Annotated in this window: 55 protein-coding genes (2 of these 55 running past the window's edge); 27 read left to right on the forward strand and 28 right to left on the reverse strand. The window is 54.8% G+C overall.

From position 1 onward, the window contains the following. Window positions 1-1,830 carry the 5' portion of a hypothetical protein gene (locus tag DF283_RS11610; RefSeq protein ID WP_303675040.1) on the reverse strand. Its footprint begins 639 nt before the window's first position, so only the first 1,830 of its 2,469 coding nucleotides appear in the window; it begins with the start codon at window positions 1,828-1,830; its stop codon lies beyond the left edge, outside the window. A gap of 242 nt (window positions 1,831-2,072) precedes the next feature. Here DF283_RS11610 and DF283_RS11615 point away from each other — a divergent pair, with 242 nt between their 5' ends. Together DF283_RS11615 and DF283_RS11620 are read left to right on the forward strand one after the other, a co-directional pair. After that, a complete protein-coding gene (locus tag DF283_RS11615) occupies window positions 2,073-2,774 on the forward strand; it encodes a YggS family pyridoxal phosphate-dependent enzyme (RefSeq protein ID WP_303675041.1) in 702 nt (233 codons plus the stop codon). A gap of 95 nt (window positions 2,775-2,869) precedes the next feature. Further along, window positions 2,870-3,340 carry a cell division protein SepF gene (locus DF283_RS11620; protein ID WP_303675042.1) on the forward strand — a complete coding sequence of 157 codons (471 nt, stop codon included), beginning with the start codon at window positions 2,870-2,872 and terminating at the stop codon, window positions 3,338-3,340. Window positions 3,341-3,719: 379 nt separating this feature from the next. On the opposite strand, the gene DF283_RS11625 is transcribed toward DF283_RS11620, so the two are convergent. Further along, window positions 3,720-4,379: a hypothetical protein gene (locus DF283_RS11625; protein ID WP_303675043.1), complete on the reverse strand. Its 660-nt coding sequence runs from the start codon at window positions 4,377-4,379 to the stop codon at window positions 3,720-3,722. Between the two features lie 189 nt (window positions 4,380-4,568). On the opposite strand from DF283_RS11625, the gene DF283_RS11630 reads away from it, so the two are divergent. The 3 genes from DF283_RS11630 to DF283_RS11640 all read left to right on the forward strand — a co-directional run bounded on the left by DF283_RS11630 (window position 4,569) and on the right by DF283_RS11640 (window position 7,234). Next, window positions 4,569-5,840 (forward strand): phosphopentomutase, encoded by a 1,272-nt coding sequence (locus tag DF283_RS11630; RefSeq protein ID WP_303675044.1) that lies wholly within the window; start codon window positions 4,569-4,571, stop codon window positions 5,838-5,840. Between the two features lie 85 nt (window positions 5,841-5,925). Next, the gene (locus tag DF283_RS11635; protein ID WP_303675045.1) at window positions 5,926-6,927 is read left to right on the forward strand and encodes a TIGR02757 family protein; all 1,002 of its coding nucleotides are present in this window, start codon (window positions 5,926-5,928) and stop codon (window positions 6,925-6,927) included. Window positions 6,928-7,045: 118 nt separating this feature from the next. Next, window positions 7,046-7,234 carry a hypothetical protein gene (locus DF283_RS11640; RefSeq protein WP_303675046.1) on the forward strand — a complete coding sequence of 63 codons (189 nt, stop codon included), beginning with the start codon at window positions 7,046-7,048 and terminating at the stop codon, window positions 7,232-7,234. Between the two features lie 84 nt (window positions 7,235-7,318). On the opposite strand, the gene DF283_RS11645 is transcribed toward DF283_RS11640, so the two are convergent. After that, window positions 7,319-7,681, reverse strand: a complete 363-nt coding sequence (locus DF283_RS11645) for a hypothetical protein (RefSeq protein WP_303675047.1) — start codon at window positions 7,679-7,681, stop codon at window positions 7,319-7,321. A gap of 148 nt (window positions 7,682-7,829) precedes the next feature. Between DF283_RS11645 and metH the strand changes: the two genes are divergently transcribed. Further along, window positions 7,830-11,393, forward strand: a complete 3,564-nt coding sequence (gene metH / locus DF283_RS11650; RefSeq protein WP_303675048.1) for a methionine synthase — start codon at window positions 7,830-7,832, stop codon at window positions 11,391-11,393. A 69-nt stretch (window positions 11,394-11,462) separates the two neighbouring features. Here the strand turns inward: metH and DF283_RS11655 are convergent, their stop codons facing one another. The 5 genes from DF283_RS11655 to DF283_RS11675 form a co-directional block, all read right to left on the reverse strand. Then, entirely contained in the window at window positions 11,463-12,098 is a 636-nt protein-coding gene (locus DF283_RS11655; protein WP_303675049.1) for a flavin reductase family protein, read from the reverse strand. A 39-nt stretch (window positions 12,099-12,137) separates the two neighbouring features. Further along, window positions 12,138-13,232 carry a homogentisate 1,2-dioxygenase gene (locus DF283_RS11660; RefSeq protein WP_303675050.1) on the reverse strand — a complete coding sequence of 365 codons (1,095 nt, stop codon included), beginning with the start codon at window positions 13,230-13,232 and terminating at the stop codon, window positions 12,138-12,140. 128 nt (window positions 13,233-13,360) lie between these two features. After that, window positions 13,361-13,606 carry a hypothetical protein gene (locus DF283_RS11665; RefSeq protein ID WP_303675051.1) on the reverse strand — a complete coding sequence of 82 codons (246 nt, stop codon included), beginning with the start codon at window positions 13,604-13,606 and terminating at the stop codon, window positions 13,361-13,363. Between the two features lie 270 nt (window positions 13,607-13,876). Then, window positions 13,877-14,419, reverse strand: a complete 543-nt coding sequence (locus tag DF283_RS11670) for a hypothetical protein (RefSeq protein ID WP_303675052.1) — start codon at window positions 14,417-14,419, stop codon at window positions 13,877-13,879. A 224-nt stretch (window positions 14,420-14,643) separates the two neighbouring features. Further along, a complete protein-coding gene (locus DF283_RS11675) occupies window positions 14,644-15,666 on the reverse strand; it encodes a fumarylacetoacetate hydrolase family protein (RefSeq protein ID WP_303675053.1) in 1,023 nt (340 codons plus the stop codon). 323 nt (window positions 15,667-15,989) lie between these two features. Between DF283_RS11675 and DF283_RS11680 the strand changes: the two genes are divergently transcribed. Together DF283_RS11680 and rlmD are read left to right on the forward strand one after the other, a co-directional pair. Then, window positions 15,990-17,018: an acyl-CoA thioesterase gene (locus DF283_RS11680; protein WP_303675054.1), complete on the forward strand. Its 1,029-nt coding sequence runs from the start codon at window positions 15,990-15,992 to the stop codon at window positions 17,016-17,018. 56 nt (window positions 17,019-17,074) lie between these two features. Beyond that, window positions 17,075-18,361, forward strand: a complete 1,287-nt coding sequence (gene rlmD / locus DF283_RS11685) for a 23S rRNA (uracil(1939)-C(5))-methyltransferase RlmD (RefSeq protein ID WP_303675055.1) — start codon at window positions 17,075-17,077, stop codon at window positions 18,359-18,361. A gap of 15 nt (window positions 18,362-18,376) precedes the next feature. Here the strand turns inward: rlmD and DF283_RS11690 are convergent, their stop codons facing one another. Further along, complete coding sequence (locus DF283_RS11690) at window positions 18,377-19,657, reverse strand: ArnT family glycosyltransferase (RefSeq protein ID WP_303675056.1); 1,281 nt, start codon at window positions 19,655-19,657, stop codon at window positions 18,377-18,379. 263 nt (window positions 19,658-19,920) lie between these two features. On the opposite strand from DF283_RS11690, the gene DF283_RS11695 reads away from it, so the two are divergent. Next, window positions 19,921-20,745, forward strand: coding sequence for a hypothetical protein (locus tag DF283_RS11695; RefSeq protein WP_303675057.1), 825 nt, complete (start codon window positions 19,921-19,923; stop codon window positions 20,743-20,745). A gap of 32 nt (window positions 20,746-20,777) precedes the next feature. On the opposite strand, the gene DF283_RS11700 is transcribed toward DF283_RS11695, so the two are convergent. The 7 genes from DF283_RS11700 to flgB all read right to left on the reverse strand — a co-directional run bounded on the left by DF283_RS11700 (window position 20,778) and on the right by flgB (window position 27,507). Continuing rightward, a complete protein-coding gene (locus DF283_RS11700; protein ID WP_303675058.1) occupies window positions 20,778-22,109 on the reverse strand; it encodes a FliI/YscN family ATPase in 1,332 nt (443 codons plus the stop codon). Beyond that, complete coding sequence (locus DF283_RS11705; protein ID WP_303675059.1) at window positions 22,106-23,302, reverse strand: FliH/SctL family protein; 1,197 nt, start codon at window positions 23,300-23,302, stop codon at window positions 22,106-22,108. The genes DF283_RS11700 and DF283_RS11705 overlap by 4 nt, the downstream gene beginning before the upstream one ends. Then, the gene (fliG, locus tag DF283_RS11710) at window positions 23,295-24,323 is read right to left on the reverse strand and encodes a flagellar motor switch protein FliG (protein WP_303675060.1); all 1,029 of its coding nucleotides are present in this window, start codon (window positions 24,321-24,323) and stop codon (window positions 23,295-23,297) included. The genes DF283_RS11705 and fliG overlap by 8 nt, the downstream gene beginning before the upstream one ends. Window positions 24,324-24,443: 120 nt before the next feature. Next, a complete protein-coding gene (gene fliF, locus DF283_RS11715; RefSeq protein ID WP_303675061.1) occupies window positions 24,444-26,030 on the reverse strand; it encodes a flagellar basal-body MS-ring/collar protein FliF in 1,587 nt (528 codons plus the stop codon). Window positions 26,031-26,122: 92 nt separating this feature from the next. After that, the gene (fliE, locus tag DF283_RS11720) at window positions 26,123-26,473 is read right to left on the reverse strand and encodes a flagellar hook-basal body complex protein FliE (RefSeq protein ID WP_303675062.1); all 351 of its coding nucleotides are present in this window, start codon (window positions 26,471-26,473) and stop codon (window positions 26,123-26,125) included. 39 nt (window positions 26,474-26,512) lie between these two features. After that, window positions 26,513-27,043 (reverse strand): flagellar basal body rod protein FlgC, encoded by a 531-nt coding sequence (flgC, locus tag DF283_RS11725; RefSeq protein ID WP_303675063.1) that lies wholly within the window; start codon window positions 27,041-27,043, stop codon window positions 26,513-26,515. Next, window positions 27,043-27,507: a flagellar basal body rod protein FlgB gene (gene flgB / locus DF283_RS11730; protein WP_303675064.1), complete on the reverse strand. Its 465-nt coding sequence runs from the start codon at window positions 27,505-27,507 to the stop codon at window positions 27,043-27,045. The genes flgC and flgB overlap by 1 nt, the downstream gene beginning before the upstream one ends. 343 nt (window positions 27,508-27,850) lie before the next feature. On the opposite strand from flgB, the gene DF283_RS11735 reads away from it, so the two are divergent. The 3 genes from DF283_RS11735 (at window position 27,851) to DF283_RS11745 (ending at window position 31,192) form a co-directional block, all read left to right on the forward strand. After that, window positions 27,851-29,110, forward strand: coding sequence for a zinc-dependent peptidase (locus DF283_RS11735; protein ID WP_303675065.1), 1,260 nt, complete (start codon window positions 27,851-27,853; stop codon window positions 29,108-29,110). Between the two features lie 346 nt (window positions 29,111-29,456). Next, window positions 29,457-30,554, forward strand: a complete 1,098-nt coding sequence (gene hppD / locus DF283_RS11740; RefSeq protein WP_303675066.1) for a 4-hydroxyphenylpyruvate dioxygenase — start codon at window positions 29,457-29,459, stop codon at window positions 30,552-30,554. An 11-nt stretch (window positions 30,555-30,565) separates the two neighbouring features. Then, window positions 30,566-31,192 (forward strand): NUDIX hydrolase, encoded by a 627-nt coding sequence (locus DF283_RS11745; protein ID WP_303675067.1) that lies wholly within the window; start codon window positions 30,566-30,568, stop codon window positions 31,190-31,192. A 46-nt stretch (window positions 31,193-31,238) separates the two neighbouring features. Here the strand turns inward: DF283_RS11745 and DF283_RS11750 are convergent, their stop codons facing one another. From DF283_RS11750 to tsaE, 6 genes are all read right to left on the reverse strand, one after another. After that, window positions 31,239-31,715 carry a hypothetical protein gene (locus DF283_RS11750; RefSeq protein WP_303675068.1) on the reverse strand — a complete coding sequence of 159 codons (477 nt, stop codon included), beginning with the start codon at window positions 31,713-31,715 and terminating at the stop codon, window positions 31,239-31,241. A gap of 207 nt (window positions 31,716-31,922) precedes the next feature. Beyond that, window positions 31,923-33,203, reverse strand: a complete 1,281-nt coding sequence (locus DF283_RS11755; protein WP_303675069.1) for an aminotransferase class I/II-fold pyridoxal phosphate-dependent enzyme — start codon at window positions 33,201-33,203, stop codon at window positions 31,923-31,925. A 377-nt stretch (window positions 33,204-33,580) separates the two neighbouring features. After that, entirely contained in the window at window positions 33,581-34,093 is a 513-nt protein-coding gene (dps, locus tag DF283_RS11760; RefSeq protein ID WP_303675070.1) for a DNA starvation/stationary phase protection protein Dps, read from the reverse strand. Window positions 34,094-34,199: 106 nt separating this feature from the next. Continuing rightward, window positions 34,200-34,352: a lmo0937 family membrane protein gene (locus DF283_RS11765; RefSeq protein WP_303675071.1), complete on the reverse strand. Its 153-nt coding sequence runs from the start codon at window positions 34,350-34,352 to the stop codon at window positions 34,200-34,202. 186 nt (window positions 34,353-34,538) lie between these two features. Further along, window positions 34,539-35,201: a tRNA (adenosine(37)-N6)-threonylcarbamoyltransferase complex dimerization subunit type 1 TsaB gene (gene tsaB, locus DF283_RS11770; protein ID WP_303675072.1), complete on the reverse strand. Its 663-nt coding sequence runs from the start codon at window positions 35,199-35,201 to the stop codon at window positions 34,539-34,541. Beyond that, window positions 35,201-35,722, reverse strand: coding sequence for a tRNA (adenosine(37)-N6)-threonylcarbamoyltransferase complex ATPase subunit type 1 TsaE (gene tsaE, locus DF283_RS11775; protein WP_303675073.1), 522 nt, complete (start codon window positions 35,720-35,722; stop codon window positions 35,201-35,203). Before tsaE ends, tsaB begins: the two co-directional genes overlap by 1 nt. Window positions 35,723-35,965: 243 nt before the next feature. Here tsaE and efp point away from each other — a divergent pair, with 243 nt between their 5' ends. The 5 genes from efp to uvrB all read left to right on the forward strand — a co-directional run bounded on the left by efp (window position 35,966) and on the right by uvrB (window position 41,813). Beyond that, window positions 35,966-36,523, forward strand: a complete 558-nt coding sequence (gene efp / locus DF283_RS11780) for an elongation factor P (RefSeq protein ID WP_303675074.1) — start codon at window positions 35,966-35,968, stop codon at window positions 36,521-36,523. A gap of 13 nt (window positions 36,524-36,536) precedes the next feature. Beyond that, window positions 36,537-37,040, forward strand: coding sequence for an acetyl-CoA carboxylase biotin carboxyl carrier protein (gene accB, locus DF283_RS11785; protein WP_303675075.1), 504 nt, complete (start codon window positions 36,537-36,539; stop codon window positions 37,038-37,040). Window positions 37,041-37,128: 88 nt separating this feature from the next. Beyond that, window positions 37,129-38,475, forward strand: a complete 1,347-nt coding sequence (accC, locus tag DF283_RS11790) for an acetyl-CoA carboxylase biotin carboxylase subunit (RefSeq protein WP_303675076.1) — start codon at window positions 37,129-37,131, stop codon at window positions 38,473-38,475. Between the two features lie 105 nt (window positions 38,476-38,580). Further along, the gene (locus DF283_RS11795; RefSeq protein ID WP_303675077.1) at window positions 38,581-39,729 is read left to right on the forward strand and encodes a DUF5671 domain-containing protein; all 1,149 of its coding nucleotides are present in this window, start codon (window positions 38,581-38,583) and stop codon (window positions 39,727-39,729) included. A gap of 44 nt (window positions 39,730-39,773) precedes the next feature. Then, window positions 39,774-41,813, forward strand: coding sequence for an excinuclease ABC subunit UvrB (uvrB, locus tag DF283_RS11800; RefSeq protein WP_303675078.1), 2,040 nt, complete (start codon window positions 39,774-39,776; stop codon window positions 41,811-41,813). Window positions 41,814-41,886: 73 nt separating this feature from the next. Here uvrB and DF283_RS11805 read toward each other — a convergent pair whose 3' ends face one another. The 5 genes from DF283_RS11805 to DF283_RS11825 all read right to left on the reverse strand — a co-directional run bounded on the left by DF283_RS11805 (window position 41,887) and on the right by DF283_RS11825 (window position 47,111). Then, window positions 41,887-42,510, reverse strand: a complete 624-nt coding sequence (locus tag DF283_RS11805) for a pseudaminic acid biosynthesis-associated methylase (RefSeq protein ID WP_303675079.1) — start codon at window positions 42,508-42,510, stop codon at window positions 41,887-41,889. A gap of 203 nt (window positions 42,511-42,713) precedes the next feature. Then, complete coding sequence (locus DF283_RS11810) at window positions 42,714-43,970, reverse strand: YibE/F family protein (RefSeq protein ID WP_303675080.1); 1,257 nt, start codon at window positions 43,968-43,970, stop codon at window positions 42,714-42,716. A gap of 61 nt (window positions 43,971-44,031) precedes the next feature. Continuing rightward, window positions 44,032-45,156: a Holliday junction branch migration DNA helicase RuvB gene (ruvB, locus tag DF283_RS11815; RefSeq protein ID WP_303675081.1), complete on the reverse strand. Its 1,125-nt coding sequence runs from the start codon at window positions 45,154-45,156 to the stop codon at window positions 44,032-44,034. A 229-nt stretch (window positions 45,157-45,385) separates the two neighbouring features. After that, a complete protein-coding gene (locus DF283_RS11820) occupies window positions 45,386-45,700 on the reverse strand; it encodes a hypothetical protein (RefSeq protein WP_303675082.1) in 315 nt (104 codons plus the stop codon). A gap of 214 nt (window positions 45,701-45,914) precedes the next feature. Further along, the gene (locus tag DF283_RS11825; protein WP_303675083.1) at window positions 45,915-47,111 is read right to left on the reverse strand and encodes a cysteine desulfurase family protein; all 1,197 of its coding nucleotides are present in this window, start codon (window positions 47,109-47,111) and stop codon (window positions 45,915-45,917) included. A 184-nt stretch (window positions 47,112-47,295) separates the two neighbouring features. On the opposite strand from DF283_RS11825, the gene DF283_RS11830 reads away from it, so the two are divergent. After that, complete coding sequence (locus tag DF283_RS11830) at window positions 47,296-48,234, forward strand: carbamate kinase (RefSeq protein WP_303675084.1); 939 nt, start codon at window positions 47,296-47,298, stop codon at window positions 48,232-48,234. A 63-nt stretch (window positions 48,235-48,297) separates the two neighbouring features. Beyond that, entirely contained in the window at window positions 48,298-49,107 is an 810-nt protein-coding gene (locus DF283_RS11835) for an undecaprenyl-diphosphate phosphatase (RefSeq protein ID WP_303675085.1), read from the forward strand. Window positions 49,108-49,131: 24 nt separating this feature from the next. On the opposite strand, the gene DF283_RS11840 is transcribed toward DF283_RS11835, so the two are convergent. Further along, window positions 49,132-49,950 (reverse strand): tetratricopeptide repeat protein, encoded by an 819-nt coding sequence (locus tag DF283_RS11840; protein ID WP_303675086.1) that lies wholly within the window; start codon window positions 49,948-49,950, stop codon window positions 49,132-49,134. A 93-nt stretch (window positions 49,951-50,043) separates the two neighbouring features. Here DF283_RS11840 and rpsO point away from each other — a divergent pair, with 93 nt between their 5' ends. The 8 genes from rpsO to DF283_RS11880 form a co-directional block, all read left to right on the forward strand. After that, a complete protein-coding gene (rpsO, locus tag DF283_RS11845) occupies window positions 50,044-50,316 on the forward strand; it encodes a 30S ribosomal protein S15 (RefSeq protein WP_303675087.1) in 273 nt (90 codons plus the stop codon). A 205-nt stretch (window positions 50,317-50,521) separates the two neighbouring features. Then, window positions 50,522-52,708, forward strand: a complete 2,187-nt coding sequence (gene pnp, locus DF283_RS11850; RefSeq protein WP_303675088.1) for a polyribonucleotide nucleotidyltransferase — start codon at window positions 50,522-50,524, stop codon at window positions 52,706-52,708. Continuing rightward, a complete protein-coding gene (locus DF283_RS11855; RefSeq protein ID WP_303675089.1) occupies window positions 52,689-54,134 on the forward strand; it encodes an aminotransferase class I/II-fold pyridoxal phosphate-dependent enzyme in 1,446 nt (481 codons plus the stop codon). Before pnp ends, DF283_RS11855 begins: the two co-directional genes overlap by 20 nt. Window positions 54,135-54,329: 195 nt before the next feature. Beyond that, entirely contained in the window at window positions 54,330-54,572 is a 243-nt protein-coding gene (locus DF283_RS11860) for a hypothetical protein (protein ID WP_303675090.1), read from the forward strand. Window positions 54,573-54,941: 369 nt separating this feature from the next. Next, window positions 54,942-55,640 (forward strand): hypothetical protein, encoded by a 699-nt coding sequence (locus tag DF283_RS11865; protein WP_303675091.1) that lies wholly within the window; start codon window positions 54,942-54,944, stop codon window positions 55,638-55,640. Window positions 55,641-55,768: 128 nt separating this feature from the next. Next, window positions 55,769-56,287: a Spy/CpxP family protein refolding chaperone gene (locus tag DF283_RS11870; RefSeq protein WP_303675093.1), complete on the forward strand. Its 519-nt coding sequence runs from the start codon at window positions 55,769-55,771 to the stop codon at window positions 56,285-56,287. A gap of 55 nt (window positions 56,288-56,342) precedes the next feature. After that, on the forward strand, window positions 56,343-56,933 hold the full coding sequence (locus DF283_RS11875; protein ID WP_303675094.1) for an RNA polymerase sigma factor: 591 nt from the start codon (window positions 56,343-56,345) through the stop codon (window positions 56,931-56,933). Beyond that, window positions 56,930-57,273, forward strand: the 5' portion of a protein-coding gene (locus DF283_RS11880) for a cupin domain-containing protein (protein WP_303675095.1). Its footprint extends 280 nt past the window's final position; only the first 344 of its 624 coding nucleotides appear in the window; its start codon is at window positions 56,930-56,932; the stop codon falls past the right edge of the window. Before DF283_RS11875 ends, DF283_RS11880 begins: the two co-directional genes overlap by 4 nt.

Consider the following 57,273-nt stretch of genomic DNA (forward strand, 5'->3'; position numbering starts at 1 on the left):
GGCTTTCAAGACCGGCTCATACACCGAGCCTTTCACTCGGGCGCTGGCAGCCACCTTCGCTAATTCAGCAGCGCTGTAATTTCCATCCGCGCTGACCTCTTTCAACAACTGGTCAATAATTTGATAGGAGGGATGACCGGTTGCGGGCAGTTTGTCTGGGAGTGCAGCGCCCCTGCCAACCAATGCCCCTACCTTGTAAGTATCCAGCGAATTTTTTAGACCCTTTACCGGGGTGTCGTCCGCATCGAACAATTCGCCCAGAATACCCGTGGGAGCCACTTTGTCCTGCATGACCCCGCCGGCTTTGGTTCGAATATCAATGTCAATGTATTTCATCCCCGGGATGCTTTTGATTTCCCTGAAGGCAAACTGCATTCTGTACTCTTTGGTTTGTACCACTACGTTGCCGTTGGTCCGGGTCACCGTGGCCCCATCATCCAGCAACACGGTCTGGCCTTCCTTCAGCTCCTTAATATCAGCCCCCACCACGTTGGGATCTTTGTAACCAATTTTGATGGAACCGTCTGCCTGGGCCTGAATGGTACGCCCGCCGACCACCACCCCGACTTCGGTATTGATGGTGGTATTTCGAGGCCCCTGACTGACTTTGGCGTTGAGTTGCACGCCCTTGTCCTTCAGGATGTTGAACAACCCTCGTTCATGAAAATCATAGGTGGTATTGTTCTTATCCAAATCCGGGTCATCCGGATCCAGGATATGGGGATCGCCCCACGATAGGGCCCGTTCGTTCGCCGCTACAGGCTTGTTTGGCGTGGGGGTAGGAGTCGGTGTAGGCGTGGGCGTCGGTGTAGGCGGATAGGGCGTTGGGGTCGGGGTGGGTGTTGGTGTGGGGGTGTTGTAGACCACATCCATCACTGTACAAGGCCCCTCATTGTAATGAGAGTCGTAGTAGGTTTTGACGCCATTGGCCGCCACCTTTTTGGCGGTACCAGCACCCACGCCTTCCGGGGAAGCAAATGTATTGACCCCATCTGGAACCCGGAAGCCATAATTAAAGGATGTTTTCGTCCTGAGTGCTGCGGCTTCGGCACGAGTCATACCGGCGGCTACCATTTTGTCAATGCTGGCCTGAGTGGGCTTTTCGTAATACTCCACCATCAAACGCTTCTCAGGGGCGCCATCCTTACCGGCCCCCGGCACATCGGCGTAATAAAATTTCGCCGTGGGATCTGCTGGATTCCCCACCACATACACATCGTTGGGAGGGAGCAGTTTTCTACTCTTCCCATTGGCATCGACAATGGTCAGTTGGCCACCAGACAAGGTGGCCTGGGTCTTGGCCCCTTTATCATCCTGAATGACAAAGCCGTACTCGGTAAAGGCCGTATCCCCTTCCGGGTTAATTTCTTCCACGTGGGCATTTACCGTAATCTTGGAGCCGACATCACCGCCATCTTTAAACATGGTGTAATAGCCAGGTTTCGGCTTGACATCTACCCAGGAGTAGTTGTTCCCTTTGCCCCCGACGCCCGGATCGCCAGCCACGTACATGTCATCCGCCCCCAATATCTGGGCGGCTTCGGCAGAGCCCTTCTGGGCGATGAGTTTTGCTGTGTCCTGCACAAGCTGGGTATTTTCCGCCAAAAGGCCGGTTGTGTTGTACTTCAACATGGCAAAATACTTGTTGGCGTCGGCCAGACTTTGAGTACCCTGGGTTAACAGTTCTCCCACCACTCCTTCATTGTCCTTGCCGTCCAGTTCCCGGGAAATGTGATAGGTTTTGGTGTCCTTGGCAGGCGTCGGGCTCGGTGTCGGCGTGGGCGTCGAATTGGTTGGCTTGTAGGAACCGTTGTTGCTTATGTTAGTCACGAAGAGTCCCCTCCTGCTTTTTGAGATGGTGAATCGATAAACTTTTGGCGCTCTCGGGCAAAACGTTGCACGGGAGAAAGCGCCTTATTTTGGAATTTCGAAGGTTCTTTCCAAAACTTGAATGATCTTTACAAACCCTTACACGAGAAATCGCCAAAAAAACGATTGGAGCCGGAGTGGTGAGGATCGCCCCGGCTGCATTCAACCTCCCGATTTCCTCCGGTTTTGATAAGCTATTGAGCATGAGCATCCAGCAGCAAGTGGCACAGGTTGAAACGATCATCCGCCAAGTCCGCCCCACGGCGGGCAGTCCGCCCCTAGCGCCAGTCACTCTGGTCGCCGTAACCAAGTACGCCACGGTCGAACAAATGCAGACGGCCTACGCCGCCGGGATTCGCCATTTTGGAGAGAATAAGGTGCAGGATGCCCTCGACAAAATGGCCTCCTTCCCGGCCACTGACTACCCCGACCTCCGTTGGCACCTGATTGGGCACTTACAGGGCAATAAGGTCAAAAAAGCGCTGGGCCGGTTCAGCCTCATCCACTCGGTAGACTCTCTGCCGCTGGCGGAAGCTATTTCAAACCTCAGCACACAGCAAGGGTTTTTACAGCCTGTTCTGCTTCAGGTCAATATTAGCCAGGATGCTTCCCGGCATGGCTTTTCCCCTGATGAATTGCTGGACAAGGCCGCTCAAATTGCCCGACTCCCCGGTCTTGAACTGCGAGGATTAATGACTATGGCCCCGGCGGAGGCTTCCCTGACCCAGAATGACGCGGCCCTAAAAGCCGCTTTCAGCCAAGTGGCCACCCTGAAATCGGAGCTTGAAAGCCGCCTTGGGATCGATCTGCCGGAATTGTCCATGGGAATGAGCCATGACTTTCCCCAAGCGCTGGCCTGTGGTGCTACAATAATCAGGATAGGGAATTATCTTTTTAAAACTTAACGATTGGCGTACAATAAAACCAATCGAAGTTACAAAACTTCAGGTGATTCACAGGATAGTTTACAGGATAGAGAGCAGGGAGGTTTCTTGCCGGCATGAACAATGGACTTTTAAGCAAGCTAAAGAACTGGGTATCGGGCGATCCCTTCGAGGATGAAGCCTACGGAATGGAAGAGGATTACGAGTTTCGTAACACTCGCCCCGAACAGGAAGTAGAAATGCTGGATGACAGCAAAAAAGCCCGCAAGCCGCTGCGCGTGGTGGATCATCCCACCAGCCAGAAAGCCCAGGTTGTGGTCATTGAGCCCCGGGCCTTTGAAGAAGCCCTGGAAATTATTGAGCATCTGCGCACCAAAAAATCGGTCATCCTGAACCTGCACTTGCTGGATACCGCTCAATCCCAGCGTGTGGTGGATTTCCTTTCCGGCGCCACCCATGCCATTGACGGGAACCAGCAACGCATTGGCGATGGCGTGTTCATCTTCACCCCCAACAACGTCAGCATCCGCTCGGAAGCTGAAAAAAACATGGCCATTGAAGATGCCTACTGGAAGCAAAGCTACTAACCATCCTTCCAACCCTCCTTCTTGCACTCGGTAAAGCGTGATTAAATCGGTTTGAAAAGCGTGTGAGATAGTCGTCCAGACTGGGTCAACCAGACTGGATTCAAAAGTTTAAAAGCCCCGGAATCCAAGCCGGGGCTTTTTATTGATTTTGATAGGCATTATTTCTTATTTTTTAAGGGGCGTTTGCCCCTTAAACCCCACTGGAGGGGGAACAGAGTTCAGCGCAAGCGCTGTCCCCCCTCCAGACCTCCCCATGGGAATAGTCTGGAAATCTCCTTCTTCATTGAAGCTGGACAATCTCGCCGCTTTCAGGCTCCCCGATGCGAAAAGGGAGAAGAACGAGCGATTCGCTTATTAAATGTTTTTAGAACTAAAAGCGCTAATACAAGCGGGCGTTTTTGAGTCGAAACTTGACGGGCGGGCCCGAAGGGCTTTCCAGCAGCAGAGTAAATTCATCCAGATTTTCCAGGTCGGCAAAGTTGAAATAATACCCATTCACCGCCTCGTAAGCCGCCCCGGAAACCCCACCAGTCACCGGATCGGCCACCGCATCCAGATTGACTTTGGACGGCTTAATCTCAAAACTTTTACCCCGGCCAAATCCCACGATTTTGGCGTTGTAGTTCTTGGCAAACCCGGGGGAGTCCCCGTAAAAACTGACGGCAAACTTTACTTGCAGGCGATTCTTGGCATCCGAGTAGAAGGCCACTTCCTTGCCAAAGCGTTTGCGGGCGTTCATCAGGTCACTCTTGGCCGGGTTACTGGAAAAACCCGCTTTGGCCGCCTTGGTGGCCAACATCATAAACGGAGAGTACACATTTAACAGCGCCCCGTTCTCACCCTCAATCCAGTTTGCCCCCAGCAGGGCGGAAAGCCCCAGCTTCTGGTTCTTCATGCCATAGACCAGGGAGGCATCCACGGTCTGGGCATCCATTTTAACCAGGGCCTGAACCGGAGCCAGACTTCCCGCCAGTAACAGGGCAACGACCACAGCGGTTGCGGAAAAACACTTGGTAATCGAAAAAGGGTGGTATACCATGAAGGCAATTGGCTCCAATCATTGCAAAACCGTGACGCTTTACCCCTCGGTTCGGGGTGTTCCCATTCTAACCGAGACAAACAGACAGACGAACAAAGCGCTGGCGGTTCCCAAAAACAAAAAGCAAGTTGGCAGCCCGGCCCGTTTTTATTTGCACACAGTTTTCAAGGAACCAAGGAGAACCACCCGATGTCGTTCAAACGTGTTTTTGTAGTTGTTGTAGATGCCTGGGGCGTGGGCGCCCTGCCCGATGCCCCCGATTATGGGGACAGCCTGGACTGCAACACCATGGGCAACATTGACAAACACGCTGATCGCCTGAGCCTGCCCAACTTTGAAAAACTGGGACTGGGCAACATACTGAATTTAAACCGGGTCAAGCCGCAGGAAAAGCCGCTGGGCAGCTACGGCAAAATGTCGGAGTTCTCCCGCGGCAAGGACACCACCACCGGCCACTGGGAAATGGCCGGTATTTATCTGGAAACCCCCTTCCCCACCTACCCGGAGGGCTTCCCCCCAGAGATTGTGGAGCGCTTCAAGCGGGAAACCGGGATCAAAAACATTTTGGGCAACAAACCGGCTTCCGGCACCAAAATTCTGGAAGAACTGGGCATGCAGCACCTGGAAACGGGCGACCCCATTGTCTACACCAGCGCCGATAGCGTGTTCCAGATTGCCGCCCACATTGGCCCGAAAAGCAAAGTGGATTTGGCCACCCTGTACCAGTGGTGCGAAACGGCCCGTGAAATTCTGGACGGCCCGCACAAGGTCTCCCGGGTCATTGCCCGTCCTTTTATCGGCACCAGCCCGGACACCTTCAAACGGGTGGGCAAAGACCGCCGGGACTACGCCGTATTACCCCCTGAGGCCACCGTGCTGAACCGCATCCGGGAAGCCGGGGCTGTGGTGCTGGGCGTGGGGAAAATTGAAGACATTTTCTGCTTCTCTGGCCTAACCCATTCTATTCATACCGGCAGCAACCCGGAAGGGCTGGAAGTGCTGAATAAAATCATTCGCCAAGAGCAAAATCTGGATGAATTAAGCCTGGAAAAGAAGGCCCTCAGCGATTACCCGCAAGCGGACAAGCAGTTTGTCTTCGTCAATCTGGTGGAAACCGACAGCAACTACGGCCACCGCCGTGATGTGAACGGCTACGCCCGGGCTCTGGAAGAAGTGGACGCCGGACTGGGACGTGTTTTGGAAGCGCTGGGCCCGGATGACCTGCTGATGATTTCCGCGGACCACGGTTGCGACCCCACCGCCCCCGGCTCGGATCACACCCGTGAGTACGTGCCCATTCTGCTTTACAGCCCCCAATTACCCGGCGTGAATCTGGGCATTCGGGAATCCTTCGCTGATATCGGTAAAACCACGCTGGCCTGGCTGGGTTTGGAAAACCCGGCCCAACGCGGACGCAACATGCTGGAAAGCATCCAGCACCCGCAAGCCAGTTTGGTCTAGTCACGAGATCGAGTCACGATTGGGCCCTCAGACTGCTTCCGTTACAGCTTCTTTATGATCGCCTTTGGGTGGAAACCAGAACGTCATGACAAAAAAACAGCCGCCCAAAGCCCCTCCCAAAGCAGTTCAAAAAACGGGCACCAAGACCTCAAAGCCCAAGGGCAAAGCGCATGCCACCCGGCCCGCCAAGGCCAGGTTCTCTGGGTTGGCGACCCCTAAAAGTCCGGCAGGCTGGCAGGCTTTGGCCCCGGCTCTGGATGCTCTGGTCTCTCAATACAAAGTGCCCAGCTATATTGACAGCGATCCCATTCAAATTCCCTATCGCTACGTGGACAACCCCAAGGCCTGCGAACTGGTGGCCTTCATCACCGCCCTGTTTAGCTATGGGCGGCGGGATTTCATTATCGAGACCATCAACGGGCTGTTTCAGATCACCGAAAACGACCCGGTGGGATTCATGGAGAGTTTCAACCGACAGCGGGACGCCAAACTGTTTCAGCACTTCATCTATCGCTTTAATAAAGGCCCGGACGTGGCCTTTCTGTGGGAGCGGCTGCAGTGGGTCTATACCACCTACGGGTCACTGGAAGCCTTGTTTCAGGAGGCCGTTGAACGTGGGCTTAAGGCCGATCCTTCCGTCACCCGGCTGAAAGCGGGCATTACGGGGGTGAACGATGCCCTGCTGAACCATCAGGAACCCAACAGCTACGGGCTGAAATTTCTGTTTGCCCACCCCGGTAAAGGCGGGGCCTGCAAGCGCTTCAACATGTTTTTGCGCTGGATGGTTCGCCAAGATGAAGAACCGGGCGGCAAAGTGGACTTTGGCCTGTGGAAAAAGGCCCTGCATCCAGCCGATTTGCTGATTCCACTGGACACCCATGTGATGAAAATGAACCGCAAGCTGGGCCTTAGCCCCCGACACGATGGCTCCTGGCGCACCGCCGAGGAAATTACAGCGGTTTTCCGGCAGTTGTGCCCGCAAGATCCGGTCAAATACGATTACGCCCTGTTTGGCTTCAGTCTGGACAAACGCGCCTCCGAGGAGCTGCTGGCCCTGGCCGGAAATCATAAAGCGCCAAAATCGTAAACGCCTGTTTTCAGGCCGCAGACCGTACTATAATAAACGGGTACGCCATAAGGGCCACAGCGCCGGTCGGCTTTACCCCCCAAACTCCCTTAATGGACAGAGAGAAAGCGATCCCCCGATGACCCAAGAGGAATTAAACACGTTACTGGCCGGTGAAGAACTGCTCCGCACCCTGGATGTTAAAACCCTGGTGCTGGACATTGTTCGGGAAATGCCGGAAGAAGAGATGCTCACCATCTTTTGGGACAAGTTGCCGCAGTTAAGGCAGGAATTCGTTAAAGACTACCTGTACATGAAACGCTCATAAAACGGCGTTCTTGCCAGAAAGCACACCCGCATCGCCCCTTGAGCCTTCACTTTGCTTTGGACGGTTTATTCCTGTTTGGATGATTTACTCTTCTTTGCCCGTGTACACGCTGACCATCCAGCGCTTGGGCAGGATGTGATACTGCTTTAAAGAAACCCAGGCCCCTTGTCCAATTTTAATGGGGGTAATAAACAACTGGATGTCATTTAGCATTAGCGGGCCCAGTTTTTGGCAGCGCAGGCTGACATCGTGCTTAATGTTTTCGCTTTGCCGGTAAATGAATCGGGCTTTGTCTTTGAAGGGTTGGGCCTCCGCGCCAGTGCCGGTGACCACGCACTCATCCCGCAGGGTGCTGGGATGCCGGGCATCGTTGACCAGCACGCCAAGGCCCACGAAAAACAGGATGAACGGGCCAAACATCAAAAATAATGTCACTTTACGATTCATGAACCGGCTCCTTTTAAAGGGTGAGGCTGAATAACGGCTGAGGTTGAAGGGTACGAGGCACCAGGGCTCAACTAAAAAGTTTGAATTGAAACAGGATGAGGCGTATGATGGTCGGGTAAGTAGTGTTGTTGTTTATTATTCATCAAAAATGCCCAATTTGCACCGTCAGGCGTCTAATCATTCCTTTTTTAAGCAGTGTCAGGAAAAGGTACTGTTGTTTGATGGCGGCATGGGCAGCATGTTGCAGACTTACCCCCTCACAGAAGATGATTTTGAGGGGCTGGAAGGGTGCAACGAGATTCTGGTGCGCACCCGGCCCCACGTCATTCAGGAAATCCATGCGGCCTACTTTGAAGCCGGGGCCGATGTGGTGGAAACCAACAGCTTTGGCTCGGCCTCTATCGTTCTGGCTGAGTACGATATCGCCGATCAGGCCTACGATTTGAGCTATCGGGCGGCCAAAATCGCCAAGGAAGTCGCGCTAGACTTCAGCACCAAGGGGAATAAATCCCGCTTTGTGGCCGGTTCCATTGGCCCTACTACCAAACTGCCCACCTTGGGCCACATCGCCTACGATGACCTGAAAGCCGCTTATGTGGATCAGGTGTGTGGGCTGGTGGATGGCGGGGCGGACATGCTGCTGATTGAGACCTGTCAGGATTTATTGCAAACCAAAGCGGCGCTGGCCGCGGTGAGCAAGGTGCGCCGCAGTCTGAATCGCTACATTCCCACCATGGTGCAAGTGACCATTGAAACCACCGGCACCATGCTGGTGGGCATGGACATCGCCTCGGTGGTGACGGCATTGCAGCCCTATGATATTGATGTATTGGGCATGAACTGCGCCACCGGCCCGCAGGAGATGGCCGCCCATGTGCGTTATTTATCGCAGAATAGCCCGTTTTATATTTCCTGCCTGCCCAACGCCGGGATCCCGGAAAACGTGGGCGGCAAGGCCCACTACCACCTGTCGCCTGAGGATTTGGCCGCCCACTTGCAGCACTTTGTGAAAGATTTGGGCGTGCATATCGTGGGCGGTTGCTGCGGCACCACCCCCAAGCACATCAAGGCCGTGGATAACCTCATTGGCGGGCTGGCCCCGGGCCCACGGGAAATCCGCTATGAAAACAGCCTGAGCAGCCTGTACACCAGTGTGCCCATGTTTCAAAACCCACCGCCGGTGTTGGTGGGTGAACGCACCAACTCCAACGGCAGCAAAAAATTCCGGGATCTGCTGGCGGAAGATAACTACGACGCCCTGGTAGACATCGGACGGCACCAATTGGAGCAAGGGGCTCATTTGCTGGATGTTTGCACCGCCTACGTGGGCCGGGACGAAGTGAAGGATATGGTGGAAACCATCACCCGCTTCAACGCCCAGCTGGACTTGCCCCTGATGATTGACTCCACGGAAGCCCCGGTCATTGAAGCCGCCCTCAAGCTGGTGGCCGGGAAAACCATCGTCAACTCCATCAACCTGGAAGACGGCGAGGAGCGACTGGAAGTCATTTTGCCCCTATGCAAAGAATTTGGGGCCGCCGTGGTGGCCTTAACCATTGATGAAGAAGGGATGGCCAAGACGGCCCAGCGCAAGTTTGAAATTGCTCAGCGTATTTATCAGCTCTCCACGGAAAAATATGGCATTCAGCCGGGCGACATCGTTTTTGACACGCTCACCTTCACCCTGGGCAGTGGGGATGAGGAATTTCGCAAGGCCGGAATGGAAACCATCGAGGCCATCCGCCTGATTCGGGAGGCTTACCCCGAAGTGGGTTTTGTGCTGGGAATCAGCAATATCAGCTTTGGCCTCAAGCCCGCCCTGCGGCATGTGCTGAACAGCGTGTTCCTGCACTACGCCATGGAAGCCGGACTGAATATGGCCATCATCAACAGCGCTCACCTCTTGCCCCTGCACCGCATTAGTGAAAAAGAGCGGGAGCTGTGCCGCCAACTGATTTTTGATGAACGGCAATTCGCCGAAGACGGCACGGTGACGTATGACCCCTTGATTGAGTTGATGGCCTATTTTGAGGAACACGGCGGCACCACCGTTGAGAAAAAGAAAAAAGAACTGCCCGAGCAGATTGAGGAGCGCCTCAAGTACCGCATCATCAACGGGGAAAAAACTGGGCTGGAACCTGATATTAACGAAGCGCTCACCCAATATCCAGCCCTGAGCATTATCAACGATATTTTGCTGGACGGCATGAGAACCGTGGGTGAACTCTTCGGCAAAGGGGAAATGCAACTGCCCTTTGTGCTGCAATCGGCGGAAGTGATGAAGGCTTGTGTGGCCCTGCTGGAACCGCACATGGAGAAGGTGGAGGGCGGGCACTCCAAGGGCGTGATGGTACTGGCCACCGTCAAGGGCGATGTGCATGATATCGGCAAGAATCTGGTGGATATCATCCTGACCAACAACGGGTACAAAGTAATCAACCTGGGTATCAAGCAGCCGCTGGAAACCATGTTAACGGCGCTGGACGAGCATAACGCCGATGCCATTGGCATGAGCGGCCTGTTGGTAAAGTCCACGGCCATTATGAAAGATAATCTTATCGCCATGAAGGAGCGGGGACTGAACGTGCCGGTGGTACTGGGCGGGGCCGCCCTGACCAAGCGCTTTGTGGAGGAAGATTGCCAAAACGTGTATGACGGTCGGGTCTATTACGCCAAGGATGCCTTCTCTGGCCTGTACGCCATGGAACTGATTATGGGTAAAGAGACCGCCCAAGGGGCCGGGGAACTTTCTCCACCCGCTGAACTGTCCAAAGTGCTGGTGGCGCCCGGCGGCGAACCTGTGTATCAAGCGGTGGGCGAAATCACCCTGGGCGGAAGCGGCCTCTCCGTGGATGATCCCGACTATTTGAAGCGCTGCCCGGAGATTCGGCTGGATGTGGATATCCCGCAACCGCCGTTCTGGGGCACTCGGGTGATCACTGAGCTTGACTTAACCGAAATTTATCCTTACCTGAATCAGCAAGCCCTGTTTTCGGGTCAATGGCAAGTCAAGCGGGGCAACCGCTCCGTCAGGGAGCATGAGGCCTTTGTGGCCGAAAAAATCGTGCCCATTCTGGACAGCCTGAAACGGCGGGTGATTGAGGAACGCTTGTTGTTGCCCAAGGTCATCTACGGCTTCTTCCCCTGCCAGTCGGAAGGAAACTCCCTGTTGGTCTATCGCCCGGAACCGTGGCAGGCAAACGGCACCCAAGCAATCTGGGAACGTTTTACCTTCCCCCGGGGCGGCCAGAAAAAACAATGTCTGGCCGATTTCTTCGCTCCGGTGGATTCTGGACGCATGGATGTGGTGGCCCTGCAAATAGTGACTATGGGCCAAGAGGCCTCTAAATACGCTTTGGACTTGTTCAACGCCAATAATTACAGCGATTACCTCTATTTCCACGGCTTTGGGGTGGAAATGGCCGAGGCGCTGGCCGAGTACTGGCATAAACGGGTGCGGGAAGAATGGGGCATTGCTGGACAGGATGCCGCCGACATCAAGCGCCTGTTCGCTCAAGGCTATCAAGGTTCTCGTTACAGCCCGGGATACCCGGCCTGTCCCAATCTGGAAGATCAAACCCACTTTTTCTCATTGCTAGCGCCAGAGCGCATTGGCATCGAACTCAGCGAAGAGTTCATGCTGGAGCCGGAGCAGTCCACCTCGGCGCTCATTGTTCATCATCCGCAAGCCCGCTACTTCGACGTGCGCTGATAGCGCCCGCATAGCCCCTCTCTCCCAGCCCTGTCAGGCACTTTGTTGGGGAGCCCGCGAGTTATTGACTCAGGAGGGACGGGCCACTTCAAACACGTCCCGCACCGGACAGTAGGCGGAACCCGCCAAACGGGCCACCGGTTTCAGCAGGGCCGTATCAATGCGTCCGCCCTGATAGAGGTCTTGGCGCACGTGAAAACGCACCACGGTGCCCAGCACCAGATTTCCGCTGCCCACCCCGCCCGGGCCCACCGGAATGATCTGCTGCAATTGACACTCCAGACTGACCGGGGATTCCAGCACCCGGGGCGGTTGAACCACCTCGGAAGGGGCCGGTGTTAACCCGGCCTGTTCGAATTCGCTGACCCCAAAGGGAAACTCACCCGCCGTGGCGTTCATTTGGGCCACAATGTCCTCACTGACGATATTGACCACAAACTCGCCAGTCGATTCAATATTACGCAGGGTATCCTTTTTCCCCCCGTCGGAACCCCTGACCATGGGGCAAAACAAAATGGTGGGCGGCTCCGAGCAAACGGCAGTAAAAAAGCTGAAGGGGGCCAGGTTCAGGGCCCCATCCACGGACTGGGTGGACACAAAAGCGATGGGCCGGGGCAACACACTGCCAATCAGCAGTTTGTAGTTGTCCTGATTGGAATTTTGGGTCGGGTCAATGGTAATAAAGGGAATGTTCACTTCGCTCATGGTCTTGGGCGCTTTCTGTCAGATTTGCCTGTTAAAAGCCTATTTGGCTTGCCAGGATAAGTAATAGTCCGGCCACTCGGTGGCCTGGGCCGCTTCGGTCATGCGCAGCGGCTTTTCGGTATCCAGCATGACCGCCACTTCATCGGTGGCTGTTTTTTGCTTGCTGGCCTCCACCGCCTTGGGGTGCGGCCCGTGATGAATGCCCTGGGGGTGGAAGGTGATCATGCCTGCATCAATGCCGTCTCGACTGAAAAAGTTGCCCGCGTGGTAAAACAGCACTTCATCGTAATCGATGTTGCGATGATAAAAGGGGACGCGAACGGCTTCGGGATCTTCCTCCAGGGGGCGAGGCACGAAGGAACAGACCACAAAGCCTTGACCCTGAAAGGTAGTGTGGACGCTGGGGGCCAAGTGGGCCCGGTGAGACATGACCGGCCTGAAATCCCGAATATTGAGCTGCCAGACGGTCAGATCCCCCTTCCAACCCACCACATCCATGGGATTAAACGGGTAAAACACAGAGGTTATCTCGTTGAGGCGCTTGATTTGCACCTCCCATTCGCTGTCATCTTGAATGGGCTGGGGCGACGGCGTTTTGACAAGGGCCGGGTCATACAGGGCATGCTGCCCCATCAGCCCCCGGTCTGGCTGGCGGATGCGGCTGAAGGATTCAATTACCAGAAAGGCGTTGTCCGTGGTTTCAGGAAGCAGGCGGTAGGTGGTTCCCCGGGGAATGACCAGATAATCGCCCGGTTCAAACAACAACGGACCAAAGTCCGTCTCCAGGGTGCCATGGCCCTTGTGGATGAAATAAATCTCATCCCCGTCGGCATTGCGGAAGTAAAAGGGCATGGGCTTGGTGGGGCGAGCCATATGCACCACCACATCCTCGTTGTACAGCAGGGGTACCCGATCCAGAATGCCCCCCGGATCGGTTGGCTTTGCGGTCAGGCAGTCAAAGGCCCGGGGCTTCAACGGGCCCTCGATCCGACTCCAGCCTGTGGGAGCGTGGGTGCGATACAAGTGGGACACTGGCCCGTAAAAGCCATCGCGCCCATGCTCTTCTTCAAACGTACCCTGCGGCAGCGCCACATGGGCCTGAAGCGCCACAATACCCTTTACCAGTGGATACATACCAATGCCCCTCTAATCGCTGTGACGGAACCACGCCTGTTCCGATTAGCAGCATAGCAAAAAAAAGAGCCACGCTCCAGCGGCTGGCCGCCAAAGCCATGAATTCCTGATTCAAGGCACGCACCCACTCAGCGGGAGAGCTGGGTCATGCGGTTTTTCAGTGCTTCCAGCTGTTGCATCATCACCCGCTGATCGCTGAACATCCGGCTTTGGAGATTTTGTGCCTGAGATTGGGCGTTATTCAATGCCCAAAAATGGGATAAATAATCCTGGTGTTGCCGTACCAGCGTTGCTTGAGTGGTTTTGTGAAACTCGGCCTGATCCTGCTTCAGGGTTTGCAGCGCCGTTAAAATTTGCTGCTGATTGTCTAGCATAACCTCAGCCAGCGGTTTTTCTTGTGATGAAGCATTGGGAGGCTTTGGGAGACTGGTTTGGGCGCGTGAGGGCAATAAAAAATTAAAATGACCAAACATAACACTGAGAACCTTTGTGATTGGGGTGAATGACTAAACGCAATTCATCATTTGAATTGCAACTTAAAAGCTCTCATAAACATTCTGAAGGGCCAACGGGTATATCTTCGGAAATGCCAGAATGATGGGCAAGCATTGAATCAGTGCGATGAGCAGACCCCAATCAATCTTTCAAAACTCCCCCAAGTGAATCGAGGTTCCCCCGGAAATATAAGGCGTGCGTTCCGTGATATTGGATTGCGGGAGGTTGAGGGTTAGCAAGGTCTGTCGAACCGATAACAGGTAATCCTGCGCCCGTTCTTTCTCCATTGGCAAAAAGGTCTCGGAAATCTTGTTCAAGCGGTGATGATCCGGTAGAAAGGCAGTAAATGTGCATTTTTCAATATAATCCACCACCAGGCGATTAAACGTTATCAGTCGATCGGCCACCTGGTGTCTCTCCTCGGGACGCAATACCCGCAAGTAATTAATGGCCATGTGAAACGCTGGCATGGCGTCATACAGGCGTCGCTTGCTTTTGGATTTATACAAGGGCAAAACAACCTCTGTGCCCAGCGATTTTAAATCGCCCAAGCGGGTATCGGCCTGAAATTGATGCGTGGCGATCCAGTTAAACCCCTTGACCACCACAGCCTGAGCGTCTTTTGGCAACTGGCTGGCCAGTTGTATGGATTCTTTTAACAGCACATCCTGATCGTAAAACCGTTGGTTCATAGTCCCCCAAACCTGTCTTATTGTCTCAATATCCTGGATTCATAAACGCCCAGTGCCACTTGATAAAAACTGACGAGATTGCCCCCATTGCCTTTTCCCCAAACAGGCGTTTCTGGAATTGATTGGTGTGAAACCCAGTTACTTCCATTAGTATAGCATCGAAAAAAAAAACGTTCAAGGGTGGAAACAGGATATGGAAACCATATAAGGCGTGTCGATAGGCGCTAGAAAGACTTCACAATGGGGTTTCTCAGCAGGCCCAGCCCTGAAATTTCCAGCTCCACCATATCGCCCGGTTGGGGCCAGCGATCCAGTTCCAGTCCGCAGCCAAAGCCCACCGTACCGGAACCCAAAATGTCCCCGGGGTAAATCATTTCCTCTTTGGAGACATGCTCGATCATTTGCTCAAAGGTCCAATGGGACGTCCCTGCGTTGCCATCCGACCACACTTCCCCGTTGATGCGGGCAATCATCCGTAAATCACGCGGGTTGGGGACTTCATCCGCCGTGACCAGCCATGGCCCCACGGCCGTGGCGAAATCCTTGCCTTTGGCCGGCCCCAGGCGACACATCATCTCGTATTTTTGAATATCCCGGGCGCTGAAGTCGTTCATGATGGCGTAACCGGCAATGTACTCACTGGCTTTGTCCGCGGGGATGTTTTTGCCCGCCTTGCCGATGATGCAGGCCAGCTCCAGTTCATAATCCAGGATGCGGGTGTAGCTGGGCCAGTGAACCGGGGCCTCATGACCAATCAGGGTGTTGGGGTTGCCCTTGTAATAAACCGGCATTTTGTACCAGGCTTCCGGGATGGGCTCGTTGCGTCGCTTAAAGCCATTGGCCGTGTGCGTCTCAAAGGACAGAAAATCCCGAAGCATACGCGGGTTGGGCACCGGGGTTTTTAAAGTGACTTCGGCCATTTCAAAGACCAATCGCTGCCCTTCAGCCCCCAGCAAGGCCTGGGCCCGATTTTGGCCTAGTAATTGCAGAAAGCGGGCTTCCACCTCACGGGCCGCCCGCATGGCGGGTTCTCCCAATTCCAGAAAGCTGCGCATATCGGGTGCAAAGTAAAAATCGGCCCAGCGCTGGGGACAGGGCTGTTGATCCGCCTCGGTTAGCAGCCAGCAATAGGCGGCGTTCAGATCCACCAGAACCGGGGGAGCCTCGACCCCTTGTGGAAACAACACCAGCCCCAGCCGGTCAAACTTCCCCAAAACGGTTGCCACCGCAAAGGTCGCTAGCTTCATGTTTCCACCGCCTCCAAATCGTAGAATGCTCTTTATGATGATTGAATCCGGCGGGTGCGGTCAAGCGGAGAAATAAAAGCTTTGTTTGCGGAGGAACGGATCTGTTTATATAATGGTGTCCCAGTCCATGACAGTCGGTTTGGCTGCCGGGCGACACCGAGCCCTGAATCAGGTATTCGCCTACATTTCCGTGTTTATCGACGCATTTACCACGCACTCATAAGCCTGAATTTGTTTTAGCTTTCTATAGACGTTCAGCGAAATGCCCGAACGCTGAAGTTCCCAAATTTTTCAGTCGTCACCACCCAACCGGAGTCATGACCATGACCACGCCGCACCCGCCAGAAAATCCGGTTCCCCGCCATTTTATCCGTACCCCCGCCTACCCCTGGCTTCTGGATGAGGCTGGCTTTATGCGGGCCGGTCATGTGCTGAAACTGATTGACATTGTGGGCAGCGAAGCGGCCCTGCGCCATCTGAACCGGGACGGCAAACGGGGGCTGGTGGTCACTGCCTCGCTGGATCGCACCAACTTCCATCAGCCCATCCGGCTGTGGGACATGATTCGTCTGGAAAGTCGGGTCAGCCAGGTATGGCAAAGCTCTTTGGAAGTGGAAGTGCGGGTGCAGGCGGAAAACTGGTTCACCGATGAAACCCGGGACATCGCCACGGCCTATCTGGTTTTTGTAGCCCTCAATGAAAAAACGCGGGAAAAAATCCAATTCCCCGCCTATCAGCCCAACACCCCCGAGGAATTACAACTGGCTCAGGGAGCCGAATTGCGCAAGAAAAACCGGGCCACCGAAGGCAAAACCGCGCCGTTTATCCCCATTGAGGACAGTGACAACCCGGTGGTCATCAGCCGCCTGATGACGCCCAACGACGCCAACGCCCAGTCCAACGTGTTTGGGGGCATTATTTTGTCGCTCATCGATGAGGCGGGCAGTCAGGTGGCCAAAAAGCAATCCTTGAACCAGCCGGTGGTGGGCGTTCGTCAGGATCGCATGAGCTTTATCTCGCCCACCTTCATTGGGGAAACCGTGGAGGCCAAGGCCGTTCTGACCAAAACCTGGAACACCTCCACGGAGGTGCAGGTGGAAGTGTTCGCCCAAAACCCCAATCAGGCGGAGCCTCGCCGGGTGGCCAGCAGTTATCTGGTCTATGTCAAGCTGGGGCCGAATGGTCGCCCGGGAGAAATGCCGCCCTGGACGCCGCAAACCCCCGCCCAAATTCAGCGGGCCGAACTGGCCGACGTGCGTCGGGAAATTCGGGAGCGGGAAGAGCAACAACAGGCCCTCAGTCTGTCCTCCGTGCAGGATGACGCTCCCCTGTCCGCTTCCAGTCAACTTTAAAATATCAACCCTAAAGTATTAATCTAAAGCATCGAATCGTAAAGAAAGGCCTTATTTTGGAACTGACCATTGAAAAACTGGTGTATGGCGGCGAAGGCCTGGCGAGAACCTCCGAGGGAGAAGTCATTTTTGTGCCCCTGAGCGCCCCCGGAGACGTGATTGAAGCCGAGCGAATGGCCGGGCGCCAAAAACCGGCCAAGGCCAGCATCCGACAGTTACGCTCCCCCAGTGCCCATCGGGTGTCGCCCGCCTGCGATATTTTTGGTCAGTGCGGCGGCTGCCAGTGGCAGCACCTGTCTCTTGAGGCCCAACGGGACTGGAAGCAAAAAATGGTGACGGAAAGTCTGGTGCGTCTGGGTAAGCTGCCCGATGTGACCGTGGCCCAGACATTAAGCCCTGCCACCGATGGCTGGAAAGCCCGGAATCGGGTGCAGTGGGAGTTGGTTCCAGATGCAGCCACCCAATCCTGCAAATTGGGGTACCACGCCGCGGAAAGCCATACCGTGGTGGAATTCAACCACTGTCCCATCATACCAGAGCCCTTCAATCAATTGGCCCAACGCTTGCGGGAATTGGCCCAACAAGACCCCAAAATCGCCGCCAAGCGCTATCGGGTGGAAGCCTTCATCAGCCCGGATGAAAAAATGCTGTTGGTCTTTACCGGCGAAAAGAACGGGGCCCTCTACCCTCTAGCCCAACAACTGATGCAGGACTTCCCCGCTTTGGAAGGCGTTTGCTGGGTGGACAGCCAGCAGAAAGACGCCCATCCCAAGACCATTGCCGGGCAGCCAGCATTGCAATTTGCCCTGAGTGGCAACCAATACCGGGTTTCCGCCGGTCAGTTTTTCCAGACCAGTTACGCAGGCGCGGAAGTGCTGCTGCAAGTGCTGGATGAATGGCTCTCTCCCTCGGTGACCTCCCTTCTGGATATTTACGCCGGGGTGGGTCTGTTTTCCGTACACCGGGCCAAACGGACCCAGCGTGTGCTGGCCATTGAATCCTCCCCCGGCGCGGAAGCGGATGCCCTTGAAAATTTCGCCCTGAACGGCATTACCAATGTGGCCTGGAAAACCAGTGATGCCCGTCAGGCGCTAAGAGCCCTGAAGGAAGACTTTGAAGTGGCCATTATTGACCCTCCACGTGGCGGCTGCCAACCCGAAGTGCTGGATTGGCTGAGCGAGCATATTGAAAAGCAGTTGATTTACGTGAGCTGCAACCCCACCACCCTGGCCCGGGATCTCAAGCATCTGGTGGCGCAGGGCTGGAAAATTGATGCGGTTCAGCCGGTGGATATGTTCCCACAGACCTATCACGTGGAAACGCTAGTGAACCTATCCCGCTGAAATTTGTTCAGCGCCTCAGTCCGCTAACTCAGACAAGGTTACTGTACCGGTGGCCGGTTGGAGTCTGGCTTGCAGAAACTGCCACAATGCCCAAAAGCCCAGGGCTCCCAGTATAAACACAAATGGTATGGCCGGGTGCCGATAGCGGGTGTAATAGAGAGCAATGGCCGGAAAGATGTAAAAGAAAAACCCGGCAAAACCCAGACAAACGCCCATGGGATACCGCACCATGAGGCAGGCCACCAACGTGAGCAGGGCCAGCACTTGCCACACCATGCGAAAGGTCAAATTAATGGGCGTTTTATGCCAGGGGATGCGGTTCCAGTGGTAATCCTGAAAATAAAACTCATGCTCTGACACAAAATAATACCCCAGACGCTTAAAGAACAATTGGGCATAACGCAGCGGATGGGTTTGAATCCAGCGGTTGTTATTGGCAATCAGGCGGCGATCAAAATCCACGATATTGCGGCTGTTGGCCAGGGCATCCTGATACATCCAGCTGTTGACGTAACTCCGGGTGTAATCGCCCTTGCCGTCATCGTTATTGCCAGCCACCAGATTAATACCCGAGGAATTATCCACCAGCACCCACTCGTGAAATTCGGCGTAATTGCGTAAAATCCAGGGGCTCAGGGTAAGAAAAAAGATGGCCACAACCTGTAAGGCCTGTCGGGGCTTCAACTGCCGATACAGCCATAAAATAACCAGCACCCCCAGAAAAAGCGGTAAGGTAATGGGACGGGTCAGGGCGGCCAAGCCCCAGAACAAACCCGTGAGCCAGCCCCAGCCCTTGTGTTTGTCAGGCTGTAACAAAAACCACACGGCCCACACCAGCAAAGTGATAAACAGCATTTCCGAGAGCAAAATGCCGCAATAGGCAATGAGCGGCGGATATACCGCCCCCGCGGCCATGGCGGTCAGGGCCACCGGCGACTTCAGGGAGGCTGGAGTAACGCGCAACGCCAGCTGATACATGCCCATCAACAGTAAAAGTCCCAAAACCACCTGAGCGACATAGGCCGCTCGGGGGTTCGGCCCGGCAATTTTATAAACACCGGCCAGAAACAGGGGATACAGAGGCGGGCGATAAGTGGAAGCCCCGAGACTCCTGGAATCATCGCCGGTACTGAAGGAACCCTGTTCCAGCAGAGCCACGCCCCGCTGATGGAAACTGGCCATATCCGACTTCAGCGGGGTATCCACCTGGAACACAAAGTGCAGGCGAACCCACAACGCCAGGGCCAGAATCAGCCAAAATAAACCTGTTTTGATGAAATCCTGTTTTATAACCATCGCTGACAGCCCGGAATGACCTTTACAAAGCACGCTTTTCTCCCGCCAGTTTATCACAGGCCATTCCTGTCTTCCTGTAAAACAGGGGCTTTCGGCAAAGCCGACAATCAGCGCCCGCTAACCCGAAGGGGACCACCCTGCACAAACCACTGGCCTGAAATCAACCCTTCACCCGGCAGAATGTAAACACATCGAAACAAAACGTCAAGTTGGGGCCTGAGCCACCGATAAACAACGTATCCGGATTGATAAAGGCGTCCTGTATGAAACAGGTAAGAATAAATGAACGACTGCCAGCGCATGGGAATGCCGCTGCTGAATACGCATTGGTGGGCACACTGATTTGCGTGGTCTCCCTCGGGGCCCTGCTGTCTTTCAGTGGGGCCTTTAGCGCCAGAATCTCCGATATAAAAAGCGATATGATTGCAAAAGCGGACAAAACCAGTCAGGAAAACGCCATCCGGGCAGCCCAGATGGGCTTGAATACGCCCGCAGGTTCAGGCTCGGCGTGCATTGATGCCTGGAGCGGGAATGGCTCCGGTGCCACGGCCACCACTGGGGCCAATGGAAACACCTGGGGGCTGGAGGGCAGACCGGGGGGGAGCGCTCCCACCAAAGAGAGCAACTTGACCCCGGCACAAGAAAAAATTGTGACCGCCATTGCCAATAACGCCCACGAAGTGGCTCAATTACAGAAAATCCTGAGACAAATCGCCAAGCTCAGCCGAGGAAACCGGGAAACTTTCAGAAAGACAACCGTGGTTTATAACGGCACGGTTTTAAGTGCCGGAAGAATCGCCGCTTGGTTAAAAGAAAACGGCTACATGTCTGCCCGGCTTCAAACGCTGGTGGACAAACTGGCAGCGACTGGCGCGGACAAGGGCGTACTTTCGGAAGTCAACACCCTGACTGGGCAGGTGTCCTCGGATGCGGCAACCAGCAGCAACGCCGCCCAGTCCGCCTTAACCAACGCGGGCTCCCCCACCACCGTTGTTGTTCAGACCAATCCGGTCAAAACCGACCAGAACGCCGCCGCCATTTGTGAAACTGCCGGGGGGACCGACACCGGCACCCGTTGCGGTGTTTAAAAAAAGGCCAGACAGTCTACGGTTCCCCAAACCTAGATGCCCGCTTTACCGACGATCGCCAGCATTTTATCCACGGTTTCGGTAAACGGGGCGTTGGACTCAATCTCCTGCTTCAGCAAGGCGTCAATTTCCCCTTTTAAAGCCACAGCCTGATCCAGCTTGGGATTGGCCCCTTGCACATAGGCGCCGATGTTAATCAGGTCTTCGGAGCGCTTGTACAAGGCCATTAAATCCCGGATTTTTCCGGCGGCCTCCCGATGCCCCTTCTCCGCAATGGCCGTCATCAAACGACTGACGGAGGCCAAAACGTCCACAGCCGGAAAGTGATTCTGCTGGGCCAGTTCCCGACTGAGAACAATGTGCCCGTCCAGCAGGCCCCGCACCGTGTCGGCCACCGGCTCGTTCATGTCATCCCCTTCCACCAGCACGGTGTACAAACCCGTGATGGAGCCAGTGTCCGAAGTCCCACTGCGCTCCAGCAATTTGGGCATAAAGGCGAACACGCTGGGGGTATAGCCGCGCGTGGTAGGGGGTTCTCCCACCGCTAGGCCCACTTCCCGCAAGGCCATGGCCACCCGGGTCAGGGAGTCCATCATCAGCAGTACATTCTTGCCGCTTTTGCGGAAGTATTCGGCCACCGTAGTGGCTACCAAGGCGGCCTTGATCTTCATCAGGGCCGGTTGCTCGGAGGTGGAGACCACCACCACGGAGCGTTTGCGCCCCTCCGGCCCCAGAGAGTGATCAATAAAGTCCTGAACCTCACGCCCCCGCTCCCCAATCAGGGCAATCACGCTGAGATCCGCTTCCGTATTGCGGGCAATCATGCCCAGCGTGGTGGACTTACCCACCCCGGAACCGGCGAAGATGCCTACCCGCTGGCCTTTGCCAATGGTATTAAAGCCATCAATGGATTTGACGCCCAGCGGAATGACCTCGGTAATTTCCTTGCGCTTCAGTGGATGCGGGGCGTGGGCATGCACGTGGAACGGCAGGTTATTGGACACCGGAAACCGATCGTCAATGGGGTTGCCCAGCCCGTCCAGCACCCGACCCAGCAGTTCTGGCCCCACGTTGACCCGAAAGGAATGACCGGTGTTAAACACCCGAGCCCCCGGCGATAAATTGCCCAGTTCCCCCAGTGGCATTAACAGGATTTTGCCCTCTTTAAAGCCCACTACCTCGGCAGGCACGGTGGGCATAAACGGATCGCCGGTCTCAATCAGGCATACATCGGCAATTTTGGCCTTGGGCCCTTTGGATTCGATCACCAGCCCAATGACCTGATCCACCAGACCCACCTGCGGGTAGGGATCGGCTTTGTCCATCAAGTTCAGCAAAGCGTCCATATCCAGATTCAAATTCACAGGGCAGGCCCCGCTTCGTCCTCTGCATCCCCCTCAGGCGGCTTGCTATCAAAGGCGGGAAACTCAAACGGAGTAATCGCGGGAGCCACGGGCCCGGCATGCGGCGAATCGACCTCTGGTGCCTCCTCCAGAGGAGAGGTCGCCGAAGCGTCTTGTGTCGGTGTTGTTTCAGTGTCCTCGGGCATCACTTCATCAAGGGGTATCAGCGACTCAGCCTCCTTGCTCTCATAAGCAGGTGACTCGAACTTCACAGGCTCAATCTCCGCCGGTAAATCCTGAGTCGCTTCAGCAAGGGCTTCAGCGGCCTCTGGCGCTCGCAAGTCCGCCCCCAGCGGCTCCGGTCTGGGCAGGGTCAGGGCCTCCTGCAGGGGATCGATCAACTGAGCGATGCGGGTATCCAGACTCAAGTCAAAGGAGCCTTCTTCTCCCACAATGAACAGTTGATGCACGTCCAGCAACGGATCGACCATAAACTCATAACGGCTCATCTCGCTCAGCGCTGATTCGGTGACCGCGCTGAAGGCCCGCAGTTCCTGTAATGCCTGAGGATTGACCACCACTTTAATCTTGCCGGTCAGATACAGGCTTTCCACAGCCTGTTGCAACTGCCTCAAAATCATATCCGGGTTTTCCGCCAGCTCCCGCTGTAAAATTTTTCGGCTCAAATGGCGAATCAGGGTCAGGGCGTTTTTCTCAAAGTTTTTCAGCACCAGTTTTTCAGCCTGATAGGCATTTTCCGCCAACAGTTGGGCGCTTTGCAGCAAACCGGTCACTTCCTGCTCCACCTGGGCGGTGGCATCGGCGTAGCCTTCCTGAAAACCATTTTTAAACCCCGCTTCCCGAGCGCTTTCCTGGATGGTTTCGACCTGACTCTGGGCCAGCTCTACCATTTCCCGGGCCTGGGCGTTGGCCTTGCTCAGGATCTCCTCGGAAATTTGCCGGGCATTTTTTTCAGCCGTTTCTTCGGCCACTTTGACAAGAGCAATAGCTTCATCTTCCGCCTCTTGCAGGCGTTTTTTCACAATTTCCGCCAGAGACTGCTCCAGATCCCGCTTGAATTGGGCCTCGCTATCCAGATGGTAGGCTTGTCCCACGGCAACCGTTTCGCCCTGAATATGCGCTTGCCCGGCTGCCGCAGGCGTCACCTGGGCGTTTTGCCGATAGCGTAATTCCTTGCGGACGAAATTACTCAATGAAATCGTCCTCTTCGGTTCCTCGGGACACTACGATCTCACCGGCGCCTTCCAGCGCACGAATGATACTGACGATGTAGGTCTGCTTTTCCTGTACATCCTTGGCGCGAACCGGGCCCATGTAATCCATATCGTCCTTGAGCATGGTGGAAGCCCGCTCGGACATGTTGCGGAAGATTTTTTCCTGAACATCCTCGTTGGAACCTTTCAGCGACAGGGCCAGATCCTTGGTGTCCACCTCACGCAGCACCCGCTGAATGGAACGATCGTCCAGATGAATAATATCCTCGAATACGAACATCAGCTCCCGCACTTGTTCGGCCACTTCCGGATCTTTCATTTCCAGACTGTCCAGAATGGCTTTTTCCGTGGTGCGATCGCTGCGGTTGATGATTTCCGCCAGCGATTCGATACCGCCCGCCATGCTAAAGTCGGCGGTGACCACCGAGGAGAACTTGTTCTCCATAATCCGCTCCACTTCCCGCAACACTTCCGGGTTGGTGCGATCCATTTCCGCGATGCGATGGGCCACGTCGGCCTGCATCTCCGGGGACAAGGCCCCCAGAATGGCCGCCGAGCGCTCTGGCTTGAGGTACGCCAGCACCAGCGCTACCAGTTGCGGGTTTTCATTCTGGAAGGAAGTGGCCAACTGGGCCGGATCGGCGTTATTGAAAAAGTCGAAGGGGTTGGTTTGCAGGGTGGCTACCAGCCGCTCCAGGATTTTATCGGCCTGATTCTCGCCGTAGGCCTCGTTCAGGAGTTGGCGGGCATAGGACACCCCGCCGGAGGCCAGATAGCCGCTGGCCTGGAACAAGGAATAAAATTCGGCCAGGATGGCGTTCAGCGTTTCCGGGTTGATGCGTTGCAATGAGGCGATTTCCAGCGCAATATGCTCTACCTCGATTTCGTCCTCAATGTTTTTCATGATTTCAGACGCCGTGCGAGGCCCCAGGGCGATCAGCAGGGCCGCCACCTTCTGGGAGTTGGTCATATGCCGGATCGAAATGGCGTCACTGGACATGGTGCTTATAATTCCATCTGATACTCACAAACAGGAACGGACTGGGGAAAGGACTCAACCGATGAATGGGGAAACGCGACCAAGATTAAAAGATTGTTTTTACTATTATTATGCCCGTTCTCATAGCTCTTTCATATAGGTCATCAGAACGCGGGTGGCTTCCGCCGGGTCCTCGGTAATTAAATCGCTGATAGAGGTCTTCATATGCTCCACTTCAGGGTCCATCTTGGTCTCCAGGGCGGCGAAGCTGGTTTCCTCCAGCAATTGGGTGGCCGTATCATCGGCGGCAATGTAGTTGTACTCCTCCTCGGGCTCATCCACAATCTGGCCTTCGGCGGGCTTTTTAAACAGGGTATAGAAGATGAACATGGCCGCCATCCCCAGAATCAGCATGGCGCCCACGGAGGCCAACTGGAGGTAGAAGCTCTGCTGAGCGGCAGCCTTGGCCGCCTGGGTCATGGCCTCTTCCGGATCGGTCAGCTTGGAGGAGAACTGGAAGCCCTTGATATCCACGGAATCCCCTCGGGACAGATCAATGCCTGCGGCGTTTTGCACCAGCTCGCTGATTTCCTGGGTTTCCTTGGCGGTTAACACCTTGTTCAAAACCACGGCCACCGTTAGACGCTCCACCGTGCCGGGAGCGTAAATCACCTTTTTTCGCTCTTCGGAATTGGTGTAGTTGGTGGTGGTTTTGGTGCGCTTGTAATTACTGTCCTTGTCCTTTGCGGTTTCTCCCTGATAGGAAGGCGCGGCGTTGGTCTCCACGCCGGGAGCGCCCCCTTCGGACTTCGGCTTGTTGCCGCCGCTGTACTCTTCCACATCGCTTTGCTGGCTAACGGCCAGACCGGTAGGGTTTTCCGAGTTGCCACCGGAGGGAATGACCCGGTTGATCTCGGATTCAGCCTGATCAAAGTTCAACATGGCGCTGACGGAAACCACGGCGTTTTCCTTGCCTACCACCGGGGCCAGAATGCCCAGCACTTTCTTGGTAATCTTGTCCTCGTATGCTTTTTGGCGCAGGTCGGCTTCACTTTGCCCGCTGGCCATCACGCTGGACGGACCCACCAGCGGGTTGCCGGAATTGTCGGCAATGGCCACATTTTCGGCCTTCAACCCCGGCACGGCGTGAGAAACCAGGTTTTTAATGACTTTCACCTGCTCATCGTGCAACCGAAACCCCGGTTCCACCATCAACATAACCGATGCCGTCACCGGTAGCTCGTCATCGGAAAACACGGTATGCTCCGGCTGGGTGACAATAACCTGCGCGTTTTTAATCCCCTGAATGGAGTTGAGAATGCCAGCGATTTCCTGGGTGTTCAGCTTCTTGATCCACTCTTTCTGCACATCCCCTTGCAACACCGGCGGAATTTTAGCCAGATTGATGGTGTTTTCGCTGGTCAGTTCGTTGGCCGTGGCCAGTACCAGTTCATTTTTCTTGGTTCGGGGCACCAGCAGGGTATGCCCGCCATTGGCGATGCGATAGGGTTCGTGGAGCGCCTTCAGTTTCTCCACCGCCGCCGCGGCGTCCGGCAGGCTCATGTTGTCGTAAAGAATGTCATAGTCATCGTTGGTGCGTTGAAACACAAAAAACGTGGAAAGCATGAGGGCCACCACCAGGGTGCCCAGCATGATGCGCTGGTTGAAGCTCAATTGATCCCAACGCTGTAAAAACCCGGAAAATATGGCGTTTATTCGTTCATTCATGCCTTGTTATCCACTTTCCACGACCAACGGTTGTATCAACAGTTTTTACCGAATGTTGTCCCGAAAAACCGAACGCTGCGTCCATGACCAGCTTATACGTTCATGCGGGTGATTTCCTGATAGGCGTTAATCATTTTGTTGCGCACCTGCATGGCCAGTTGCAGAGACAACTCTGCCTTTTCACCAGCGATCATGACGTTGTGCAGGTCAATATCCCCGCCCACCGCGTAAATTTGCTTGGCCTCAGCCGCTTCTGACTGCAACTGATTAATCTGGCTCATTTGATCCTTCAGAATGTTGCCAAAACTATCCAGCACATTGCCGGGCTGGCCACTCTCGCCCTGCTCGCTGGCACCGGACTGGGCCTTTTTCACCGCGGAATCCGATTGCAGACGACTGAGCAAAAGCTCGGATCCGGCTAAATTGTGACTGATGCTATCCACGGTTTGATACTCCTAAATCCACTAAGGGCTTGGCCTGAATTAAATCTCCATGGCGGCCTGATTCATACCCTTGACCGACTGCAGGGCGGTTACATTGGCTTCGTATGCCCGGGAAGCCGAAATCATGTCCACCATCTCGGTCACCACGTTCACGTTGGGCATTTCAACATAACCATCCTTGTTGGCATCGGGGTGCTGGGGGTCATACACCATGCGCATGGGGGTTTGCGCATCATCCGTAATCTGGGTCACCTGCACCCCGGCCCCGGCAAACTCGGCGTGACTGATACTGGCCGTGATCAGCGGGCTTCCACTGGGGCCAATGCTCAGTCCGTTTTTGGCCGGGCGCATGGCCAGCCCCGGGCCGCCACTGTCTCGCCCCACCGGCAGCCCGAACTGGTTGCCCGCCTGCTCCAGAATGGGGGCGAACACCACGTTCTTGCGACGATAGGCCCCCACCGAACCATCCGGACGACGGGTGGTATTCACGTTGGCAAGGTTACTGGAAATGGCGTCCATTCTCAGGCGCTGAGCGGTTAACGCCGAGGCGGTAATATCAAAGGAATCCATTATGCGCCACCTCCACCGGTAATGACCGACCGTAAACCCTTAAAGTAGCCACTCTCCATCCGGGCCAGCGCGTTAAAGCGCTCCGTATTTTTGGCCAGTTGCACCATCTCCGTTTCCACGTCCACCGAGTTACCATCCATGCGGTATTGCACATCTTGCGCTTCCTGAATGTCCACGCTGACATCATCGATCGAGGAAGCGGCGTGACCGATGGGAATATGTTCGGCGCGGGTGGTGCGCATGGGCAACTGCTCATCGTTGGAGGCCTGACGCCGGGCCAGAGAGCCCTGCCCCTTCACCTCATGAATGGCGTGACTCAAGGCCCCTTCAAACGAGACATCCCGGCGTTTATAGTTGGGGGTATCCACGTTGGCCAAATTACTGGCAATGGCCTTATGCCGCTTGGACAAGCCATCCATCGCCTTGTTCATGACCTGGGATGTGAGAGATGTAATTAAATCCATCGCTGGGGTCCACACCAAATCTCTATCAGAATCTCACTCGTTTTCCTTCTTTCAATTTAGTGGAGCATCGGGGGTATTTCCTCATCCGCAGGGTGTAACTTCGTTTCAAAGGGCTCGGCCACATGGCCGAGATTGCGGGAGGCGGTGAAGCCAAAATTCCTGTACTCCGCCGAACTTTACCCCAGCGCGTTCAAGTCCCGGCAGGTGCCGCTCAATCCCGTGATTTCGGATCTTCAGAACCAATTCTGACGGTTTGTTGATTTTGACGAAATGAAAGGGGCACAAAAACAGAAAGCCCGGTTTTAAAACGGACAAGTTGATTGCGAGTGGTGAGAACGGATTCATGAAAATTGCCAATAGCCAGCCCATTTGGCGGCCCTCAGAGTTTTCGAACCACACAGGAAGCGGAGTGGCTCCTCAAGGTTCGGTACCTTCCCCTGCCATTTTGTTCGGACGGTGCAAATCCAAAACTACCGATGACAAAGCCACCCTACAGGACCCCAAACTGGCCGCGGAAATTGAACGCCTGACCCAACGGGCCCCCAAGATCTTTGGGAAGCCTCTGGTGACCAAAGCGATGAAACCACTCTTGCAAAAGCGAGCCCTGTATAATTTAAAGGCCGATCCGTCAGCACTGACCGAGTGCTTCCCCTACCGGCAACTGCTGGTTCAAAAAAACGACGTGATCGGCCTCAATCAATATGACGCCCTGGTTGACACCCTAATGAACAAGGCTGAATTTTACGAGGTTGAAAAAGCAGGCCCCACCAGAAAAGCAGTTGATACTCTGTACAATGTGAAGAGTATTATCAGTCCGGGATTTGAAAACAACTTCTTTCATGCGCTTTTAGAAATGTTAAAGCATTGTTTTTCTCGTACTTCTGACCTTAAGAAAAGAAATACTGAATTCAGAAGTGTTATGAACTTCATGCAGAAAATCGCCAAATGCTTTTCTGACCAAACACTATCAACGCGCCTTTCCAATGCTGGTGTCAAACCGCTGCAAGATCCCTCCACCCGATACTTAGTCGCTGCCAGTATATCCGACTTATTGTTTAAAAGCCCGGAACAAGCCAATCAACTTTTAAATAACCCCAAACATCCACTGCGTTTTATCGTAGGAAAAGAACAGCCTTTGTTAACACTGGGACAATTTAGGCCCGGTTTTAACTTAATTTTATTAAACGAGACAGAATTATGGGCAGGGGCTTCCAAAAGCACAAAAGAGTCCTATACATCCCAACATGAATTTGTACATGCCCTCAGCGACCCGGTGGGGGGAGAGGTTTTGCCCAGTATGTCAGAGGATCAGAAAAGCCGGTTTTTAAAAGCAAGAGAGGAGCTGCAAACGCTCTACACTAAAAAGGACGCAGGCCCCATTGGCTGGATTCGCCGCCTGTGGAATGGTCACACCGCCACCGGACTTGGGGGATACGCTTTTTTCAATAACTTTGAATTTCTGGCGGTCAGTTCAGACACGTTTAAAGCCAAACCCAAAGACTTGTGCCGTACCCAGCCCGGCCAGGAAATTTATCAAATTTACAAAGATATTTTCAAAATGGATCCCTTAAAAGACTATCAACGGCATAATATTGATGCCTGAAATGCCCAATTTATTTCATTTGGTCAGATACTGGTCTGTCATTCCCGCGCAGGCGGGAATCCAGTTGTCTGGTCTTTCATGAGCTATTAAAATGCCTTACAGAGGAATGCACTAGAGGCAAATTATTTCTGGATTCCCGCCTGCGCGGGAATGACAGTTAAATGCGGGAATCACAGCTTAAAGTGCCAACAGCCAGTTAAATTAATATCTCTAACGTAATGGCACATTCAGGAATAACTTCGCAGGACTTGAAGGGGCATTAAAGTTTCAGCCTTTGCCTTGGGTTGCGGGCCGCTTTTTGCTATGCTACAAAGCATGTCGTGGAACGCTTTGGGAGGGCATCAAGATGGGTCACGTATCGGACTATCACGGGGAAAGTTTCAATCCACTGGGGCTGAAGGGCATTGAATTCATCCAGTTCACCACCCACGAGCCGGACTACGTGGACCGGGTGCTGAAGGGTTTTGGCTTCTCCAAACTCATGAAACACCGGGAGAAGCACCTGTTCTACTACCGGCAAAACGACATTCATGTGCTGGTCAATCATGGAGAAACCGGCTTTGAGCGGGCCTTTGCCGAACAGCACGGCACCGCCATTTGCGCCATGGGCTGGCGGGTAGAAAACGCAGAAGTGGCCTACAGCGAAGCGGTGCGTCTGGGAGCCTCCCCGTTTGAGCCCGGTAAAATCGGCGATTGCGACTTGTCCCTCCCCCGCATTTATGGCATCGGGGACAGCGTGATCTACTTTGTGGGCACTGAGCAATCGGTCAAGCTGGATCCCAACAATCCCAGCCAAGGCAGCTTTTTGCAAAGCGAAGGCTTTGTGCCCCTAGAATCGCCTGAAATTGTACCGGACAAAGGCTTTTTGGTGGTGGATCACCTCACCAATAACGTGTACAAAAACACCATGGCCTACTGGGCCAACTTCTACAAACAGATTTTTGGCTTCAACGAAGTGCGTTACTTCGACATTAAAGGGCAAAAAACCGGCCTGACCTCCTTTGCCCTGCGCTCCCCCGATGGATCGTTCTCCATTCCCATTAACGAGGGCAACGAGTCCAAATCGCAAATCGAAGAGTACCTGCGGGAGTACCGGGGCGCCGGGGTGCAGCATCTGGCCTTCCTGACTGCCGACTTGCTGGACTCCGTGGAAAAATTGCAGGGCACTGGCATTGAAACCCTGGACATCAGCGAGAATTACTACAACGAAGTGTTTGAACGGGTGCCCAATGTCACCGAGGATCGGGCTCGCATCCAGCGCTTGCAAATTCTGGTGGATGGCGATGAGGAAGGGTATCTGCTGCAGATTTTCACCAAAAACCTGTTCGGCCCCATTTTTATTGAAATGATCCAGCGCAAAAACCACCATGCCTTTGGCGAAGGCAACTTCAAGGCCCTGTTTGAGTCCATTGAGCGGGATCAGGAACGCCGGGGCGTATTGTAGTGAGCCGTCCGGTGGCAGCGTCTCATCACCCCTGGCTGGAGTGGATTAAGCAGGTTCACGCCGTGGCCCGCTGGGGACTGACCTACGCCAAGGACCCCTTCGATCTGGAGCGCTATGAAGTGCTGCTAAAGCTGAGCGTGACCATGATGGCCGACTTTGCCCAGCTAGATACTTCCCGTATCGAGGACCTGTTTGCCAATGAAGTGGGTTACCTGACCCCCAAGGTGGACGTGCGGGGGGTGATCTTTCAGGAGGGCAAGCTGCTGATGGTACAGGAGAAGTGGGATGGCCGCTGGACCATTCCCGGTGGCTGGGCCGATATTGGCCTGAGTCCTGCGGAAGTGGCCACCAAGGAAGTGCAGGAAGAAGCCGGGCTGATTGTAAAACCGGTTAAAATGCTGGCCATGCTGGATAAAAAATTCTATCCCCACCCGGCTTCGCCCTACCATATTTACAAGGTTTTTATGCGCTGCGAAATTGTGAGCGGCGAGATTTCCACCGGGCTGGAATCGCAAGGGGTGGGCTTTTTTAGCCCGGATCAGCTACCGGAACTCTCCAGCCATCGGGTGACCCACGAGCAAATCAGCATGCTCTTTCAGCACTATCACGATCCCCATCGCCCCACCGATTTTGACTAAACAGGGATCTTGTTTCCGGCTCTCTTTTTTACCGGATGACTCTGGGTTACTTCTTAAAGATACCTTTAAACAGGCCCAGTAAACCATTTTCTCCAGACATGGCCGCTTTGGGGGCGGCTTCCCGGGATTCCGCCTCGTAGGCCTGCTTGGCCAGCGCATGATAATACCAGGACAGGGAATCCACCTTCCCGTTTTGAAAGCGCAGTTTGGCCTTTTCCAGAGGATGAATGACGGGAATGGGGCCCACTTCGTTAATCTCCGGCTGGCCGGACTCATTCCAGTAGCCGCCCAAGTGGCGAATAATCACTTCTCCCAGATAGCTTCCCACCCGCAGCAACAGCGTCTCACTGGCTTGTTGGGCGCTATTGTTATCAAAATGCTCGCTAATGAACTGATCCAGCCGTTGCAGGCTCTCCACGGAATAATCCAGACCAACCTGCGGGGCCATTTCTCCCATGGTGGAAAGAAAAGTACCGGCTTCGTCGTGATAGCGCGACTGTGGGGCTGGCTGCAGGGATGCCATACCGAATGATGCTCCTTGGAATTTTGGGGAATTTTTTCAGATCAGTACTTCTGGGGAACGTTTTATAAAAAGCCTCTGTTTGTATTATACAAAGCCTTGGGAGATAGGACATCCACCATTCAAATTCTTTTTCACCCCACAAAAAAGCCCGCCTCTCCCAGCGGGAAAAGCGGGCTTTACAATGCGTGTAGTGGGGTGTTTAGCGGGCTAGTACAGGAACCCGTCCGCCTCCATCCGATCAATGACCGCTTCCAGTTCGTGCTTGGGGTTCACCAGCGACAAGCGTACAAAGCCCTCGCCGGTTTTGCCAAAAGCGGTTCCCGGTACCAGCACCACACCAGACTTCTCCAGCACGTCGGCGGCAAATTTCTCGCAGGAGGTGTAATTGCGGGGGATGGGCAACCACAGGTAGAAAGTGGCCTTGGGCGGGTTCAGCTCTTCCACCGGCCAGCCCAGACGCTTGAACCCAGCCACCATCAGCTTCTGGTTCTCGGCGTACATTTTATTACAGTCTTTAATGTAGGCATCGCACTCCGGACTGGTCAGGGCAAAAGCAGCGGCCTTTTGCACGGCCCGGAAGATACCGCTGTCCATAGTTCCCTTCATCTTGGCCAAAATCCCCACGGCATCGGCGTTCCCTACGGCAAAACCGATCCGCCAGCCCGTCATGGCGTAAGGCTTGCTTAAACTGTGGAATTCAATGGCCAAGTCCTTGGCCCCGGCCACTTCCAGAATGCTGTGCGGGGCTTCCTGGCCCTCAAAATACATTTCGGAATAGGCCACGTCGCTAATCACCAGAATACGGTGCTTGCGGGCAAATTCAACCACTGTTTCGTAGTAGCTGAACGGCGCGGTAGCCCCGATGGGGTTACTGGGATAGTTGATGATGACCGCTTTCAGGCGGGCCGGGTCAAAGCCATCCTTTTTCAGGTTTTCCACAGCCTCGTCCAAATCCGGCAGGTAGTTGTTTTGCAGATTGAGCGGGGTGGGATAGCTGTGTCCACCGGCCACTTCAATGGCATCCACGTAGGAGGCATAGCCGGGGTCCGGGGTCAGGATGATGTCCTGATCCTTCTTGTCCGGGCGGGGGGTGATGATGGCCCGGAACATATTGGCCAGGCCCTCCTTGGAGCCGATCACCGAGGTTACTTCGGTGGCCGGGTTCACCTCAACGCCAAAGCGGCTTTTCATGCGCTGGGAAATGGCGTCCAGCAGGAATTTTTCGCCCTTGGGCACGGAATAGGTGTGGATATTGGGCTCGCTCAGGGTTTTAATGAAGTAATCGAGCAGCACTTTGGGAGGCTCCACGGTGGGAGCGCCAATGCTCATTTTAATGGGGGCCCGGCCTTTTTTCTCCAGCTCCGGGGTCAATTCCACCACCCGAGCCGCAATGCGAAACATGATGTAGGTTTCCATATTGGCGCAGTAGTCAGAATACAGGCTTTTCACGCTAAAATCAGCGGATTGGGCTTGAGAGAGAGTGGTCATGGCCGGTTGGTTCCTTTATGGTGCTTAACACGGAGCGATCACGAAAATGGATTCAGCACAGCGCCGACAGGGCACGTTGAGATATTTGGGTAAAAACACCCTTTATATAACACAAAGCCCAAGGGCAGCGCTATGTTCAGCCACCCCAAAGCAACGGTGCCGGAGCTATGCGCAGCTTTAGAAACGTGCTGCGAATGGACACTTACCTGAACGCTACCACTTGACCAGAGCGACTTTCCCAGCTTTGGGCTTTACATCACTTTACTTTCTGCATTAAAAACCAAAAAGAAATAACCGCAGGGAACGCGGTTACTTCTTTTTCAGGCTATTTTCTGAGGCGGGTAACGCCAGCGCGCTTTCCGTTTCAGCCAAAGCCATCAGGACTGAATATGGGCCTCCAGCAGCCAGAGCTGTTTGTCCACCGAGCGGGAAACCTGGGTGTACAAATCGGTGGTGGTGGGCTCCCCCAAGCCGTCGCAGGTATCAATGGCCGAGCGGATATGACCGGCATAAAGCGCCATGCGGCTGGCCAGGGCCTTGATGTGGTCTGGGCCGTTGAACACGTCCAGCGGATATTCCTGTAAAAGCGATTGTTGTGCGGCGATTCGGGCCGTGCCCAACGCGGTTCCCCCCAGCGCGGTGACGCGCTCCGCCATCAAATCCACAAAGGCTTCCACTTCTTCGGCAATTTCGTCAAACAGGGTGTGCAACTGATAGAATCCACCCCCTTTAACGTTCCAATGGGCCTGCTTGAGTTGTGAATATAAATCCACCGTGGTGGCCAGCGATTGATTCAGCAAGGTAATCACCCGTGACCGGGTGGACTCGGAAATATCAATCTGGGAAACGTGCAAACCATTTTTGGTGGCTAGTTTGGAACCTGTTACCATTTTTCCTCCTTTTCTTGCCAGATTTTTCTGGTCAGAACCATTCAAAACACGATGAGTTATACTCAGCCATCAGGCACAGCGGGTTTCAGTGTGATTCGCCATCCGTTCAAACGGCGCTTTTGCCGCCCCCAATGACTCGAATCAAAAAGACGGCGATGGCAATAACCAGCAATATATGCAGGAAGCCTCCCATGGTGTAGTTGCTGACCATACCCAAGAGCCAGAGAACCAGTAAAATGGCAAAAATCGTCCACAGCATTCATCGACCCTCACATTCCAGACTGGGGATCTACGAGGGGTTACCCCCAGTCCCACGGGAAGCAACCCGCTTCCTTTGGTAGTGAGGTTCATTCTAGTGACAAAAAAATCTTTTCATAAGCCCCAAAAGTGGGTAGCCAGTCGGCTAGAATGCGCCCCACCGACTATCAGCCTGTTGTCTGGCGGTTCAGGATTTCTTTTTCAGGGTAATGCTGGGTTCCTGGATGTACAGCGGCCGGACCGCAGACCACTCCTGCTCATAGGCAGCGGCTGCCCGGCTCATCAAACGGAGCATGGCGGCCTGAGGGCGCCAGCCTTCGGAAACCGGTTGCGCGGTGCGGCCCAAAAAGTATTCAGTCAGGGTGGGGGAAATGAGGCACTGGGTCCCGGCCTCCGGCAGGGTTGCCGTGTCCAGTTGAACCAGCGTGGGAGGCTGCTGATAGGCGGTGCCCGATGACTGAATATGAAGATGGGCGTGATAAGCCCGACCCCGTAAAGCGTCCAGGTAGACGGCCACAGGCGAGTCGTGCCCAGCGGCCAACAGCTCGAAGGTGTTGAACTGATAAACCGGCACCTGTAAAAACTGGGCCATGGTGCGGGCGGTAATCACCCCCGTGCGAATGCCGGTAAAGCTGCCCGGCCCCTGATTCACGGCCAGAGCGGTTAAATCGTTCACGGTCAATCCGGCGGATGCCAACAGTTCCTGAATGGCCGGAACCAGCATGGCCGAGTGATAGCGATGAGACTCACAGGGCAAACAGTCCTCAAAAAGGATTTCCCCCGCCTGACTCAGCCCCACATGCAGCTGGGCCGTGGTGGTATCCAGATGTAATACCGGGCCGTTAACCATCAGGGGAGCCTTTCAAAACGACGTAACGCTTCAGTCAGAGGGCGATTGGCCGAAAGGGTCACCCGCCGCTGCGCGTGATCCTGCATGTCCGTGGCCTCTGTCTCCGAATCGTTGAAGATCGGCTGAATGGTAATCTGAAGGGTGATCAAGTCTTGCAGGAACGCCCCGTAACAGGCCCACTCCACCAGCAGCAGGGAGCGACCCTCATCCACCATGGCGGTCAGCTCATGAGATAGAGAATCCGCCCGTTCCGGCCCCAGCCGATACAGATCCACATGCGCCACTGGGCCGCAAGCGCTGGCGTATTCGTTCATCAACACAAACGTGGGGCTGCTGACCGACTCCTGCACGCCCAAAACCCGCAACAGATTCTGTGTGAAGGTTGTTTTTCCGGCACCCAAGGGCCCATCCAGGGCCAGGACGTCGCCGGGCTGCAAAAAGGGAGCCAGGGTCTGGCAAAACAGGGCCAGATCCGCCAGGGATGGAATCAGAAATGAGGATTGATGGGGAAGAAGCGCCATATTTTCAGTCTTTGAAAGTGCTATGGATATGGTAACCTTATACCAGTCCGGAATCAAACAGAAACCTGCTTGATTCCACGACTTGAGCCGGGTAACCTAGTAGGTTCTGGCAGGTGCGTGCTATTTTGGTGCCTGTTGGTTCAGCGGGAAAGCCGTTTGGGAATACCTCCCCCTGACCTCCGGCGTTACCCAGCGACCGGCTCCCCAAAAAACTTATCAGTGAATAGGGAATAAAGACTGACAATGATTTCCAGTAACGACTTTAAAACCGGGTTAACCATTATCGTCGATGGTAACCTGTGGCAGATTGTGGAATTTTTGCACGTAAAACCGGGTAAAGGCGCTGCCTTTGTGCGCAGCAAGCTCAGAAACGTGGAAACGGGGCAGGTACTGGAAAAAACCTTCCGGGCAGGCGAGAAAGTTGACACCGCCCACCTGGAAAAGAACGAAATGCAGTTTTTGTTCACCGATGGTGAAGAATACACCTTCATGAACACCTCCACCTTTGATCAGGTGGCCATTCCCAAGGCCGCTATTGGCGACGGCGTGAAGTACCTGAAAGAGCAAATGAACGTACACGTGCTGTTCCACGGCACCAAGATTATTGGCGTGGACATTCCGTCTCACGTGGAATTAAAGGTGGTCGATACCCCACCGGCGGAAAAAGGCAACACCGCCCAGGGTGGCACCAAGCCAGCTACCCTGGAAACCGGTGCTGTGGTCAACGTTCCCTTTTTCGTGGAGATTGGAACCACCATCCGGGTGGATACACGCGACAACAAATATCTGGATCGGGTATAGGTGACAGTACATTATGGACATTAATACCGAAAAAATTAGAGAGTTAGCCGATTTAGCCCTGGAAAAAAAGCTGGCCGAGCTGATTGTGGCCGATGGCGACAAAAGTGTGACCATCAAGCTGCCGGGTTACAACATCCAGCCCATGCTGCACCAGCCAGCTCCCCAGCCGGTGGTTTACACCCCGCCTGCACCTCAGCCTATGGCCGAATTGCCAGCGGTTTCTACCCACACGGTGGCCACCGAAGCCAGTAAACCCACCCCCGCTGCGGATGACAAGCTGATTAAAATTACCGCCCCGATGGTGGGGACCTTTTATGCCGCACCCTCTCCGGACTCCCCGCCATTTGTGGCCGTGGGTCAAGCCTTGTCCAAAGGGCAAACCGTTTGCATCATTGAAGCCATGAAGATGATGAACGAACTGGAATCGGAAGTCTCCGGCAAAGTGGCTCGCATCATGGTAGAGAACGGGCAGCCCGTCGAGTTTGGACAGGTGCTGTTGCTGGTAGAGCCCGCCTAGCCACTGGCCAGTGTAACGGATCAATTCCCGGTGTCTGTTCGTCTTTACTTGTACATCATTAGCAAAGCGATTAAAGGAAACGTACCGCATGTTCAACAAGGTGCTCGTTGCCAATCGGGGCGAAATTGCGCTTCGCATTATCCGTGCCTGTCATGAACTGGGCATCAAGACCGTTGCCGTATACTCTCAGGCTGATGAAGACAGTTTACACGTGCAGTTGGCCGATGAGGCCTATTGTGTGGGCCCCGCTCAATCCGCCAAAAGTTACCTGAACGTGCCCAACATTATGAGCGTGGCCCTGATGTCCGGGGCGGATGCCATTCACCCCGGCTACGGCTTTTTGGCCGAAAATGCCGCCTTTGCCGAAATTTGCGCCGATCACCAGATCAAGTTCATTGGCCCCTCGGCTCACATGATTCGCATTATGGGCGACAAGGCCACCGCCAAGAAAACCATGGCCGACGTGGGCGTGCCGGTGGTACCCGGTCTGGATGGCACCATTGCCGATGCTGAACTGGTGAAGGGCTGGGCCAAGCACGCCGGTTATCCCATCATCATTAAAGCCACCGCAGGCGGCGGCGGTAAGGGCATGCGTCTGGTGAAAAGCGAAGAAGAGGTGGAGACCCAGCTGGAAATGGCCCGGGCGGAAGCCAAAGCCGCTTTTGGCAACGATGAGGTCTACATCGAGAAGTTTGTCATCAACCCACGCCACGTGGAGTTTCAGGTACTGGCCGATCAATACGGCAACGTGGTGCATCTGGGTGAACGGGATTGTTCCATCCAGCGCCGCCATCAAAAACTGCTGGAAGAAGGCCCCAGTCCGGTGGTAACGCCCGAAATCCGGGAAAAGGTGGGGAACATCATCCTCAAGGCCATCCGCAAGATTGGCTATGAGGGGGTGGGCACCATCGAGCTGCTCTGTGACAGCGACTTGAACTTCTACTTTATGGAAATGAACACCCGCATTCAGGTGGAGCATCCGGTGACCGAGATGATTACCGGCATCGACCTGCTGAAAGAACAGATTCGGGTGGCGGCGGGCGAACCGCTGCGCTTTACCCAGGATGATGTGGTACTGCGGGGCCATGCCATTGAGTGCCGCATTAACGCCGAAGATCCGGACAAGAACTTTATGCCCTGCCCCGGCCCCATTGATGGCTACGTGGCCCCCGGTGGTCCCGGTGTGCGGGTAGATAGCCATGTTTACCCCGGCTACAAAATCCCGCCGTACTATGATTCTCTGGTGTCCAAGCTGATTGTGTGGGGCGCTGATCGGGAAGAGGCCATTGCCCGCATGAAACGCGCCCTGAACGAATACGCGGTGACCGGCATTAAAACCACCATTCCTTTCCACATTAAACTGATGGATAACCCGCATTTTATTGATGGTAAGGAAGTGTACACCGACTTTATCGCCCGGCACGCCCTGGCCTAACCCACCAAATCCAATTCATAATCCCACCTTGCTTTATATTGCTATAATCAGGGTGGGATTTTTGACAGGTGTATTGAATGTCATTCCAAGTATTTGCGAGGGTTCATGTCGTTAGAGCTGAGACAGTATATTAAAGAGGCCTTGGCCAAGGGTGCCTCCAAAGAACAGATTGCGGAAACGCTGACCCAATCAGGTTGGGCCTTGGGTATTGTTCAAAAAACGCTGGAGCAATTTACGGGCGTTGACCCCTTGGGCGTGCCCATTCCTGCCGCGCGTTTGCAGGCGCACCAAATTGCTCGCGATTTTTTTGTTTATTTATTGACCTTTGTGACCCTCAATTTAATTGCCTTTGCCTTTGGCGCTTTGTGTTTTGAATTAATTGAACACTGGTTCCCCGATGTGAATACAGTTTATTATTCGTCAAGAATTGGGAGTCGCAGTTTTCAGTGGGGGCTGGCGCAATTAATCGTGGTGGTTCCTGTCTTTTTCTTTTTGGAGCGCTTTACCCAGCAAGCACTGGAACGTTACCCCGAAAAACGAGAGTCCTTTATCCGAAAATTCCTAATCTACCTCATTCTGGGAATGACCGTTCTGGTGGCGTTGTCTGATTTGATTTTTGCGGTGAACTCCTTTCTGGAAGGCGAATTGACCGTTCGCTTTGCGGCCCAGGCCGGGGTTATTCTGGGAATCGCTTCACTGATTTTTTCCTATTACTTTCTGGAAATGCAGCGCGATGATCGTATGGTAAAAGGACGGAAAGAAATCAGCGCAACATCGGACGGCACTGACGATCCAAGCCGGGAGCGGAAATACGCGGGCCAACGCTACCTGGGATGGCTTGGTTTAATTTTAATTTTGGCAACCATTGCCACGACTTTTTTCATCACTGGAAGTCCCCACACCCAACGGCTCAGGCGGCTGGATAACATACGCGCAGAAAATTTAGAGACGTTGAAGTCGACTATCGAAATGAAATACAAGGAAGAAGGAAACCTTCCCAAAACCCTGGCGGAGGTACCAAATGCCAAAACCTTGTCCTCTGATCCTTCACTGGGATTGACGTACGACTATCAAAAAACAGGCCCGGACACTTTTCAGTTGTGCAGCACTTTTGATACCGACACCACCAATGACAAGTCTAATCAGAGGTTTTACAACCATCCCAAGGGTAATTATTGTTTTCACTTGGTTTACAAGCACTCCAAACTGGACAAGGACAACGCCGGGCAGTTTGAATTCCAGAGCCACCCATAAAAAGTACTTGCCAAAGCAGGCTGGCACGGGGATGATCAGGGACTATGAGTAAACCATTTTCCCTCACCGCCAATTACCAGCCTTCGGGTGACCAGCCGCAGGCCATTGATCTGCTGTGCCAGGGCTTGAATGAGGGCCTTGAGGCCCAGACTTTGCTGGGCGTCACCGGCTCCGGGAAAACCTTTACCATGGCCAATGTCATCCAGCGGGTGCAGCGCCCCACGCTGGTTATTTCTCACAACAAGACCTTGGCTGCCCAGCTCTATAACGAGCTGCGAGAATTTTTCCCGGACAATGCCGTGGAATACTTCATTAGTTACTACGACTACTACCAGCCGGAAGCCTACATTCCCCGCACGGATACCTACATTGAGAAAACCGCCAGCATCAACGAGGAAATTGACCGCTTGCGGCACTCCACCACCCGAAGTTTGTTTGAGCGCCGGGACGTGATCGTGGTCTCCAGCGTCAGCTGCATTTACGGCTTGGGCTTGCCGGACAACTACTTCAAAGCGGCCATTCGCCTGCAGGTGGGGGGAGAAACGGATCGGGACGAACTGCTGATGACCCTGATTCGTAACCAGTACCAGCGTAACGATTTAGACCTGAAACGGGCGCATTTTAGAGCCCGTGGCGATATTATCGAAATTCACCCGGCTCACGAGGAAGTGATTATTCGACTGGAACTGTTTGGCGATGAGCTGGAGCGCATCAGCATGGTGGACCCGGAAACGGGCGAAGTGCTGGAGATGCCGGAAGAAGTGGTCATTTACCCCGCCATTCACTACGTGGCCAACCGGGATGACGTGGAGCGGGCCACCCGACAAATCCAGTTTGAGCTGGATGAACGCCTGCGGGAACTGTATGACATGGGCAAAATGCTGGAGGCCCAACGGCTGGAACAGCGCACCATCCGGGATCTGGAAATGATTCGGGAAGTGGGTTACTGCAACGGCATTGAGAATTACAGTCGTATATTTGAGGATCGCCCGCCCGGCACACCGCCCAAAACCCTGCTGGACTACTTTTCCGATGATTTTCTGCTGATCATCGATGAATCGCACGTGACTGTGCCGCAGTTGCGGGGCATGTACCACGGGGATCGGGCCCGCAAGGAAACCCTGGTGGATTATGGCTTTCGGCTGCCTTGTGCCAAGGACAACCGCCCCCTGATGTTTGAGGAATTTTGGGAGCGGGTGGGTCAGCGCATCTACGTGTCAGCCACCCCGGCCCAGTATGAAGTGCGGGAGTCCCGTCAAATCGCCCAGCAAATCATTCGTCCCACCGGCCTGCTGGATCCCATCGTGGAAGTGCGACCCACGGCCAATCAGGTGGACAACTTGCTGGAAGAAATTCAAGCCCGGGTGGCCCGCAATGAGCGGGTGCTGATTACCACCCTGACCAAGCGCATGGCCGAGGATTTAACCGAGTATTTTGAAACGCTTAGCGTGAAAGTGCGGTACCTGCACAGTGAGATTAAGCCCATTGAGCGTATGGAGATCATCCGGGATTTGCGACTGGGGGATTTTGACGTGCTGATTGGGGTCAACCTGCTGCGGGAAGGTCTGGACTTGCCGGAAGTCACCCTGGTGGTGATTATGGATGCCGATAAGGAAGGCTTTTTGCGCTCGGAGTCCAGCTTGATCCAGACCATCGGCCGGGCCGCTCGAAACGCGGCGGGCATGGTGATCTTGTACGCCGACAAAGTTACCGAAAGCATGCAAAAAGCCATGGACGAGACGGCTCGACGTCGGGACTTGCAAATGGCCTACAACAAGCGCAACGGCATTACGCCCAAAACCATCCAGAAGGCCATCGGCTACGGCTTACTGGATATGATTGGCAGCATGGGCGGGGATGAAGAGGTCAGTGGCGATGGGCGTCACGGGGGGCGCAAGGGGAGTCGTAAACCGCAGCCAGCCGCTGCCGAGGCCATTCCGGCGCAGGATTTACCGGCTTTGATTGCTGAGTTGGAGCTGGAGATGAAGGCCGCCGCCCGCATGCTGGAGTTCGAGAAAGCGGCCCGCCTGCGGGATCAGATGGTGGCCTTTAAAAAAGCGCTGGAAAATCAGGGTGTTTCCTAAAATTTGGTAGCACGCTAAACGTGTTGTGAGGGGACACGTTGTCAATTTTAAATTTTCGGCTGAATTTTCAGGCTTAAACTTTCTCGAACAGCCACCAGGTGGTGTTGTCCCAAGTGGGTTCCACCCGCTGCCACAAAAAGCCGTAATCCACCAATTTCACTTGTCCGGCGTTGGCATCCCAGAACTCACCGCCAAAATCCCGCTTGAACAGTTTGCCGTCATGCCCACGGTAGGACAATTCCACGGGACTGGGGTTGTAGTACTCGTTGATCAGGACATAGCGGTTGGAGAGGGCCAGCATCTTCTGATACACAGCCGTCAAGTCATCGGGGTTCAGGTGAATAAGCACGCCACAGGTGTAGACCAAATCGAAGGTGCGATTGGGGTTAAAGGATTGAATGGCCCCTTGAAAGCCTTCCAGCCCCGGGTGGGATTGCAGTTCTTTCAAGGCATTGGGGTTCAACTCCAGACCCGTCAATTGAACATTGGGGGCCACAGACTGAATGGCCAGCAGGTTATGCCCCTTGTTGGCTCCCAACTCACAGACGCTTTGAATGCCAGGGGCTTGATTCAAAATATTCCTGAAAAACTTGGCCCGCTGTTCCGGCTGAATGGCGTTACGGACGGTGTATTCGCTGCCAAACTCTCCGGCCCAAAATTGCTCCTGCTCTGACGGTACCCGTGTAGACTCAACCATCGCTCATATCCTTATCGCTCATATTCTTAAAAATTATTGGCTTAAACTGTGCTTTCAATGCTTTGCTGAGAACCCTTTGACCCTCAGTCTGCGGCCCTCAATCTTCCACTGCGTTCAAATATTCTGCTGAATGAACGATCACAAGGGGCCTTACAGGCTTCATTATAGCAAGTCCAGCATCCACACCAAGGGGCATTCATCGCTTACGCGGCGTCCGTGGCCGGTGCATCCGCCAAAAGCCAGGCTGCGATCAAGGCGGTTAACGGCACCGTCAGTATCAGAGTCAGGGCTCCGGCAAAGGCAAAGGTCATCATGGAAGCAGTGCTTTCCAGATTGACGAACTGGGCGGTGGGCGTACCCTGCATTTGCAAGAGGATGGGCATAAACAGGCCCAAAAACAGCAGGCCCAAACAGGAGATCAACGGCCCCATCAAGCGCCGTCCCCGCAACATGACAATGCCAAAGCGTTTCTGAAAACTCACCGGTTCACTCTCCTTGCGGTTTTGGGCCAGCGTCCAGCACAGGTAGAACAGAAATCCCTGATAGGCAAAGAGCATTCCGGCCATGAAAAAGGCCCAGTAATCCATTTGGGGGGATCGATACCACAAGCTGGCCAACAGCTCACTGGAATAACCGCTCAACGGGGTGATTTCTCCCATAGCCCACAAAATGGCGGCCAGTATCAATAAGCCCCCGGTGGTGCCCAGCATCACCACGCATTGCTCCCGGCTAAACGCCTTTTGACCGGGTTGCTGATAAATAAACGTGGCCAGGATGGTGAACATGCCGCACATCAGGAAGATCCACCAAGGGCTATGCTCCCCGGCCAACACCGCCGGAAAGAGCGCTTTATAGCACCCAATGAGCATTAAAGTCACCAATAGAGCATGCTTGGCCACTTCCACACCACCCAGCAATAAAATGGCCATGATGGTGAGAGTCATCAAAATCATCAGGGCGGGTGTTCGGTTGTGATTGGCGATGTTGAAATGCCACTGGCCGGTCTTGACCTCTTTTTCGGCCTGAAGCAGGACTTGAGCCCCTGGTTTCAGGCGAATGTTGTAAAACGGATTTTCTCCCAGCACGTTTTCCACCTGAATAATGTCACTTTGCAGGCCCAGGGTTTTGAGACTCCCTTCCAGCCGAATGGTAACCCGTTGCAGCGCTTCCTGAGACTCAGCCATCGGTCGCCCCAGTGGCTTTGATGCATGGCTTTGAGACGCGGGCTCTACCTTGAGTACCAGACCGTAAACCTGACCTTCGGTTGGGCCAGCCGCCTTGGGCGGGGCGGGCGACTCGGGCGACGGCTGGGCCGCCTTGACCGGAGACAACCGCAGTACGGCTTTGGCAAGGACACGGTTATCCCCGGATAGCACCATCCAGCCCAGCACCAGACAACCGAGAACGAGGCTGCCCTTCAGGCCAACGGCCCACCATTTTTTGATTTTTACTCCCGGCACGTGATCTCACCCTCCTGTATTCCAGCACGCAGGCCGGATTGATTTCCACGCCGCCAAAGGTCTAGGGCGACTCCAGCTCCAACCGGGCCTGCTCGGCAAACCCGGCAGGCACACGGTACCCCAGATGCCGGTAGGCATTGCCTGTCACCGTCCGCCCTCGGGGGGTTCGGTTGATTAGCCCGGTCTGTAGCAGGTAGGGCTCATAGACATCCTCCAAAGTGCGGGGATCTTCCCCCAGCGTGGAGGCCAAGGTGTCCAACCCTACTGGCCCGCCGGAAAAATTTTCGATGATCAGCTTCAACAGTTGTCGATCGGTGGGGTCCAGTCCAATCGGATCAATGTCAAACAAATCCAGAGCCTCATGGGCAATGGGCTGGTTGATCACGGTTTCCCCGGCTTTTTTAACGGCCATAAAATCCCGCACCCGGCGTAGTAAGCGGTTGGCAATGCGCGGCGTCCCCCGGGAGCGGCTGGCAATGGCCAAGGCCCCGTCCGGGCTGGCCTCAATACTCAAAATGCGGGCCGAGCGCAGCACGATCTCCGACAATTCCTGCTCGCTGTAAAAGTTGAGGCGATAAATCAGGCCAAAGCGATCCCGCAAGGGGCCGGATAGAGAGCCCGCCTTGGTGGTGGCCCCAATCAGGGTGAAGCGGGGCAAGGGCACCCGCAGGATTTTAGTCCCTTCTCCCTTACCAATGGTGCGATCCAGGGCGAAATCCTCCATGGCCGGGTACAGAATCTCCTCAGCCACTTTGTTTAACCGATGAATCTCATCGATAAACAAGACACTGCCCGGCTTCATGCTCATCAGAATGCCTAAAATGTCCCGAGGCCGCTCCAGAGCCGGGGCGGAGGTGATATGGATTTCCGCGCCCATTTCCTGGGCAATGACCATGGCCAGCGTGGTTTTTCCCAGTCCGGGCGGACCATACAGCAACAGGTGATCCAGCGCCTCCTCACGGCTTTTGGCCGCATCCAGCCCGATTTGGATGCTGTCCTTCAGGGCGGATTGCCCAATGTAATCGCCCAGGGTTTTGGGCCGAATGGTGCTTTCCAGCCGGTGGTCGTAAGCCGTTTCGGTGTCCTTCAGCAAACCGGGACGCTCTCCCAAAGGCGCCTTGTCCCCCAAGGCCTGACGAACGGCAGCCTGCACCTGCTCGGCAGAGACGGTTCCGCTGCCAGACATTTTGTCGCCCGCTTTGTCCGGCTTTTTAGATGAGGAATTGGATGAAAACTGAATGGTCACAGTGGCGCTTTCGGGGGCTGAGGGCGATTTTTGCCGAAAGAGTCAGGTTCGACGGGTTCTTTCGGCTGGTTCTTGCTGGTTATTATTGTACCACCCGGTACCAAGACCCGGCGCTAAAACCCGGCGACTTCAATTGCTTTGGCCAGCGTTTGCAGGGTAAGGCCCGGGCTTATGAGCGGCCTTTCCCACGGTCACTTTTTTCAAGCAACCTGTTTTCAAGCAAACTGCGGCTCATGCCAGCGGGCAGCCCCAGACCGGATTGGGCCTTTTCCATCCACCGCACATGCTCTTCTCGCGGGGTAAAGGCCTTTTTCAGTCGATCCAGCCAGGACGCTTTGACCGAGGGCGTCGTTTCTGTCGTGGGCGAGGGCTGATATTGCATTTTGAACACAGGGGCCCGTTCCGCCCCTCCCGACCTGGCGGACAAAGGCTGCCAGACGGTCAACCGGGATATAGAACTCCCTGAAAAATTCACAGAACGCATCACAAAAGTCCCCTTCTATCTTGCATATTAATCTCTTGCTTGAATATTGATCTCTTGAATGTGAACAACAAACGATGAACCCGAACCAAACCGATACCCCAAAGCGGTGAGGCGGCTGGGAAACCCGATTTTTCCCAATCATTCAAACCCAAAGAATTCAAATCAAGATGAAGGCACTATATATCAAAAAGCCCCCATTGCCAAATCGCACCCTTCAGGCTTTTGTGGGGCCTTTTCCCGCCCGGCAGAGGCGCTGGTAAACGGTGGGCAGGATCTCCACCACCCGCTTAATATCCTGCAAAGCGCTGCCACGCCCCAGCGAAAAGCGCACCGTCCCTTTGGCCAGACTGTCAGATTTTCCCAGCGCCTTCACAATCCGGGAGGGTTCAATCACCGCGCTGTGGCAGGCCGATCCACTGGAGACGGCGATGCCCTTTAAGTCCAGATGCAGCACCATGGCCTCTCCTTCCACCCCGGGAAAGGAGAAATGCACATTGCCGGGCACCCGGGCATGCAGATCCTCCGGGCCATTCAGCATCGCCTCGGGAACGGTTGTTCGGATGGCCTCGATCAGGCCTTTTTGCAAAGCCCTCAGGTGTGGTAAATCGTCGGTCATGCGTGCCTGAGTAATTTCCAGCGCTTTGGCCAGTCCCACAATAGCCGCCAAATTTTCCGTGCCGGAGCGCACATCACCTTCCTGCCCGCCCCCCCGGATCTGGGCCGCCGGTAACGGGGCCCCGTCTCGCACAAACAAAGCGCCAACCCCCTTGGGGCCATAGAGTTTATGCCCGGACAAACTGAGGTAATCCACCGGCAAGGTCGATAAGTCCAAGGGCAGTTTGCCCACCGTTTGCACCGCATCCACGTGCAGCAAGACTTTTTGGAACTTGGGTTGAGCGTTCAGGGCTGCCCCAATGGCCTGAATATCCTGAAGGGTGCCAATCTCATTGTTCCCGTGAATGATGGACACCAGCACCGTCTCGGGCCGTAGGGCCTCTATCACCGACTCCACCGACACAAAGCCCTGCGCGTCCACCGGCAGCCAGGTCACATCCCAGCCGTGGGCTTCCAGCCAGTGGCAAGGCGCTTGCACCGCGGCATGTTCAATTTGGGTGGTAATAATGTGCCGTCCCTGCGCCAGCGCTTCCGTCACCCCCATCAGGGCCAGATTATTGGCCTCAGTGGCCCCGCTGGTAAAAATAATTTCCGAAGGCTGGCAAGTCAGGGCCTTGGATACACTCTCTCTTGCCTGCTGCAAGGCCTTTCGGGCTTCACGTCCCCAAAAGTGCAAACTGGAGGGATTGCCAAACTGACCTTGCAAAAAAGGCAGCATGGCCTCCAGCACCGCAGGGTCCACCGGGGTGGTGGCGGCGTGATCCAGATAAATGCGAGCGGGCTGGGTGTTATTCATAAGACTGCGTGCAGGCGGCTTTGTGGACGGTTTCAAAAATGGTTTGAACGGGCCAAATTGTGCTATCGTTTTGATTATAGGCAAATCCAGCGCCAACGGAAAGCCCGCGGCCATTGCCCAAGAGAGAGTTACCAGACAGACGGCCAATCAAACCGGCTTGAGTGGAAATAGTGAGCGTGTGCGCATGGAATCGGTCTTAATCGCCATTGGGGGAAACGCCCTTTACAACAAGCAAAGCGGGGATAACCTCAACCCCAGAATGGTGCAAGCGGTTTGCCAAAAAATCGTGCAGGTTTACCAAAGCGGCTACTTGCCGGTCATCACCTTTGGCAACGGCCCTCAAGTGGGCAACCTGCTGGATATGGCCGAAACTTCCGCCCGGCTGTTTGAGAACCCGGTCACCCTGGACACTTGCGTCTCCTGGACGCAGGGGGAGATTGGCTACTGGCTGACCCGGGAACTGAACCGCCAACTGTTGTCTCAAGGCATCGAAACGCCCATTATGGCCGTGAATACGTTGGTGGAAGTCGATCCCGCCGATCCGGCCTTTCAGAAGCCCACCAAGCCGGTGGGTCGCTTCATCAGCGCCGATGAAGCCCAGCGTCTCTATGATGAACGGGGCTGGATCATTGGCCCGGACGCCAACCGGGGCTATCGGCGTATGGTTCCCTCACCCCGGCCCTTACGCATTCTGGAAGCTGACCCCATTCAGGCCCTGATTGCCCAGCAGGCCATTGTTCTCTGTTGCGGCGGCGGGGGGATTCCGGTGTACCGGAAAGAGGGTGTTCTGCAAGGCATCGAGGCGGTCATCGACAAGGACTTCACCTCCTGCCTGCTGGCCAAGACCCTGAAAATCGAGAATCTGATCATCTGCACCGAGGTGGAAAACGTCTACCTGAACTTCGGGCAACCCAATCAGCAGACTCTGGGCCGCTTATCGCTGGATGAAGCGGAACGCTACTTTGCGGAGGGGCACTTTGGGGCGGGCAGCATGGGACCTAAAGTGGCGGCCATGATTGACTACGTCAAACACGGCGGAAAGCGGGCCTTTATCACCAGTCTGGAAAAAACCGTGGAAGCCTTGGCTGGACAGGCGGGCACTGAAATTCACGCGGGCATTTAAAGTGAGAATCCGTTGATGGCTGAGTTGATTATTAGCTGAGTTTATTACCAAAGGACCGAGCGAATGGAACTGATTCATAGCCTGATTTTAGGTATTGTGGAAGGGGTCACCGAGTTTCTACCCATCTCTTCCACCGGGCACATGATTTTAACCAGCTACCTGCTGGGCATTCAGGGCGAGGTGGTCAACGCCTTTGAGGTGTTCATCCAGTTGGGGGCCATTTTGGCCGTGGTGGTGCTGTATCGGCACCGCTTTGCCTGTCTGTTCGATTTTAAAACACCGGGCGGTGGCTTCCGAGGAATCCAGGGCTGGCTGATGCTTGCGGTGACTTCACTGCCCATTCTGGTGCTGGGCAAACTGCTGGAGCATACCATTAAAAGCCATCTTTTTAACCCGCTTACCGTGTCCTGGGCCTTGGCCCTGGGTGGCGTCGTTCTGATTGTTATTGAGCGGCTGCGTTTCCAGCAGGCCATCACTTCTCTGGATGAACTGGACGTGAAAAGCGCGTTCAAAATTGGGTTGTTTCAATGTGCTGCCCTCTGTCCCGGAGTCTCTCGGGCTGCCAGCACCATTATCGGGGGCCTGTTTAACGGGCTGCCGCGCACCGTGGCCGCCGAATATTCCTTTTTGGCCGCCGTGCCCATTATGATGATCGTTTGCCTGAAGGATTTGCTGGAAATCTGGGACAAACTGAGCCCCCATGACCTGACCGCCTTCGGGCTGGGCTTTGGGGTGGCCTTTGTGTCCGCCTTGCTGGCGGTTAAAACCTTTATTCTCATGCTGCAAAGAACCTCCATGGCCCCTTTTGGCATTTATCGCATCATCGTGGCCATTGTGTTCTTCTGGCTGCTGCAAAATCACCCGCTCTCTTAAGAAACTACCCACGCTCTTAAGAGATTAGTCGGAAGCGGCCGTGTCGATAATGGCGTTCTCTTCGGCCTGACGATCTTTTTCCGCTTGCCGGGACTCAATCTTTTCAGACAGCCCCGGGTTCATCAGCTTCATGTTCTCAATCATGTCGGTAATACGCTCTCGGGACGCCGGGTTGGTGGTAAATTCCAGGGCCTGATGACAATCCTCAATGGCCTCGTCATAGCGCTGCAATTGGGCCTCGGCGGCGCAGGTGGCGATTTGAAAGTTGACCTGCGTTTCCAAATCCTTGTCCGGAATGTACTGAAACCCTTTGTCCAGGGCGGCTAAAGCGTCCTCCTGTCGACCCAGGGCCGATAGGCTGGTGGCCAGATCGAAGTAGGTCTGATGGTTCTTTTCATCTCTTTTGAGCGCTTGCTGAAAGTTCTGGACGGCCTCTTCCTGCAGTTGGCGGCTCTCCTGCGCTTGTGAGGCGTGCTGGGCCTGATAACAAAGGATGGCTCCCCGCAGGTGATAGGTTTCAGCCAGATCGGGCCCCAGTGTTTCCGCTTGGGTCAGTTCTTTGGCCGCGTTATCCAAGTCATTGGTATACAAATACAGCCAGCCCAGGTTGATGTGCAGGCCAGGGTCCCTGGGCGCCTGTTCCAGCGCCTGATTCAGCTGCACAAAGGCTTCCTCGAAATTGCCCTGCTCAATCAGCCGCTTGGCCTTTCGCAACTCGGGACTTTCCCCGTGGACGGCGTTATTCTGGCAGCCTGTCAGGGAGCCAGCGACCACGGCCAAACTCAAACTCAGTGTTACTACCTGTTTCAAAATATTGCAAAATGCGCGATAGGGGGTAGTCATTTTTAAGGTGCTATTGTAATTTTCTTATCACCGTACATAATAGGCTCCATATTACTCGAAGTAAATCCAAAATCAAAAGGCGATAAAAGAAATATGCCCCTGACTTCTGAACAAAAAAAAGACATCTTCAAAGAGCATGCCGTCAGCGCCAATGACACCGGCAGCGCCCCCGTGCAAATTGCCATGCTCAGCAAGCGCATCAGCGAGTTGACCGAGCATCTGAAAGCCAACCGCAAGGATTTTGCCTGCCAGCGTGGTCTGCAGATTATGGTCGGTCGCCGCCGTCGCTACCTGAACTACTTCAAAAAGACTTCAACCCCGGAAGCCTACAAAGAACTGATCACCAAATTGGGTATCCGGAAGTAAAACTCCCAGAAAAACGGGCCTGGTGCCCGTTTTTCTCTTTCCAGCCCTTGGGCTTTCCGCGACGCTTTGGGAACATCTTGAGGGGAAATCCAATACCAACAGCAATTTTCGCGCTTGATGCTGACGAAGCCCCTCAAAAGGCGGTAAAATAGCTGCATCATCCACGGAATAAAACATCGAAGTATAGAAAGAAGACAAAACTCTTATGAACGAACAAATCCTGTTTCCGAATCTACAGACCAAAACTTTTAAAATTGGGGACAAAGAAGTGCATCTGGAAAGCGGACGCTTGGCCAAAGCCGCCACCGGCTCCGTGCTAGTCCGTTGCGATGACACTGTGCTTCTGGTCACCGCCACTGGTAGTGAATCTCCTCGTCCCGGCATCGACTTCTTTCCGCTGCTGGTCGATTTTGAAGAAAAAATGTACTCCGTGGGCCGTTTGCCCGGCGGTTACCTGAAGCGGGAAGGCAAGCCTTCCGACAAGGCCACCCTGACCTCTCGCCTGATTGATCGTCCCATCCGTCCCTTGTGGCCCGATGGCTACCGCAACGACGTGCAAGTGGTCTCCACCCTGATGAGCATGGATAGCAACATCCAACCGGATGTACTGGCTATTTTTGGCGCCTCTATGGCCCTGGAGCTTTCCGGTCTGCCGTTCTCCGGCCCGGTTGGTGGGGTGCGGGTGGCGCGCCTGAACGGTCAATTCATCGTGAACCCCACCTTCAAGCAAACCGAAGAAAGCGATCTGGACCTGGTGGTTGCTGGAACCGAAGACTCCATCATGATGGTGGAAGCCGGTGCCAACTTCATTTCCGAAGAAGATCTGCTGAAGGCGCTGGCTTTCGCCCACGATCACATTCGGGAGCAAGTCAAAGTCCAGCGGGAGTTCGCTGCACAGTGCGGCATCGAGAAAAAGCCTTTTGTCTTTGAACTGGAAGCCGATGTGAAAAAGGTGCTGGCTTTCGTGGAAGAAACCGCGGAAAAAGATATCTTCGCCGCCTATCACGAATTTGACCGCAGCCGCCGCAAGGAAATGCTGGAAGCCGCCAAGCAAAAAGTAAAAGGCGCTCTGGAAGCCAAAGCGGACACCGATCCCATCAAGGCCTTCCTGTTGGCCCAGCCGCTGGATTACCTGGGTGAGTCCTTCAAGAAAGTGGAAAAACGCATTATGCGCACCATGATCATTGAAGAAGGCGTGCGGGCCGACGGTCGTCGTAACGAAGATATTCGCCCCATCAACTGTCAGACCGGCATTCTGCCCCGTGTACACGGCAGCGGTCTTTTCACCCGCGGCAATACTCAGGCCCTCTCTGTGGCTACGCTGGGTTCCCCGGGCGAAGCGCAGCGTCTGGATGGCGTGGATCCGCAAACCGAGAAGCGCTGGATGCACCATTACACTTTCCCGGGTTACTCCGTGGGCGAAGTGAAGCCCATGCGGGGTGCGGGCCGTCGGGAAATCGGTCACGGCGCGCTGGTTGAGCGTGGCATCTTGCCGGTGCTGCCCTCCAAAGAGGAATTCGGCTATACCATTCGGGTAAACTCCGACATTCTGGAATCCAACGGTTCCACCAGCATGGCTTCTACTTGCGGCGCCACACTAGCCTTGATGGATGCCGGTGTTCCCATTAAAGCCCCGGTGGGCGGGATTGCCATGGGTCTGATTAAAGAAGGCGCCAAGTCCGTAGTATTGTCCGACATCCAGGGTGTGGAAGACTTCCTGGGCGATATGGACTTCAAGGTCGTGGGCACCCGGGATGGGGTTACTGCCCTGCAAATGGACATCAAAATTCAGGGTATTTCTCTGGAAATTATGAAGACCGCCCTGGAGCAAGCCAAAGCCGGTCGTCTGACCATTCTGGACCGGATGACCGCCGTACTGGCCGCCCCTCGTAACGAGCTGTCTCCGTGGGCCCCTCGCATCATTACCCTGACCATCGACAAAGACCAGATTGGTTCTGTCATTGGGCCCGGCGGTAAAATGATCCGCTCCATCATCGATGAAACCGGTGCCACCATTGACATCGAAGACAGCGGTCTGGTCACCATCACCTCGGTGGATGGTGAAGGCGCGACCCGTGCCAAAGACATCATCGAGCGTTTGACCCGCAAGATTGAGCGTGGTCAGGTGATCATGGGCAAAGTCGTCCGCACCATCCCCATCGGTGCTTTCGTGGAACTGTTCCCGGGCAAGGATGGCATGGTCCACATTTCCCAACTGTCCCAGCAACGGGTACAGGCGGTTGAAGATGTGGTCAAAGTGGGCGATGAAGTGCTGGTCAAGGTCGTGGACATTGACGAGCGTGGTCGCATCAACCTCACCATGAAGGGTGTCAACGACGCAGAGCGCGCCCAGCATGGTCTGGAGCCCCTGAGTGCAGCCAGCCCCAACTAAGACAACAGTAGAAACGCGTCAACCGGGGTCTCCTCTGGTTGACGCGTTAAAAACCTATGACCGGCAGAACCGCAGGCGCTTCCATGTGCCAGCCCATGCCGGTCAATGCTTATATGAAGATTCTACAATCTGGAATCAGCCGTTTCGTTACGATTTAACCGAGCTGGATGGCCTGGATGTTTTATCGGAGCCGGATGGGGCGATTTCAGAAGCCCAACAGCGTATGGCCAGCTTGTTCGGGGTGGCCCATAGCTTTATGCTGATTAACGGGGCTTCGGTGGGATTGATGGCGGCCATGCTTTGCGTGGCCCAGCCCGGGGCCAAGGTGCTGATTCCCCGCAACGCCCACCGGGCCGTTTTAAGTGGACTGATCGTATCGGGCGCTGAACCGGTTTGGTTTTTGCCCAGCCATTTGCCCCAGTGGGACTTATGGGGCTCCGTGACCGTCGAGCAAGTTCAAACCCAGCTCGTTCTACACTCGGACGCCACCGCTCTATTCCTGACCTCGCCCACCTATGAAGGACTGGGCAGTGATATTCCGGCCATCGCCCGGCTGTGTAAGGTCCACGGAGTAGCGCTGGTGGTGGATGAAGCCCATGGCAGCCTGTGGCCCCTGAGCGAGCAACTGCCCGTCTCTGCCTGCCACAGTGGGGCGGATGTGGTCATTCATTCCCTGCACAAAAGCGGGGGTAGCCTGACCCAAAGCGCCTTGGCCCACTTAACAAAAGACTCTTGCGTGGATCCCACCCTATTTCAGCAGGCCCTGAATACCCTGCAAAGTACCAGCCCCTCCTATTTGCTGATGGCCAGCCTGGATGCGGCCTGCGACTTTCTGGGAAGCACCGCTGGGCAGACCCGAATCGAATGGTTATTGTCGCAAGTGCAGCTGCTTCGACGCACTTTACAAACCAGCCTGAGCCAAATAAAACTGTATCAGCCTCAGGGAACAGCCGCCCAATTCTGGGACCCCTGCAAGTTTTATCTCAGCCATCCGCTACAAACTGGCGAAGACTGGGGCGCCCGTGTGGAAGAGACGCACCAATTGGCCTATGAATCGGCCAAACCAGGTGGTGTGCTGTATCTGGCCAATCTGGGCCTGACCGAAGCCGATTTTGCGGCCTTCCAGGCAATCCTGATGGCAGAGGATGAAGCGCTATGTGCAGCCGAACGCCCGCCCGCCCCGCTGTGGGAAGAGGCCATCGATAGCGCCGAGGTTTGCTTGCCGCAGATGGCTTTATTCCCCCGCGAAGCCTTTTTCCGCAAAGGACACAAAGTTCCCATCACAGCGGCACTCCACCGAATCGCCAAGGAAACGGTGGTACATTGCCCGCCGGGCATCCCCGTGTTAATGCCCGGTGAACGCATACAGAAGGCCCACCTGCCCTTGCTGCCGGAGGCCGGGGTGTGGGTGGTCGCTGAGCCTTAGACCCGCCCCTTCCAATGTCAATCGTTCTGTCTATTTATAACTAAGGCAGCTTTCACTGTTTTTATACCCAAAGGCCTAAATCGCTTGCCCGATGAAGCACGAAACAAGCGAGGTCATGATGGGGTTACAAGTCCCGCATGATTCATCAGGAACACGTGGAAAACCGCTTCAAGTGGTTTCAGAAAGGGGTGTCGTGTGTCGAAAGAGAAACAGTCTCATGTCATTCGCCAATTGGCCTGGATTCGGGAGAATAGCACCCCGGAAACGCCACAAATTCACCGGGAGCGACAACTCCGACAATCGCTGGACATTATGAACCAACTCATCAACGAAAACGCCCATCGCCCCGAATCCATCCATCTGCTGCGGAAAATCCTGCGGGAGCGGGCCGAACTGCAAGTCATCCGGCACGACGATGAAACTAGCCTATCCGGCTGATTTTTAATTCAAATTCAAAAAAGCCGTTGCGAGCCAATCCCGTCATGGGGGATAATAGATGCAATCCCTGGATGTGGTTCGATGTCTTGACTCTACCCGCCATAATCGGGAGTCCTGATAACGCGATGGCATCACCGTATACCAACCTTGCGCCAGCAAGCCTGTTGGAAACCTCGATGACCACGGAGGACACCCACCTGTTGAGAAAACAGGAGGCCAAGACATCACCACGCAAAGTCCAGGGATTACCCTTTTCTTCAGTGAAATTGATCCTAAAAGAGCTGGCGGCGCGGGGAATTTTAAAGGCCCTCCCGTCGATGAAAATCCACTATAATAAACGGTAGTGGAAGCAGCGTGTTGGGTGAGTGCGTGAGAAATCTGGCGGCCAAATTTGCCATTTTATCGGCCCCCTGGGAAGCGGACGGGCGGGCAGATACCCAAGCCTATCTGGATTTGAGCCTCCCGGAGATGCTCAGTCGGTATCAGGCCTTGGTAGGCCCGGAAAACTGGGGGGTGGTGCTGTTTGGCTTCTCCGATCAGGCCGTATTGGACATTCTGGATGAAGAATTTGAGATTGATATGGAGCGAAACGTCCTGCTGTTTCGCAAAACCTATCTGGATGGTCGCAGTATCCGGCTGGCCGGGGCCGGGCGGGCCTCCAGCGAAAGCTACCCCTTTACCGACACCGAATTAAAGCTGGTGGACAATCTGGCCCGCTGGCTGCTGGAGGCCACCCGTTCCCTCTACCGGGGCGATCTGGGTGAGGCGCGTTTGCGGGATATTCAGGAAGAGTACGCCGAGAATTTCAGGGTGTACGCCTGTAAAGCGGTGTCTCACTATGAAGTGGGGGAGGCTGAAGCCCTACTGCGCTCCCTGTTTGGTTCAGTGAAAGCCATGACCGCCTTTTGTCATTCGTTAACCGTGGATGCCCTGTTCAAGGGCGATGCGGCCAAAATGCTGTTTGGGGAGCAGTCCGGGTATCATCAGGCCTGGTTGCGCAAGCAGGTGTTTCGGCACATGATGTCTAAAACCGTTGAAACCTACATCAGCGCCTGCCTGCTGGATTAAGTTCCGCCTCGCTTGTCGTTCTTTCGCTTGAAATCCCTGTCGGGCTTTATAATACTTGTCGAACGCTTCTGAAACTTTTTAGGAGGCTGGCGTGTATTATAGTTGTCCCTACCAATCAGGAGATCAGCATGTGTAACCGGATGCCATCGCAAAAGCTGGCTGTTCTGGCGCTACCACTGGCCTTGCTGTTGAATTTGCTACCGGTTTCAGCCTCCGCAGATCCATCCAGTCAGGGCGGGCGTGTGCAGGGTCAGGCTGGCCACGCTGCCAGTCACTCCCCCGATGAGCGACATCAGCAAATGATGAAGGAACTGGGCCTCAGTCCAGAGCAAGGACAAAAGGTCAAAAGTGCCATGGAGCAAGGACGCGCTCAAAGCCAGCCGTTAAGAGAGCAGCTCAAAACCAAGCGCAAGGCCATGATGCAGTACCTGCAGACGCCCAACGCCACCGAAGCGGGGGCACGCACCCTGAACAGCGATATTAATGATCTGCAACGACGACTCAGTGAAATTCGCCTGAAAACCTGGTTCAGCATACGTTCCCAACTCAACCCGGAGCAATTGCAGAAACTTCAGGCCCTCAAGGCCAAACATTGGGCTCAGCGTTCCAATGCGGGTGGGCGTTCGCACTCGCCCGAGGATTACTAAGCTCACTGCCCATTGTGACTCCTGTCTGTTCTGTTGACGCCAAGCCGGCCCTGCGATGACCCAGACCTTCCCTCTCAACCCGGTACTGCAGCCCGAGGATTCTGCATTCATTGACCGCACCCTGTGCGGGGATCAAAAGGCGTTCTCCCAACTGATGCAACGTTATCTCCCAGCCGTTTACAACTACCTGTACCGAATGACCCAGAACCATGAAATCAGCGAAGAAATTGCCCAGGAGGCCTTTGTGAAAGCCTACCAGAATCTGAAAAACTTTGACCGCCAACGGCCCTTTAAGCCCTGGATTCTTCGCATCGCCTCCAACGCGGCCATCAGCCAGTTGCGGAAGCAGTCCAAGCTGGTTTCCCTGAACGCCATGGAGGAAGCGGGCACCTGGACCGAGACGGAGCATCAAACCGCCGAGGATCTCGTCGTTCAACTGGAACGCAAGCTCTCCACCGAAGAAGTGCTGACGGCCCTGCAAACACTGGATGACAAATATCGACAAGCCCTGCTGCTGCGTTACCAGCAAGATCTCAGCTACGAAGCCGTGGCCGAGACGCTGGGCGTTCCCCTCAACACCGTGCGCACCTGGATTAAGCGCGGCACCGAAAAGCTGAAACAAGCCGTAAAGGAGATGGCCTCATGACCACGCCCGTGCAGCCACCCAAACACCCCCAACCCACCTGTGAACAGGCTCAGGACCTCATATTCAGCCTACAGGAAGGAGAACCGGTTTCGGACTCAGCGCGAACCGGCTTATCCGACCACTTAGCCCAATGCGCCGTTTGTCAGGCTTACCAGAATGATTTGCGGCAACTCACCGCAACCATGAGCGATCTGGAGCCTGTGGCGGTTCCCGTGGGGCTGGCCGATCGCATTCTGGCCCAAATCGCCGAAACCGAAACAACGGCAGCACCGGCCACACCGCTTTCCTCACAGCGATTGCGCTGGCAGAAGTTCACGCCCGTGGCGGCAGCCGTGCTGAT

This window comes from Vampirovibrio chlorellavorus (genome assembly GCF_003149375.1).
GTDB lineage: Bacteria > Cyanobacteriota > Vampirovibrionia > Vampirovibrionales > Vampirovibrionaceae > Vampirovibrio > Vampirovibrio chlorellavorus_B.

Coding starts and splice junctions, on each gene's coding strand:
- DF283_RS11765 (WP_303675071.1), bottom strand. CDS start 34,352: ATGCTGTGGACGATTTTTGCCATTTTACTGGTTCTCTGGCTCTTGGGT.
- accC (WP_303675076.1), top strand. CDS start 37,129: ATGTTCAACAAGGTGCTCGTTGCCAATCGGGGCGAAATTGCGCTTCGC.
- DF283_RS11755 (WP_303675069.1), bottom strand. CDS start 33,203: ATGACCACTCTCTCTCAAGCCCAATCCGCTGATTTTAGCGTGAAAAGC.
- DF283_RS11835 (WP_303675085.1), top strand. CDS start 48,298: ATGGAACTGATTCATAGCCTGATTTTAGGTATTGTGGAAGGGGTCACC.
- DF283_RS11820 (WP_303675082.1), bottom strand. CDS start 45,700: ATGCGTTCTGTGAATTTTTCAGGGAGTTCTATATCCCGGTTGACCGTC.
- fliF (WP_303675061.1), bottom strand. CDS start 26,030: ATGAATGAACGAATAAACGCCATATTTTCCGGGTTTTTACAGCGTTGG.
- DF283_RS11635 (WP_303675045.1), top strand. CDS start 5,926: ATGACAAAAAAACAGCCGCCCAAAGCCCCTCCCAAAGCAGTTCAAAAA.
- DF283_RS11840 (WP_303675086.1), bottom strand. CDS start 49,950: ATGACTACCCCCTATCGCGCATTTTGCAATATTTTGAAACAGGTAGTA.
- DF283_RS11875 (WP_303675094.1), top strand. CDS start 56,343: ATGACCCAGACCTTCCCTCTCAACCCGGTACTGCAGCCCGAGGATTCT.
- DF283_RS11620 (WP_303675042.1), top strand. CDS start 2,870: ATGAACAATGGACTTTTAAGCAAGCTAAAGAACTGGGTATCGGGCGAT.
- DF283_RS11690 (WP_303675056.1), bottom strand. CDS start 19,657: ATGGTTATAAAACAGGATTTCATCAAAACAGGTTTATTTTGGCTGATT.
- uvrB (WP_303675078.1), top strand. CDS start 39,774: ATGAGTAAACCATTTTCCCTCACCGCCAATTACCAGCCTTCGGGTGAC.
- ruvB (WP_303675081.1), bottom strand. CDS start 45,156: ATGTCTGGCAGCGGAACCGTCTCTGCCGAGCAGGTGCAGGCTGCCGTT.
- DF283_RS11630 (WP_303675044.1), top strand. CDS start 4,569: ATGTCGTTCAAACGTGTTTTTGTAGTTGTTGTAGATGCCTGGGGCGTG.
- DF283_RS11665 (WP_303675051.1), bottom strand. CDS start 13,606: ATGCTAGACAATCAGCAGCAAATTTTAACGGCGCTGCAAACCCTGAAG.
- DF283_RS11795 (WP_303675077.1), top strand. CDS start 38,581: ATGTCGTTAGAGCTGAGACAGTATATTAAAGAGGCCTTGGCCAAGGGT.
- DF283_RS11735 (WP_303675065.1), top strand. CDS start 27,851: ATGAAAATTGCCAATAGCCAGCCCATTTGGCGGCCCTCAGAGTTTTCG.
- flgC (WP_303675063.1), bottom strand. CDS start 27,043: ATGGATTCCTTTGATATTACCGCCTCGGCGTTAACCGCTCAGCGCCTG.
- DF283_RS11695 (WP_303675057.1), top strand. CDS start 19,921: ATGAAACAGGTAAGAATAAATGAACGACTGCCAGCGCATGGGAATGCC.
- hppD (WP_303675066.1), top strand. CDS start 29,457: ATGGGTCACGTATCGGACTATCACGGGGAAAGTTTCAATCCACTGGGG.
- fliG (WP_303675060.1), bottom strand. CDS start 24,323: ATGTCCAGTGACGCCATTTCGATCCGGCATATGACCAACTCCCAGAAG.
- tsaE (WP_303675073.1), bottom strand. CDS start 35,722: ATGGCGCTTCTTCCCCATCAATCCTCATTTCTGATTCCATCCCTGGCG.
- DF283_RS11670 (WP_303675052.1), bottom strand. CDS start 14,419: ATGAACCAACGGTTTTACGATCAGGATGTGCTGTTAAAAGAATCCATA.
- DF283_RS11750 (WP_303675068.1), bottom strand. CDS start 31,715: ATGGCATCCCTGCAGCCAGCCCCACAGTCGCGCTATCACGACGAAGCC.
- DF283_RS11625 (WP_303675043.1), bottom strand. CDS start 4,379: ATGGTATACCACCCTTTTTCGATTACCAAGTGTTTTTCCGCAACCGCT.
- DF283_RS11645 (WP_303675047.1), bottom strand. CDS start 7,681: ATGAATCGTAAAGTGACATTATTTTTGATGTTTGGCCCGTTCATCCTG.
- DF283_RS11660 (WP_303675050.1), bottom strand. CDS start 13,232: ATGTATCCACTGGTAAAGGGTATTGTGGCGCTTCAGGCCCATGTGGCG.
- flgB (WP_303675064.1), bottom strand. CDS start 27,507: ATGGATTTAATTACATCTCTCACATCCCAGGTCATGAACAAGGCGATG.
- DF283_RS11680 (WP_303675054.1), top strand. CDS start 15,990: ATGACCACGCCGCACCCGCCAGAAAATCCGGTTCCCCGCCATTTTATC.
- DF283_RS11640 (WP_303675046.1), top strand. CDS start 7,046: ATGACCCAAGAGGAATTAAACACGTTACTGGCCGGTGAAGAACTGCTC.
- dps (WP_303675070.1), bottom strand. CDS start 34,093: ATGGTAACAGGTTCCAAACTAGCCACCAAAAATGGTTTGCACGTTTCC.
- DF283_RS11655 (WP_303675049.1), bottom strand. CDS start 12,098: ATGAGCGAAGTGAACATTCCCTTTATTACCATTGACCCGACCCAAAAT.
- DF283_RS11615 (WP_303675041.1), top strand. CDS start 2,073: ATGAGCATCCAGCAGCAAGTGGCACAGGTTGAAACGATCATCCGCCAA.
- DF283_RS11870 (WP_303675093.1), top strand. CDS start 55,769: ATGTGTAACCGGATGCCATCGCAAAAGCTGGCTGTTCTGGCGCTACCA.
- efp (WP_303675074.1), top strand. CDS start 35,966: ATGATTTCCAGTAACGACTTTAAAACCGGGTTAACCATTATCGTCGAT.
- rpsO (WP_303675087.1), top strand. CDS start 50,044: ATGCCCCTGACTTCTGAACAAAAAAAAGACATCTTCAAAGAGCATGCC.
- tsaB (WP_303675072.1), bottom strand. CDS start 35,201: ATGGTTAACGGCCCGGTATTACATCTGGATACCACCACGGCCCAGCTG.
- pnp (WP_303675088.1), top strand. CDS start 50,522: ATGAACGAACAAATCCTGTTTCCGAATCTACAGACCAAAACTTTTAAA.
- metH (WP_303675048.1), top strand. CDS start 7,830: ATGCCCAATTTGCACCGTCAGGCGTCTAATCATTCCTTTTTTAAGCAG.
- DF283_RS11675 (WP_303675053.1), bottom strand. CDS start 15,666: ATGAAGCTAGCGACCTTTGCGGTGGCAACCGTTTTGGGGAAGTTTGAC.
- DF283_RS11825 (WP_303675083.1), bottom strand. CDS start 47,111: ATGAATAACACCCAGCCCGCTCGCATTTATCTGGATCACGCCGCCACC.
- DF283_RS11830 (WP_303675084.1), top strand. CDS start 47,296: ATGGAATCGGTCTTAATCGCCATTGGGGGAAACGCCCTTTACAACAAG.
- accB (WP_303675075.1), top strand. CDS start 36,537: ATGGACATTAATACCGAAAAAATTAGAGAGTTAGCCGATTTAGCCCTG.
- DF283_RS11805 (WP_303675079.1), bottom strand. CDS start 42,510: ATGGTTGAGTCTACACGGGTACCGTCAGAGCAGGAGCAATTTTGGGCC.